This window comes from Parabacteroides sp. Y3-G-102, from assembly GCF_023656845.1.
Taxonomy (GTDB): Bacteria; Bacteroidota; Bacteroidia; order Bacteroidales; family Tannerellaceae; genus Parabacteroides; species Parabacteroides distasonis.
Window position 1 is genome coordinate 1 of sequence record NZ_JAMOKU010000011.1, and the last position, 57671, is coordinate 57671.

Consider the following 57671-nt stretch of genomic DNA (forward strand, 5'->3'; position numbering starts at 1 on the left):
GTATAAAGTGTGGGGACAGAACATGATTCACGGTCTTTATGACTAATGAAAACTCGGTCTTATTCCACACTTTGATGTTGAATGTTTATGCAAATTTATAACGATAAATTATTATACAATGAAAATAGCCATAGAAGCCCAACGTATTTTCCGGACAAATAAACATGGTATGGATTTTGTAGCCCTTGAAAGTATCCGGGAGTTACAAAAAATAGATCATGAGAACGAGTATTATATCTTCGTCAGCCCGGGAGCAGATCATTGCCTAGAAGAGACGGATAATATGCATATCGTAGAGGTGAGGTGCCCCTCATATCCCCTTTGGGAGCAGATAGCGTTACCGAATGCCATAGCTAAGGTGAAACCGGATCTATTGCATTGCACAAGCAATACGGCCCCCATCCATTGCCCAGTCCCATTGGTACTGACCTTGCACGACATCATCTTTCTCGAGCCCAAGCAAGGAGGCAATACATCCTTATACCAAAACATGGGTTGGTACTATCGCCGTCTGGTAGTTCCTCGTATACTTCCCAAATGCGAGAGGATCATTACCGTATCGTATTTCGAACGCAACCGGATACGGGAAGCCCTACGCCTGCCGAAAGAACGGATTATAGCGATCTATAATGGGTATAGCCAACATTTCCATCCCTTGTCAAATGTATCGGCCATCACCCGTAAATACATCGACTCAGACGATTATCTTTTCTTCTTAGGGAATACAGACCCGAAGAAAAACGTACCTCGTACCTTGAAGGCATATAGCCTTTACCTTAAGCGCTCGTCAAGAAAGCGCCCCCTATTGATAGCGGACTTGAAAGAGGACAAGTTAGATATGCTATTGAAAGAGCAGCATATAGAGGAAATCAAACCCTACCTGTCCTACCCGGGTTATATTTCCAATAAGGATCTAGCTTACTTATATAATGGAGCTTTCGCCTTTCTCTACACCTCCTTACGGGAAAGCTTCGGTATCCCTATGCTGGAAGCTATGGCTTGCGGTACGCCCGTAATAGCGGGAAATACCTCAGCTATGCCAGAGATAACCGGTGAAGGAGGATTATTGGCCGATCCTCTCGATGAGGAAGAAATAGCTTGCTTATTGTTACGATTGGAAGAAGATCCCGTGTTCCATGACGAACAAGTAAAATATGGATTACAAAGATCTCGATTATTCTCATGGAATCATACGGCAAAAGAACTATTGCAAGTTTATACAAACATCTTTCAATCCCTAAAAGAATGAGTATCACTGCACTCAAACATAAGATCAAGAAGAACGATAAATTAAAAAGAATCATTCATTTTCTAATAATGAATCAACGTGGTTCTTGCCCTAGACTATGGGTTAAATGGTTTATCAATCCATTCATGCTCACCTACGGGAAACGAAGTAAAATCAGGAGATCAGCCATAATGAATGTCAGTCCCATTAACCCTTTCGTTCTTGGTCAAGAAAGCGTAATCGAGCATTATGCCACCGTAGACAACGGCGTTGGGCAGATACATATAGGAGATTACACACGCATAGGGATACAGGATACGATCATTGGTCCGGTTTTTATTGGGAATCAGGTGATACTCGCCCAGAACGTCACTATTTCAGGATTGAATCATAAATACGATGACATTTCCAAACCAATTCTAGCCCAAGGCATAACCACCTCTTTAGTTGTCGTAGGAGATGAATCTTGGATTGGGGCGAACGCTATTATTACCGCGGGGGTACATATCGGGAAACACTGCGTAGTCGGAGCGGGAAGCGTGGTCACTAAAGATATACCGGACTACTCGGTAGCCGTAGGTAACCCTGCCAAGGTCGTTAAACGTTACGACCCATGCAAGCAAGTATGGATAAAAACTTCTGAAGCATAAAAGATATGGCATCCACAAAAAAAGAGTTGGTATCCGGCGTAATCTATATGGCTGTATCAAAATACTCAGGAATCATCGTATCCTTAGTCGTGGCAGGCATATTAGCCCGGTTGATAGCGCCCGAGGAGTTTGGTGTCGTAGCGATCGCCACCGTCATCATCTCCTTTTTCAGTATTTTCAGTGATCTAGGGATCGCCCCGGCGATCATTCAAAACAAGGACCTGACAGAAGACGACCTTAACGGCATATTCTCTTTTACCTTATGGACCGGGATAGGAATCTCTATCTTATTCTTCGCTTCCGCATGGCCAATAGCGTTGTTTTACAAACAGAATTCATTATTACCCATATGCCAATTATTATCCGTGAACCTATTTTTCGCCTCGGCCAATATCGTCCCAAACGCTCTTCTATTCAAGAATAAAGAGTTCAAGTTCGTAGCATACAGAGCCTTGGGCATCCAATGTGCCGGAGGAAGCCTAGCGATCTGCGCCGCTATATCGGGTGCCGGATTATATGCTTTAATCATCAATCCTATATTCACCAGCATTTTCTTGTTTATCATCTCATTCAGGAAAAATCCCTTAAGAATAAAACGCACGCTCGGACTGGCATCCATCCGGAAAATATTCAGCTATTCCGCCTACCAGCTCATGTTTAACGTGATCAATTATTTCAGCCGCAACCTTGACAAGCTATTAATAGGGAAATATATGAGCATGAACGCCTTAGGCTATTATGAGAAATCATATCGCTTGATGATGCTTCCGTTACAGAATATAACCTTCGTGATCTCGCCGGTCATGCACCCTATTTTCTCCAATTTCCAAAACGATTTGCCACAACTAGCGAGTTCCTATGAGAAAGTCATACGCACCTTGGCTTTCATCGGTTTCCCGTTGTCGATATTGCTTTGGTTCTCCGCCGGGGAGATCACCATCATCTTATTCGGAGACCAATGGATGCCTTCCATCCCCGTGTTCCGGATCTTATCGTTATCGGTCGGCTTACAAATCATCTCATCCACGTCCGGTGCCATTTATCAAGCGGCGAACGATACGAAAAGCCTGTTTATCTGTGGGGTATTCTCCACTATATTAAACGTATCGGGCATGCTTATCGGTATTTTTATATTCAAGACACTCGAGGCGGTAGCGTGGTGTATATGCACGACTTTCGCCATCAATTTCATACTAGGCTACGTATGGATGTACAAAGTAACCTTCAAGCGCGGCCTGATACATCTGGCACGATTATTTATTTCCCCCCTGTCGCTCTCGATTCTATTAGTATCGCTTTTATTGCCTATATACCTTTCGGCTTATAGGCTTCCGGAATTGGCTGTCCTATCGATAAAAACAGGTATCGTTATCCTTGTCTCCGGCTTATACATACAATTAAGCGGCGTTTACGACATCATTAACCTGATTCAATCCAAGATAAAGAAATGAAAGCTTTATTCCTCATATTCCACGGGTTCAATCCCGCGAACGGGATCAGCAAGAAAATCCATTACCAAGTAAATGGCTTAAAAGCTTGCGGCGTAGACACAAGGCTGTGTTATATGGACGAGACTACGGGCAGAAAACTACGCATGGTAGATAATCACGTGCTTCGTGATTATGGTTCCGGCCTAAAAAGCAAGCTATTGAAAAGGACAGAATATTCCTCAATCATAGAATATGCCCGGAAAGAACGTATCGATTTCGTCTATATGCGCTCAGACCATAACGCTAATCCGTTCACGATCCATATGGTCCGCAAATTGAAAGAGACAGGGATCAAGGTGGTCATGGAGATACCGACTTACCCGTACGATCAAGAATATGAAAGTTTATCCAGAAGAAAATTCTTATTCATAGACCAATGTTTCCGCAAGATATTGGCAAGGCAGCTCTCCGGCATAGTGACTTTCTCGGATTATCCAATCATATTCGGGAAACCGGCCCTACAGATCTCGAACGGGGTTGATTTCAGCCAAATACCGTTAAAGAGAAAGATTAACGATACCAACCACGAACTTCATCTGATCGGGGTGGCAGAAATCCATTATTGGCACGGGTTCGACCGTTTGGTGAGGGGACTAGCGAATTATTATCAGACCCATCCTTCCTATAAAGTTTACTTCCACATCATAGGGGAGTTTTTTGGAGAAAGAGAGAAAAAAGAGATCCTACCTGTCATCAAACAACACGGATTGGAGGAATACATAATCTTGCACGGAGCGAGACATGGAAAGGAACTGGATGATCTTTTCGAGCAAGCGGACATGGCTATCGGCAGCCTCGCCCGCCACAGGAGTGGTATCATCCATATCAAAACCCTGAAAAACAGGGAATACGCAGCACGTGGACTCTCCTTTATTTACTCAGAGATCGATAGCGACTTCGAGAATAAACCTTATATTCTTAAAGCGAAAGCCGATGAAAGCCCTATTGATATCTACCAAATCATCGAATTTTATAAATGGCAAAAACTTTCTCCTGAACAAATCCGTAACAGCATCTTGTCGCTTTCATGGAAAAGCCAGATGAATAAGGTCCTATCCTGTCTCATGGTTGATTTATTTACCTCGCATATACCTTCATAGAGGCTATCATTATAGCTTATTATAAGCAAAAGGTTACTCACCCCAATCTAGTCATAATAAAGAATCAAATTAATCATTTAAACCCACATTAGAAAAAATTATACCATGTTATAAAACAAAATAATTAACCAATAATAATGCTTGCATAAACCAAAACATAACCTTACCTTTGTAAAGAAAGTAGGAAATACAAATAAGTTGATTTAATGAGATACAAAATAAATAATTATTAATTCAAAAAAAGAAGGAAACGTTTCGTTTTCTATTCTTTTATTTTTATTATAAATACCTATTTATATCTTATATAGTGCGAAATGACGTTAAAAAGGGCATTCGAAAAATAGACACCTATTCAAGACAAACCACTATTTAACAGATTGTTAATCCTTAACCCCCCCATTCGATCGGGGGTTCGAAACTAGGTTCGATTCTTTATTTTCACCATTCAAAACAATACAAAGTACAATGAAACAGACAGTTAGCGTCAAAGAGTTAAAAAGTGGAGGTTACACACGTTTTCCGAGGTTATTTATCGACCTATTACTGCAAGATTACTATCCGAAGAACAAAACACGCCTTAAGATCGGCGTGTTCATATACATTTTCGGTAAACTAGCCAACAAGCCTTACAACTATCGATACGCCGGCGGCAAGCGGGTATCTATCTACGAGGGGCAGTGCATCATCCATATCACGACCATGGCCAGGGCATTGGGATGTTCCTTATACGCGGCGAGGAAAGCGCTGAACGAGCTGGCCGAGGAAAACATGATCCATAAGATCAAGGCAGGAAACGGCCTCGCCATCAAGGTACCCTTCTACAAGTCCCTCTTCATCAAGGAGGAGAAGATACAGAAAGATAACGACAAACAAGAACAGGAGTAAAGCATGGCAAACACGAGCAAAAACAAGAACGACCGCCCGGCGACACTGCCCGACGGCCTCGCCCTCCCGCAGGAGCAGGAGATCGAGAAAGCGATCTTATCGGGGCTTATGGCCTCCCACCGGCATATGCCCACGCTGGCGGCGCAACTGCTGCCGGAGATGTTCACGCTACCGCAAGTGGCGATGGCCTTCGAGGCGTACCTGAACATCTACAACCGGGGGGAGAGCGCCGACGCCCTCTCCGTGGAGAAGGAGCTGCGGAGGATAGCGCCCGATAAGGAGACGCTGGCCACCGACCTGTACCAGCTGGCGCTGGGCGGACGGTATCTGGAAACCAGCGACGAGTACATGCCTACCCACGCACGGCACCTGCGGGAGGCCTACGTGGCGAGGCAGTTCATGCTGAGCTGCTACGACTCGGCCTTGAAAGCCTCACGGCCGGACCGTGACACGGAGGCCTTGCTGAAGGAGATGGACTCGCACGTGGGCCGGCTGATGGAACGGCTCTCGCACGCCACGAACAGCGTAGGCATGAAGGAAGCCACCCTGCTGGCCAAGGAGCGCATGCTGGAGATACAACGCAGGGTGACGGAAGGACGCACGCCGGGCATACATACCGGCCTAGAGGGATTGGACCGGATGACGGGCGGCATGATGCCGGGCACGCTCAACGTGATCGCCGCACGCCCCCGGGTAGGCAAGACGGCCTTCGCCCTCTTCATGGCGCTGAACGCAGCGAGGAACGGGCACCCGGTCTGCCTCTACAGCCTAGAGATGTCGAAGGAGCAGCTGGTATTCAGGCTGCTGGGATGCATAGCGGACATAGAGCCCTCCAAGATCCTGAAAGGGACCCTCTCCGCCCCCGAGATGAAGAGGATACAAAGGGCCTCCGACGAGCTGGAGCGACTGCCGATATGGATCGACGAGCGCACGGACCTGAGCGTGGCCGACCTGCGTTACCAGATCTCGCTCCGGCGGAAGCAGGGGCGGTGCGAGATGGTGATCGTGGACTACCTCCAACTGATGCTCTCGCCTTCCGAGGACCGCAAGAGCACGAACGACCAGATATCGGCCATCACACGGCAACTGAAGCTGATCGCCAAGGAGAACGACATCCCCGTCGTGCTGTTGAGCCAGCTGAACCGGAATTGCGAGGCGAGACCCACGCTGAAGAACATGCTGTCCGACCTGCGTGACTCCGGCTCCATCGAGCAAGACGCCGATACGGTATTCTTCCTCCGCCGCCTCTCCGTGATGAACATCGACGAGGACCCGGAGACCCGTCTCTCCACCGAGGGCCGGGGTACCCTCTCGATCGCCAAGAACCGGCACGGAGAGTCCGGGGAGGTGCGTTTCTGCCACAACAAGGGGGTTACCCGGTTCACCGACGACCGCACGCCGGTGCCGAACGACCGCAGACCGGCGAAAGCAGAGCTGGATAAAGACCTGTTCGGATGATCACGCATGACACTTTACTGCGGGTACGGGAAACCGCCCGCATCGACGAGGTAGCGGCCGGGTACCTCACGCTACGGCGCTCCGGCAAGGACCTCGTGGCACTCTGCCCTTTCCACGACGAGCGTCACCCCTCGTTCCGGATCAGCCCGGCGCTCAATATCGGGAAATGCTTCAGTTGCGGCGAGGCGGCGGACCCCATACGCCTCGTGCGCCACATGGAGGGATGTGGCTTCGAGGAGGCCGTACGGCTGCTGGCCCGCAAGTATGGCATCGAGGTGGAGGAGGAACGGGGCACGGAAGAGGCCGGACGGCACGAGGCACGACAGGCGATCTTACGCGGCAACGAGGCCTTCGCCCGCTCCCTCCTTCCCTACGATCCCGCCGAGGGGATAACGGGCGAGGACGAGAACGGCGAGGAAGACCTCAGGGCGCTCCGTGAGACCTTTTCCCACTTCGGGGTAGGTATCTGCCCGCCCGACGCCCCCGAGGGCTTCAGGCGCTTCCGGAGGCGGCTTGTCTTCCCGGTAAGGACCACCGGGGGGCAGATAGCGGGCTTCGCCGGGCGGTACCGGGGGGCGGACGGGGCAGGAACGGCCAAATACGTCAACTCCGATGACAGCGAGGCGTACCACAAGGGACGTATCCTCTACGGCCTGTACGAGGCGGTGAGGGCCGTCCGCGCCGAGGGCGACGTGCTGCTATGCGAGGGTTACAAAGACGTGATCGCCTTCCACGCCGCCGGTATCCGTCACGCCGCCGGGCTTTGCGGCACGGCGCTCACCGAGGATCACGTGCGGATGATACGGAGGCTGACGGGGCACGTCACGCTCGCCCTCGACCCGGACCCGGCGGGACAGGCCGCCACCCTCCGCTCCGCCCGTCTCTTGCTGGCACGGGGATGCGAGGTGGGCCTCCTTCCCCTGCCCGGTGGCATGGACCCGGACGAGGTGTTCCGCCGGCAAGGGGCCGAGGCGCTGCGCAGGCTCGTGCGGACAGAGGCGGTGGATTACCTGAGCCACCGCATCCGGGAGGCGGCGGGGCGGAAAGGCGGGCCCGACGCCGGGGGGATACGGGAGGTGCTCGGGGAGATCCGTCTCGTAGGCTCTCCGCTGGCCGTGTACCGGCGGATGGAGGAGCTCTCCAAGGCTACGGGTATCCCCCTCGACGTATTGCGTGAGGAGTTGTCCGCCTCTCCCGGCGAGCCTGTCCGGACAGAGCCGGCAGAAGTAGTGACGGGCCTCCCTCCCGCACGCCTCCGTGAAAGAGCCTTGCTGCGTTTCTGCCTCGCCAACCACGACCGGATGTTCTATGCCGGGGATGGTAGCGGTATCTCCCTTCCGGCATGGGTCGCCTCCGAGTTGTCCGCCGGCGGGATGCCCCTGACGGAACCCGCCCATCTCGACCTGCTGGCTCTCCTCTCGGGAGGCGGCCATCCGGACGGGATCACGGACGAGTCTCTCTCCGCCCTCATCCTCTCCCTCCGTTCCTCCTACCCGGAGGAGGGACCGCCGGAAAGGCTCCCCGACGAACTCTTGCCCGACGAGGCCGAACGCCAGCTCTTCCTCTACGCCGAGCCTTTCATACACGACCGGCTACAACGCACGGCCGCACGCCTCCGCTCCGCTACCTCGACCGATGAGCGGGCGGCATGCCTCGGGGAACTGAGGGATTGTTTCGCCTTGAGCGACCGGATCGGGAGGGCGCTGGGAAGCCAGAGCGTGAGGCGGGTGGAGGGCTGACCCGCCAACCATCAGCCGCCCACAAAAAAACACTACTGTGTTTGGCACCGAACACTATTGTGCCGGGAAGCCAACACAGTAGTATCCGAAGCCAAACACAGTAGTGTCCGGACCGGAAATACGATAGTCCTTTTATTTCATGCTATCCAACCAACGCTTGCCGGATGGCGTGTACATCCAAACGATAAACACCACAAGTATCAATAGCATTACCCCGAAAAGAAATGTCAATGGATTCATAGCTCTTTATTATTTCAAGATTTTATTACCACAGAAAGCTAACCCGACAGAGAACAAGATCCCTACCATGAACATTCCAATCATACTTATCTCTATCTTTTCCGATTGGAATAACATAGCTATTCCACCCAGCACCAACGCCGTGAACGTCAGTTTTGACAAATCGTAAAAATATTTGCCCAACGTCTCACGCTGGCACTTCGCCCGTTCACGGGACTCACCTCTCGCGTCTCGCCGCTTGTCTTTCTCTTTCATACCGTAAATTTTTCATGTCAATCGAATTTTGATAAGGCAAACATACGCTTATTTTTCTTGACAAACAAGCATTCTCCCCCCTAAAATCACCTCTTTACCCCCATTCACCCGACCTCGCCCCCCTTCGTCCCCGTTGACCGGAATCCCACCGGCGGCATGTCGTACCTTTACAACGTAATCAAAAAAACACCAGACATTATGCCGATCAAGTACCGATTAGTCTTACGAAAAGACATGACCAAGGGAGCCGCCGCCGGCTCCAAGTTGTATTACGCCGTGAACAAGTCCACCGGCACCTGCGATTTCGAGGAGCTGTGCGACCAGATCGCCGACCGCAGCACCGCCTCCCGGGGCGACGTGCACGTCGTGGTAGACGGCCTCCTCTATATCCTCAAGCAACGCCTCCAGAAAGGGGAAACCGTCCAGCTGGGCGATCTCGGCCACTTCCAAGCCGTGATCGGCAGCAAGGGCACCAAGCTGGAGTCCGACTTCAACGCCTCCCTTATCAAACGTCCCCGGATCGTCTTCCGTCCGAGCGTGACGCTAAAGAGCGTCACCGGCCTCGCCAAGTTCGAGAAGATCGTGCCCGACGCACCCGCCCCGGGAGGAGGCGACAGCGAATCCCCCGACGAGATCTGACTCAAGGCTCCCCTAGATGAGAAACGATGCACTCCCGCTGACGGGGCGATAAGATCCGTTGGCGGGGATGCCATCCGCACTCCTCCAGCCGCTCCATCAACTTTCCGCTGACACGTATCCACCGGGACAGCTTATCCGAGGCTTTCTTCTTCGACAATAAGGGAAAATAACTCATCGCTATATCACAAAAATAATAGGCGCCGACACCGGTCTCCCGCTTTTCCATACTGATGCTGTTTATTTATTAACTTATTCAAAGATAGTAATTTAAGATTAATTTTCCAAGAAAAATCAAACCATAATTCATCGTATATATCATGAAACAAGCCTATATCTCCACCCACCTTGCCGACGCCCAGTCCGCCGGCGACCGCTTCCACCTAAACCCCATCATCCTCCTTGCCCAAGCCGCCCTAGAAAGCGGCTGGGGCACCTCCCGCCTAGCCCGTGAGGCCAACAACCATTTCGGCATCACCGGCTACGGGGCGAGCAACGCCTTCTGGCACGGGGGCCGCGTCACCGCCCGATACAAGCGGGGCGAGTTGCTGTTCCGCCGCTACGACTCGGCACGCAACTCCTACCTCGACTTCGCCCGCCTCCTCGTCTGCTCCTACCCGCAGGCCGCCGCCATGAGCCGTTTCCCCGCCGACTACGCCAAGGCCATCGCCTACAGCCCCTACATCAGCGAGCTGAACGGCGACAACCGGGAGCGCTACCGGGAGACGCTGGTACAGCTCTGCCACGAGATCGAACCGATTTACTCATCCCTAAAAAACAACAATTGATATGAATAAGATACGACAAATACTAGCCTTCGTCCGCAGCCTGCTGGATTTCTTGCTAAACCTAGGATCTCACACGCCCCAAAAACAACCGCCCCATGACACGACCGACACTCCCACGGAGCCCACGCCCCCCTTTCCCCCACTTCCGCCTGCTCGCCTTGGCCAGCCTCTTCCTGCTGGCGGCACTCTCCCTCCTGCTAGACATGCGGGAGGCGGCGTTGGCGGCTATCGGGGCGATACTCTCGCTCTCGTCCACCCCTCGCCCGGCCCCTTGAACCTGCTGGGCTGGGGGCTGATACTCTCGGCGGCGCTGAGCTCGCTGGGAAAGATATGGCCCCCTTAGGTGAGAAAAAACGGCAGAATCAAACTCTTATTGAAAATTATAAGTACTTTTGTAAAAAAAAGCGAATGCACTTGTTGATCTACATAGATATCGCCCTATTCATTTTCATCGCCTTTTTCATAGGCTATGACCTATTTTTTACGTTGGCGTCCTTTTTTCGGAGGAGGTACCGGAAGCACCGGAGCATACGGCTCCAGAAGTTCGCCGTCATCTTCGCCGCCTATAAGGAAGACCAAGTCATACAGGAATCCGTGGAGCGCATCCTCCTGCAAGACTATCCGGCGGACAAATACCGGGTGATCGTGGTATCGGACCATATGCGGGAGGAAACGAACCAAGCGCTCGCCAAGCTCCCGATCGAGCTCCTCACGCCGGATTTCAAGCATAGCATGAAACATAAGTCCATCACCTACGCCTTGGAATACCTGAAGGGGGGAATCGATAAGGTCGTCATCCTCGATGCCGACAACCTCACGGATACGGATTTCCTGACCCGGGTCAACGATATCACGCAAGACAACATCGCCCTGCAAGCGCACCGTACCCTCAAGAACGACAATACGCCGATAGCGGTATGGGACGGTATCTCCGAGGAGATCAACAACACCATCTTCCGCAAGGGGCGGGTCAATGTCGGGATCTCCTCCTCCTTGATAGGCTCCGGCATGGTATTCGACTTCGGATGGCTGAAATCCCACATGCCCCAATGCGGCACTTTCGCCGAGGACAAGGAGCTGGAGATCTATCTCGCCACGGAAAATATCTTTGTCGATTACGCCGAGGACATCCTCGTGTACGACGAGAAGACCTCACGCCAAGAGGTCATGGCACGGCAAAGATCCCGCTGGTTCCACGCCCAACTGCTGGCATTCTCTTTGATCATACGGCATCTCGACCTCCGTACCCTCAACTGGAATTATATGGACAAGGCGGTCCAATGGTTCCCGCTCCCGAGAATATTAAAACTGATCATCCCGTCCCTCCTCGCCTTGGCATGGAGCCTCACGGTTTTCCCGCTTGCCCTGAAATGGTATGGGCTAATACTGGTCAGCATCTTGACGTATACGCTGGCTATCCCCCGGAAGATGCATACCCGGAAGCTCTACAGGAACCTGTCGAGGCTCCCTTTTCTCTTTTGCGTCTTGATAAAAGGATATATAGCCTCCTTGCGCCGGGTGAAGGAGAAGGACACCAGCTTCCAGAGTACTCCTCATGACATAACGATAAAAAATAAAGAAAATAATGGCTAAAAAAGTATCCATCATCACCATCAATTACAATGGGAAGGATGATACCGTAGACCTAATCGAGTCGTTCGGTCGGTACGAAACCTATCCTTATGAGATTATCATCATCGATAATGGCTCGAAAAATCACGGCGAACACCGCGTACTCAGTAAATATAGCCCCAAGCCAATAGTGATTCGCAGCGACAAGAACCTCGGGTTCGCCGGCGGAAACAACCTAGGGATTTCATACGCCGACGGTGATTATATCCTGTTTCTCAACAACGACACGATCATCAACCAACCGATACTGGAGAACCTAGCAAGGGCTCTCGACAACAATCCGCAAATAGGATGTGTCTCCCCCAAGATAGCGTGCTGGCCTGAGAAGAAGCAGCTACAGTACGCAGGCTCCACCCCGATGAGCCCGGTTACCCTCCGCAACGAGAATATCGGATTCGGTCAAACCGACACGAGACAATTCAATAAATCCCGCTATACGGCATTCGCCCACGGTGCGGCCATGATGATCCGGACCACGGATATCAAGAAGTTCGGAATGATGCCTGAATTTTATTTTCTCTATTACGAGGAGCTGGACTGGTGCGTGCAAATAAGGCGGGCCGGGCTGAAAATCTGGTACGAGGCTACCTCCACCGTCTATCATAAGGAGAGCATGAGCGTAGGGAAACAAAGTCCGCTTCAGGTCTATTATCATACCCGCAACCGCCTTTTATTCGCCAAACGATCGATCGATAAAAGGGATGAAAGGATTTACTCATACATCTACCAAACCCTAGTGGCTTTCCCGAAACGCCTCTCGATCTATCTCGTAAAAGGGAAATTCCGGCTGATCGGGGCGCTAGGCAAGGGATTAATAAACGGATTAATCGCAATCAACAAGGATATGAATTATGGAAAAGAGCTGTCAAGTCATTGAGATCCTCTTCTGGATCGGCATCGGGATCGTTTTCTATACCTATCTGGGGTATGGGATCGTATTATACCTTATGGTAAAGATCAAGGAGCTGTTCGTTAAACCCCGGCTCCCCCGCCTTCCCGAGACACTACCGGAGGCCACGTTGCTGATAGCCGCCTACAACGAGGAGGCGATCGTGGCGAGCAAGATGGTGAATTGCAGACAACTGGATTATCCGGCGGATAAGCTGAGACTGGTCTGGATCACCGATGGAAGCAATGACAACACGAATGAAAGACTGAAAGAGTACCCGGAGGTCACCGTACTGTACCAACCGCGGCGACAAGGAAAGACCGCCGCCTTGAACCGGGCCCTCCCCTACGTCAATACCCCCTACGTCATCTTCACCGACGCCAACACGATGCTGAACAAGGGCGCCATCAAGGAGATCATACGCCAGTTCAGCGACCCACGGGTAGGCTGCGTGGCCGGAGAGAAACGGGTAGAGATACAAGCCGAGCAAGGAGCCACCGCCGGAGAAGGCATATACTGGAAATACGAGTCCGCCCTCAAGCGACTGGACTACCGCCTATACTCCGCCGTCGGGGCGGCAGGCGAGCTCTTCGCCATCCGCACCTCCCTCTTCGAGCAGATGCCCCCGGATACCCTGCTGGACGATTTCATCCTCTCCCTGCGCATAGCGATGAGAGGCTACAAGATCGCCTACAGCAAAGAGGCGTACGCCCTCGAGAGCGCCTCCCTGAACATGCGGGAGGAGGAGAAACGTAAAGTACGCATATCGGCCGGAGGATTGCAATCGGTATGGCGGCTACGGGGATTATTGAATATCTTCCGGTACGGGATACTGAGCTTCCAATACATCAGCCACCGGGTACTGCGCTGGACGCTGACGCCGGTCGTGCTCTTCGCCCTCCTGCCCCTCAACCTTCTCCTAGCCTGTACCGGGCATACCCTTTACACGGTCATCCTTGCCCTGCAATTAGCGTTTTACCTGCTGGGATACTTGGGGTATAAAATGGAAAAACGGAACATCCGGAACAAGCTATTATTCATTCCTTATTACTTTTTATTCATGAATATCAATGTCATACGAGGGTATAGCTATCTCGCTAAGCATAAAGGCACAGGCGCTTGGGAAAAAGCCAAACGAGGCGCGGGATAAAAAAATAAAAAAATAGATGGATAAATAGTCGTTATATGTCGACTTTAATTAATACTTTTGCGCTATTGATACTATTTGAATATCAAGAAAACTAGAACACAATTTAGATACAATGGATAAATTGGCCTCAGAGTATAAAGTTCTTATCGTAGATGATGTCCCTACAAACGTCATGCTAGTACAAGCCATACTGAAGAAAGAGGGATATACGCTTTTGACTTGCGACAGCGGGACAAAAGCGCTACGCATAGCTAACGAGAAACACCCAAATCTGATATTACTCGATATCATGATGCCTGAGATGGACGGATATGAGGTCCTCCAGCATCTGAAAAGCAATCCCGAGACTACGGATATACCCGTGATTATCATGTCCGCCCTAAGCGATATGCAAAGCATCGTGAAAGGTTACCAATTGGGCGCCACCGAATACGTCACAAAGCCTTTCCAACGTGAGGAGCTGGTGAAGAGGGTGGCCCACCGCTACGAGCTTTACAGCATCAAGCGCATCAAGGCCGAGCTGGAGAACACGATCGAGTCTAGGGATACGCTATACTCCGTTATCGCCCATGACCTGCGTTCCCCGCTAGGCTCGTTGAAAATGATGAATAACGCCATCTTGATGATGGTGGACAAGGAGCGGGTAGGCGACGAGGTGTACGAGATGATCCAGATGATGAACAAGACCTCCGAGGAGATCTTCCTCTTGCTGGACAACCTGCTGAAATGGGCCAAGAACCGCTTGAACAAGCAGCACGTATATAAGCAACAGACCGACATAAACAGTATCATCGATAGTACCGCCGAGATGTATGTCCCGATGGCGGCGCAAAAAGGCGTGAAGATTATCCTAGAAAATCTGGATAAAGAGCTGGTAGGCTTGGTCGATATCGATATGCTCAAGACGATTATCCGTAACCTGATCTCTAACGCCATGAAGTTTAGTTTCGAGGGGGGCACGATCACCTTATCCTCACGCTCCGAGGGGGATTTCGTAACCGTTAGCGTGAAAGATACCGGCAAGGGCATCAAGAAAGAGGATCAAGACAAGCTCTTGAAACAAGACTCGCATTTCACGACCTACGGGACGAAGAACGAGAAAGGCTCCGGTCTGGGATTGATGCTTTGCAAGGACTTCGTGGAGCTTCATGGAGGAAAGCTTTGGTTCGAGTCCGAGGGCGAGGGCAAAGGAACGACCTTCCTGTTCTCGATGAAGGCGCTGAACCAAGAGGCATAGCCGATCGACGTACCGCCTGTCTCTACCGATCGTAGACAAGTGTCGTACAAACAAACTAAATATTTCGTATATTTGCATCCCGGATTAATATCCGGGATTTTTTTGTGTGCCGAGGTGACATTAGGTACATTATTATTTATCGTATAAACATTATTATCGTATGTATACCGTAATTAAACGTATGGAGATCTCCGCTTCCCATAGCTTGAGATTGTCCTACCCCAGCAAATGTGAGAATCTACATGGTCACAATTGGATGATCACGGTTTATTGCCGCTCCAAGGAATTAAACGCCGATGGCATGGTAGTCGATTTCAGTCATATCAAGAGATCGGTGAAATCCCTGTTGGACCACCAGAACTTGAACGATATCTTACCTTTCAACCCGACGGCGGAGAACATAGCCTTTTGGGTATACGAGCAGATCCCGTCTTGTTTCAAGGTAGAGGTAAAAGAGTCTGAGGGTAACACGGCGATCTATGAGGAAGATTAACGAGATATTCTACAGCTTGCAAGGCGAAGGGTTCCATACGGGGACTCCCGCCGTATTCGTCCGCTTCTCCGGTTGCAACCTGAGATGTAGCTTCTGCGACACCCGCCACGAGGAGGGCGTAATGATGACGGACGAGGAGATCGTGGAGAAGGTATCTTCCTTTCCCGCACGGATGGTAATCCTGACGGGAGGAGAACCTAGCCTGTGGATCGACAAGGCGCTTATATCCCGCTTACGTGAGGCGGGGAAACAGATCTGTATCGAGACCAACGGCACACGCCCCTTGCCCGACGGCATCGACTGGGTGACTTGCTCGCCCAAGGAGAACGCCCCGGTGGTATTGGAAAGAGTCGACGAGATAAAGGTGGTTTATACCGGGCAAGACCTGTCCGCATACGCCGAAATCCCCGCACGGTACCATTTCCTGCAACCCTGCTCCTGCCAAAATACGAAAGAGGTAGTGGATTACATCCTCCGGCATCCCCGGTGGAGACTAAGTCTGCAAACCCATAAATTGATCGATATCCAATAGATAGGATGAGACGGGGGCATGCCCCGTCTCTACTGCTATAGATAACGGACTTCTTTACCTCTCACGGCGTCATTCACCTCTCCATCGCCATAGGCCAACTCGCCATTCACGAAAGTCTTCCATACGCCATGGTGGAACGTATAGCCCTCGAAAGGAGACCAGCCGCATTTGTACAAGATATTCTCCTTCGATACCGTCCAAGTCTGCTCCGGATCGATCAATACGATATCGGCGTAGTATCCGGGACGAATGTATCCCCTCCTATCGATACGAAACAGCTCCGCCGGCATATGCGCCATCTTTTCGACCACCTTCTCGTACGTGAAACGGCCTTCCATCGCCAGCTCCAACATCGTGATCAAGGAGTGCTGGATAAGCGGTCCTCCGGAAGCCGCCTTCAAGCAAGAGCCTTGCTTCTCCTCCGGTAGATGCGGGGCATGGTCGGTAGCCACGATATCGATCGTATTGTTATTGACCGCCTCACGCAGCGCCGTGCGATCCTCGATCGTCTTGATAGAAGGATTCCACTTGATACGATTACCGAATTGGGCGTAGTCGCCGTCATGAAACCACAGATGGTGCACGCAGACCTCGCCGGTTATCTTTTTCTCGCTCAAGGGAAGACGGTTGCCGAGCAACGATAATTCCTTCTCCGTGGAGAGATGCAGGATATGCAAACGGGAACCCAAGCGGGTAGCCAGTTCAACCGCCTCGGCCGAGCATTGGTAGCAGGCCTCCTCGCTACGGATCTTGCTATGGAAAGAGATATCCAGATCCTCGCCATGCAGGTTCGTGTAATACTGGATATTACGCCGGATCACCTCCTCTTTCTCCGCATGGATGGCGATCAGCATACCGGCCTCGCCGAAGATACGCTCCAACGAGTCTTTCTTGTCCACCAGCATATTTCCCGTAGACGAGCCGAGGAAGAGTTTCAGTCCCGGCACACGGCTACGATCCAGCCTGCGGATCTCGTCCATATTATCGTTTGTCCCACCGAAGAAGAAGGAGTAATTCGCACGGGAGACCTCGGCGGCACGGTTGAATTTCCATTCCAGATCGGCGATCGTCGTGGTCTGTGGCTTCGTGTTCGGCATGTCCATGAAGGTCGTCACGCCACCGGCCACGGCCGCACAGCTCTCGGTCCCGATATCCCCCTTATGGGTAAGCCCGGGGTCCCGGAAATGCACCTGATCATCGATGACGCCCGGTATCAACCATTTCCCCGTAGCGTCGATCACTTGGTTCGCCTCGGCACGCACGTTCCCGGGAACCTCCCCCTCGAACACCGCCGCGATCTTATCTCCCTCCACCAACACCGAGCCGATAAAAGAACGGCCCTCGTTGATGATTCTCGGATTTTGGATTAATATTTTATTCATCTTTCTTATCCTATTATAAATTGTCAAACTCTGTTTTCATTAGGCATGGCTCGCATGTTTCCTCGGATACTTCCTGAAGAAACTCCACCATTTCAATTGAAGGACGCCGAATAAAGCCTCCCCGAATATCGAAGAGTTCATCTTGGAGACACCCAAGGCACGGTTGATAAAGATGATCGGCACCTCCACGAGCTTGAAGCCGCACTTATAAGCCGTAAACTTCATCTCCACCTGAAAGGCGTATCCCTTGAAATGGACACGGTCCAGATCGATCGTCTCCAGCACCTCACGGCGGTAACATTTAAAACCCGCCGTCGTATCCTGTATCTTCATACCCGTGACGATACGGACATACACCGAGGCGAAATAAGACATCAACACACGGCCCAACGGCCAGTTCACCACATTCACCCCGTTGCAATACCTCGACCCGATGGCTACGTCGGCACCCTGCCCGGTACAAGCGGCGTATAGCTTCGGCAGGTCATTGGGATTATGACTGAAATCGGCGTCCATCTCGAAAATAAAATCATATTTATGCTCGATAGCCCATTTAAAACCCCGGATATAAGCGGTACCCAATCCCAGCTTCCCCTTACGCTCCACGATAAAAAGACGCTCCGGGAACTCCTTCTGCAAGCCCTTCACGATAGCCGCCGTCCCATCCGGAGAGCCATCATCGATCACCAAGATATGAAACACTTTCTCCAGCCCGAACACGGCACGAATGATATTCTCAATATTCTCCTTCTCGTTGTATGTAGGAATAATGACGATACTGTCTGACATATACTTTAATCAATTAATTTTTAGCTCATTATATATACGACTGTAAACCATTTGTAAATTACTCTCCAAAGTTACATATTTTTTCTGTGTAAATCTATCATCCAGTTAGCCCATTCGTCTGTTCCATGATAAGCAAATGTATTTTGGCTTTTCACCCAACTTCCCCGATTTCCCCCTAAATGCCTAATACTCAAATTAAGTTGCTTTATTCTTCCACTTTTATTCGATTATTCCAGCGTTTTTCCGTAAGTTTGTCTTCATTAATTTCTAACGCTTGTAAAATTAAGTACTATGAATATACAGCAACTCGAATATATCCTAGCGGTGGATACTTATCGTCATTTCGCAAAGGCAGCAGAGCATTGTAGGGTGACACAACCGACATTGAGTATGATGATCCAAAAGCTGGAAGACGAACTAGGTATTAAATTGTTCGATCGAAACCTGCAGCCCGTTCGCCCCACACCTGCCGGACGTAAGGTTATTGAGCAAGCGAGAAATGTCCTCTATCAAGCTTCTCTTATCAAAGATATCGTGAACGAGGAGGAACAGTCATTGAAAGGTACGTTCCGCTTAGCGGTGCTACCGACTATCGCCCCTTATTTGCTACCTCGCTTTTTCCAGCAATTATCGGAAAAGCATACGGATCTTGACATCCGTATGCTGGAAATGAAAACCGCTCCCACTATGGCCGCCCTGCAAAACGGGGAAATCGATGCCGCTATCATAGCGAACCAACCCACAGAATCCTATTTACAAGGAGACATATTATATTATGAGCAATTCTTCGGATACGTGGCTCATAATGAATCTATCTTCAAAAAGGATTTGATCCGTACCGCCGATATCAACGACGAGCGGTTGTGGCTGCTGGACGAGGGACATTGCTTCCGTGACCAGCTGATGCGTTTCTGCCAGATGGAAAAGGTAAAGGTTCGCCAAGCCGCTTACCGTTTAGGTAGCCTAGAGACATTTATGCGTATGGTGGAAAGCGGTAACGGTATTACGTTCATCCCGGAATTGGCTACCCTGCAATTAAGTAAAGAGCAGAAAGAATTGGTACGTCCGTTCGCCATTCCCAAGCCGACACGGGAGATCGTCTTTGTCACCCGTAAAGATTTTATCCGGCATACCGTAGCGGGTATTTTAATAGAGAGCATCAAGAAAGCGGTACCTAAAGAAATGTTGACTTTGCAGCCCGGACAAAAGGTTGTGTGATTTTTTCGATAAATCCCATAGGGTATTTCTTTTCTGAGCGATCCTATAAGTACAAAGTGATTATTTACCATTAAAACAATACAAATATGAAAGCGCTCTGTAAACAAACTATGGGATTTATCCTGATGATACTGTTGGCTTGCGGTGTAACCTCTATAAAGGCACAGGATAGCGCAGACGATGAGTTTATCACTGTCAGCGGTGTAGTAAAAGACAAGCAAACACGAAAAAAACTGGAATACGTAAATATCTCTATTCCGGGAACCAACGTGGGAACGATCACCAATAATGACGGTGAGTTCTCTATCAAAGTGAAAAACGGCCTCCATGCCAGACAAGTAGAAGTATCGCATATCGGATATTTGAATGGCTTGATCCCCGTGAACGATAAGGACATATTAGAATGTACGGTATTACTCGAACCGAACATGAATACGCTTAGCGAAGTCATTATCCGGGCCGGAGATCCTCGATATATCGTAGAGGAGGCGATTGAGAAAGTAAATAAGAATTACATCGCCACAGGTAGCATGCTTACCGGGTTCTACCGGGAGACCGCACAAAAAGGCCGTCGTTACATCAATATCTCGGAAGCGGTTATCGATGTTTACAAAACTCCCTATAAGGACAGGAACGTGGAACGGGATCGGGTACAGATCTATAAAGGACGTAAATTATTGAGCGAGAAGGCTAGCGACACATTAGCCGTGAAATTATTGGGAGGCCCTAACCTATCCGTTTACGTGGATGTGGTGAAGAATCCGGATTTATTGCTCGACCCGAATATCTTACCTTATTACGCCTTCCGTATGGAAGAAAGCGTGATGTTAAACGACCGACCGCATTACGTAATCAGTTTCCAACCTCAAGCGATCTTGCCTTACGCCTTATATTACGGTAAATTGTATATCGATAAGGAACGGCTTTCCTTCAGCCGTGCGGAATTCGCCCTCAGCATGGATGACCGGAATAAGGCTACCGAGGCCATCCTCCGCAAAAAGCCTTTTGGCTTGCGATTTAAACCCGTGGAGGTAGCTTTCCTCGTAACTTACAAAGAACGTGACGGCATGAGCTATCTGAGTTATATCCGCAATGAGGTTCGCTTTAAATGCGACTGGAAACGAAAACTTTTCTCTACCAACTACACGATCGTATCCGAGATGGTCGTTACCGATGGTAAAGAACAAAATAACTCCATCCCCTACCGGATGTCTTTTAAAGCGGATCAGTCTCTATCCGACAAGGTATCGGACTTCGCCGACGAGAACTTCTGGGGAGCTTACAACATTATCGAGCCTACCGAGTCTTTGGAGAATGCGGTATATAAATTAAAGAAGCAACATAAAAATTGACCGTGTAAATATACTATCGACAATGATATGGACAAATCATTATCTTTGTCCATTATCAATTATCTGTTGAAACCAAATTATTATGGATTTGTTCGTACTCAAAAAGATCAAGGAAGGGGATATTAAAGCATTCGAAAGTATTTTCAGGCTTTATTATACCCCTCTTTGCCTGTACGCAACCAGTATAACAGGAGAGCAGGAAGTCGCGGAGGAGATCGTTCAGGACTTGTTTTATGTATTCTGGAAAGAAAGAGAATCTCTTCCAATCTTACGTTCCATCAAGAACTACCTTTATGGAGCTACCCGGAACCGGTCCTTACAATATCTGGAGCATCGGGAAGTACGATACCGATACCGGAATACGGTTTTAGCCGGAGAGAATCCGGAATCCGAATCGTATACCCCGCAAGATCAACTTGAGTACAAAGAATTGCAATCCTTGGTCAACCGGGCATTAGGTAAATTGCCCGAACGCCGCCTCCGGATCTTTCGGATGCACCGTTTCGAAGGAATGAAATACGCGGAGATAGCCTCCAGCCTCTCATTGTCCATAAAGACAGTAGAAGCGGAAATGACCAAGGCACTACAAACACTAAGAAAAGAAATCGAGAATTATACCTAACAGTTATGAATCAAATAGAAAAAAATAAATCGAAGACAGACCAAGCATGGGCACAATTATACACTCGCTTGGAGCAAGACGGGCTGCTGGATAAGCCAATTTCCGGTACACAAATCCCATACCGGATCGGACTCATGAAATGGGCCGCCGCTATCATTATACTTTGCGTATCGGTAGCTACAGCTATTTTCCTTGGACAAGAACGGACACCGGAGACCACTCTGCTCACCCTGCATAATAACGAGGCTTCCACCACCTTGGTCACGACTTTGGAAGACGGGTCTATCGTTTATCTGGCCGATAACAGCCAGTTAAGCTATCCGGAACATTTCCAAAGAGAAAAAAGAGAGGTGTCTCTATTAGGAAACGCCCTTTTTGATGTAAGCGGGAATAAGGAACGTCCTTTCCTAATCGAGACAGAGCAGGCCCGGATCGAGGTATTGGGAACCTCATTCAATATCAAAAGCTCGGATAAAAGCGCCTTTGAATTGGCCGTTCGCCGGGGATTAGTGAAAGTGACACTCAAGAAGAACGGAGAACAAACGCTGGTAAAGGCCGGTCAAACCGTATCCTTATTCTCCAACCGTTTACAAGTAGCTCCGACTCAAGATAACGAACAATTTTCCGATTACACCCGCCGTATCCAGTTTAAGGATGAGCGCTTAGGAGATATCTTGCATGTAATTAATCTGGAGTATCCGATGATGCCATTGAAGACAACGGCTGATTTAGAGAATAGACGGCTGACCGTTAGTTTCTATAATAACTCACCCGCAACGATGGCTGAACTGATCTGCGCGGCGTTAAAACTAAAATGTACGCAACAAAATAATATATGGATGATTTCCGAACCTTGAGACAGCTGATCGTAGGATGGTTGCTGTTACTCGTAGCTCTCATCCCTATGAATGCCCAGAATGGTAACGTACTGGGACAGGTCATACGATTGCCTAAATCAAAAGGAAATATCTACCAATTGCTGGGACTCGTCACGGAACGTTCCGGCTATCTTTTTATATACGACAGTAAGATTATCGATAATGAACAAACAACATCGATAAAAGGTGGAGATTATACGATACAAGAAGCTATATACGCTATTACCGGTAATAAAAATCTGGCGATCCGTACGATAGAGAACCATCTCTTGCTTTATCTGCCAGAGAGTCCCTCCGCTCCTAAAAGCGCATCCGTAACTCCCGATTCCATACAAACCTATTTCTCGATAGAAGGTTCTTTACAGGATCAATATACCCATGAGCCAATCGCGTTCGGATCGGTAGGAATCGGCGAGGCCGCTATCGGCACCATCACCAACCAGAATGGAGAGTTCCGATTGAAATTACCGGACTCACTCCGATTATCCAAGGTACGTTTCTCTCATATCGGCTATCTTCCCCAAGAGATAGATGGTCGGGAGTTAATAGATAAACATACCGTCTTATCCCTAGAGCCTAAAGTAATCTCCATCCAAGAAGTTATCGTGCGTCTAACCAATCCGAAACGCTTATTACAGGAGATGCTGGACGAGAGAAGAAGCAATTATTCCCAGCACCCGATTTACCTTACCACATTTTACAGAGAAGGCGTTGAACGTAAAAAAGGACTCGTAGGACTGACCGAGGCTGTTTTTAAGGTATATAAGGCATCTTACCACAGCAATGCCTTGGCCGATCAAGTGAAACTACTAAAGATGCGCCGCATCAGTAACGAGCAGGAAAAGGACACATTGATCACAAAAATGAAGTCGGGTATCTACTCCTGCCTTGTCTTGGACTTGATGAAACAGTTACCGGAGTTTCTGGATCCTAGCCCGGATTCACCCTATACATACGCCCATACCGACATCACGGTAGTGGGTGATCGACTTGCTAACGTCATCTCTTTCGAGCAACGAAAGAGTATCAATGAACCGCTTTATCGGGGACAGATATATATCGACATGGAAAATAATGCCTTATTAAGAGTGGACTTTGAGGTCAATCCCCAATATATCGAGCAAGCGGCCGGCATGTTCGTCGAGAGAAAAAGCCGGAATTTACGGATCACGCCCCAGAAAGTAGCCTATACGGTATCTTACAAGCAATGGAATGGCACCTACTACATTAACCATATCCGGGGAGATCTGCATTTTAAAATTAAAAAAAGAAGACAACTTTTTAACACAAATATTTTACATACTTGGTTCGAAATGGTTACCTGTAAGATAGATACAGCCAATGTGAACCGCTTCTCACGCATTGAATCCCTTCCCACCCGCACGGTTTTCTCGGATACTCACTTCAACTACGACGAGGGTTTCTGGGGAGATTTTAACGTAATATTACCCGAAGACAAACTGAATGAGGCTATTAGCAGAATCACCTCAAAGATAGAGGAAACGAACTACTAATCCCCTGAAAATCATAAAGAGAGCCTTTTCGCAAAGGCTCTCTTTATAGGTTTTTAATAGGTATTAGTCTTTAAGGCAAAAAGATTGTTTAGGTTATCTGCATGCAAAGATGGGCTAATTAATATAATTGAGCAAATAAAAAAAGATATTGTACAACACATTTTTTTAAGTTTATCGAAACTTCTTTGCAGCTTGTGTTACTTTTTAACAATTACAGACTCCAATAGATCATCTGATGGATGCTACCTCGATAGACTCCTTTCACGTCCGCCAACACGGCATGTTCATTCGTGATCGACATGAAGTAGGACTCATCCAGCTTCAAATAAGTCGTATGAGCGACAGCTACCACTACCGCGTCATATTTCTTCCCGGGCCTCTCTACTAACCGGATACCGTACTCTTGCAATACTTCCAAAGGGGAAGCGAACGGATCCATCACATCGACCTCGGCTCCGAAGTCCTTAAACTCATTGATAATATCGGCTACTTTCGAGTTACGTATATCCGATACGTTTTCCTTAAAAGTCATACCCATCACCAACACATGCGCTCCTAGGATATTTTTCCCCTGCGAGATAATCTTTTTCACGACCTTCTTTCCGATATACCGTCCCATGGAATCGTTCACGTAGCGACCGGAGTTGATCATCTTCGTGTGATATTGCAATTCTTTGGCTTTATGCACCAGATAGTAAGGATCTACCCCTATACAATGCCCACCTACCAATCCGGGAGAGAAAGGCAGGAAATTCCATTTCGTTCCGGCGGCTTTCAAGACATCAAACGTATTTACCCCCATTCGATCGAAAATAATGGAAAGCTCGTTCATAAGGGCTATATTCACATCACGCTGGGTATTCTCGATAATCTTGGCGGCTTCGGCTACCTTGATACTAGGCGCACGGTGCAACCCCGCTTGAACGACCAGCTTATAGACTTCCGATATCGTTTCCAAAGCTTCGGCATCGCAGCCGGAAACGATCTTCACGGTATTTACCAAGGTATGTACCTTATCACCCGGATTGATTCGTTCCGGTGAATATCCAACCTTAAAGTCCTCTCCTACTCTCAACCCTGAAACCTCCTCCAAGATCGGGATGCAATCCTCTTCCGTACATCCCGGATATACGGTAGATTCGTATACTACATAATCGCCTCGTTTAAGGACTTTGCCTACCGTGCGAGTCGCACCCAACAAAGGGGATAGATCCGGCTCGTTATGGCTGTCTATCGGGGTAGGAACAGCTATCACGTAAAAAGAAGCCTCCCTTAGCTTCTCTATAGAAGAAGTAAATGTGATGTCCTTATGTTCAAATACCTCAGAGGAAAGCTCACCACACGGATCTATACCGTTCCGAAGCTTGTCCAAGCGATCCTCGTTGATATCAAATCCGATAACGGAAACATGTTTAGCGAATTCCATCGCGATAGGAAGCCCGACATATCCTAGTCCGATTAGGGCAAGTTTTGTTTGTTTATCTAGTAACTTTGTATACATCTTATTATTTCATCATTCTACTTAAAAAGTCCGGATTCCGACGAGTATCCCAAACAGACAAGATTGTATGCAAATGTAGCAATCTTCAGTTTACCTAACGGAATAAAGGACGTTTTATTTCATAAAGAAGGTCCCTTATCTCGTTTCCAAAATAAGGGACCTTGTCTTCTAAGTATAAATATGTTTCTTTTACTGCAAACGGCGGATACCTATAGCCTTGTTATATTGGGCTAAAGAAGCCTTTTGCTGATACCAAGTCTGGATCAAGCTACTGTAAGACTGAATCCATGACAATTGGGCGGAGAGCACATCCAAGATCGGTAGTTTACCCTCGTTGTAGCTGAAGGTATTCAAATCAAGGTTCTCCTCGGCAATCTTACAAGCCTCTTCCGCGACGGTAATTTGTTTCGTATACTCGGTTAGGCTTGTCCATGCGTTCGCTACCTCTTGAGCGATCTTATCACGCGTATTGTCCAAGGCGTATTCCTTACTACGAAGGATGGCCTTCTGGGAATTTACCTCCTTGAAACGGGCTCCCCAACGGAACAAAGGTATCTTCAAGGAAGCGAAGACGGCCGGAGTCCACAACTGGTCCGAACCTTTCACGTTCAACATCGGCGTACCCCAAGTACCTTGAAAACCGATCGCCAAAGACGGGTTATATTTCGCCTTCGACAAATTGATCTGTCTCTTTTGATACTCTATGTTCAACTCGGAAATAGCGTAGTCCGGACGATTCCGAAGAGCTACATCCTCTCCTACTTGCAACGGCAAGGCCAGATAGGTCGTAATGGAATCTTCCACCTCGATCGGGTCTAACGGAGATACACCCATCAATGAGTTCAAGTTCTGTAACGCGATCTGATATTCCTTATAAGCCGAGCTTTTATTCAATTCCGCTTCTTTCAAGCGGGACTCCACTTGCAATAAATCGGTCTTGCTGATCTGGCCGTCATTGAAACGGATCGTCAACACGTTCGCCAACTCCCCGACAATGTCTACATACTGACACATCACATCGTACATACCTTTACGTGCGGCGGCCGTCCAATAGTTCAAATCGGCGGAATAAACGATATTATCCGTTGTCAATTCTTCCGCTTGCTCGGTGATCTTGCCTTGTACCTGAGCTGCCTTATAGTTATTATAGATCTGTCCGCCGGCATAGATGGGCTGGCTCACCGTAGCGCCTAGGCTATACGTATTATGGTCCATCTCTACGGACATGCCCGGTCCGAAATCCAAATCATATTTATTGATACGGTACTGATAACTGCCGGAGAAGTCCACAGAAGGGAAGAAACCGGTCTTAGCGGCCTTGATCGCATGCTGCATAGCGATACGCTCCTCAGAGCTTTGCTTGATCTGACGGCTGTATTCAAGGACCCGTTCCTTATATTCCACAGCCGATAGCCGGGCGTCTTGCGCTTTAGCGGACAAGGCACCCAACAATAAACAACCTATGATTATTTTATTTCTCATACCTTTTACTCTGATTTAATCTTAAAGAAAACACAATAAGTAACCGGAAGCACGAAGATCGTCAAGATCGTAGATACGAACAGACCACCCATGATGGTAGCCGCCATACCGGCGAACATAGCGTCACCCAACAACGGCAACATACCTAAGATCGTCGTACCGGAAGCCATCGTCACCGGAACGATACGGGTTTTCGTTGCCTCTATCACGGCATTCACCGGAGACAAGCCCGCGTTCAATTGCAAACCGATCTCGTCCACCAGCACGATCGCATTCTTGATATTCATACCGATCAAGCCCAACAGACCCAGCATAGCAAAGAAGTCGAGAGACTTACCGAACACCAACAATCCCAATACCACACCAATGAAGATCAACGGCAGCATCGCCATGATCAATACCGGTTTCCGGTAATATTTCGGGAATAAGAATAACAAGGTGACATAAATCAAACCGAACATCAACGGGATATTAGCGGCGATCGCCTTATTACCTTTATCTTGCTCGGATTGCTCACCGAAATACGTCATCTTATATCCTTCCGGCACCTGAATCTTCTCCTGTACCTCTTTCCACAAATGACTGAAAGCAGCCATCGTATTGGCGCCACGCTTCGGCTCACACTGCATAAGCATACACGGCTCACGGTTGAATCGTCTCACTACGTTAAACTCATAATCCAGCGAGAAATCATCGATCACCTGCTCCACTTTTACCGAACGGCCTTTAGCGCTATAAACCGGCAAAGTCTTTATATCATTCAGACTGATAGAATCCTTATCCGCATCTTTCAGTAAGATCGGCATAAACACGTCGCCCTCACGATACTCACCCAAAGGTACGCCATTCGTAGCCGAACGCAAGGAATAAGCCACCTGCTGACGGGTAATACCCAGACGCAAACCTTTCTCTTGGGAATATAGCGGCTTCCATACCGGAACCTTGTTACCCCAACTATTGCGAACCTCCATCACCTGATCATAATTCCGGGCGATCTCCTGCGCCCTTTGCGTCAAGGCAACCAACGTATCTACGTTATCGCCGATAAAACCGATCTCGATCGCCGCATCCGGAACCGGAGACAAGGCGAACAAAGCCGAACGGGTCAATATATTCGGATAGTTAGCGACCATATAATCGTAGAACTTACCCTCTTCCGCTTGCGCATCCTCCGGATCTTGTGTCTCGATCAACACATTGGCGAAGTTTGGCTTCGGACCGATAGAAGAACTGGCCAAGTAATAACGTACCGGCGAACCTCCCAAGGTAAACGAGTATGATTTGATATTCTCATTCTTGCTGAGATATTCCTCCTCTATCTTCTTCACGTTCGTCTCCACGTCGTAGATGCTATATCCTTCCGGGAAGATCAAGTCCGCACGGAAATAAGGCTTGCTCATGATCGGGAAGAAACTCTGCGGCATGATGCTCATCACGAACAAGGAAAGGAATAACGTAGCTACCACGGTAGAGATCGTTACATATCTACGCTTGATCAAACGGCCCAATACCGACTCAAATTTATGATACAGCTTCGTATCGTACGGGTCTTTGCTCTCGCCCGGTTTCGCCTCTTTCAAGATAAAATTACCGAAGGTAGTCGTTTGCGTCAAGGCCAAGACCCAGCTTAATCCCAAGGATACCGCCAATACGATAAACAACGGTTTCACGATCTCGGCCACGGATGCCGGTGCCAAGTACATCGGCAAGAAAGAACATACGGCGATAAAGGTAGCGCCCAACAACGCCCACTGCGGTTTCGTCGCACCATCGATCAACGCCTGATAACGGGAAAGTCCCCGCTTGATACCGACTTGGGCATTATCCGTCACCACGATAGCGTTATCCACCAACATACCCATAGCGATAATAAAGGCCGCCAACGAGGTTCGGTTCAAGCCGACACCCCAGATCAACATGATCAATAAGGTACCACCTACCGAGAACAACAACGAACTACCGACCAACATACCGGCACGAGACCCCATCACGATAAAGATAATCACGATAACGATCAACAACGACTCGATCAAGTTCAAGATAAAACCGTTGTTCGCCTCATCCGCGATCTTGTTCTCCGGATAGATCGTTTTCAGGTCCATACCCACCGGGAACAGCTGCTCCATCTCCGCTAAATGATCCGCCACGGCGTTACCCACGGCAACCACATCGTCTTTCGAACCGGTAGCGACACCGATACCGATGGCACGCTTACCGTCCACACGCATCAGGTTCGAGGGAGGGTCCATATAACCACGCTCTACCGTAGCGATATCTCCCAAACGAACCTCACCGCCACTTTTCGTCACGATCAATTGGTCCCGGATATCTTGTATATCCTTATACGTACCTTCCGCACGCAAACGCAATTGATAATTACCGGTATTGATATCTCCCGTATTCACCAACAAGTTCTGCGTTTGCATCACCTGCTGGATAGCGTTCGGGTCGATACCTAGGTTAGCCAGTTTCGGGATAGAGATCTTTACGTTGACAACTTGTGTCTGTTCACCGAATAGGTAGACCTTCTGTACACCCGGTACAGGAGATAGCTCCGTCTTGATCTTTTGCGCCCAATTACGCAGGTCGTCGTAAGTATATCCCTCATCGGCCGTCAAGGCATAATAAATTCCGAATACGTCACCGAAGTCATCACTAACGGATATCGAGGAGGCGCCAGACGGAAGGCGGGGCTGTATATTCGCCACCTTACGACGCAACTCGTCCCACTTGACCGGCATATAATCCGGAGACAAGGTAGGCTGCAACTCAATAGAAATCTTGGACATACCGAAATAAGACTCAGATTTGATCTGGAACACATCCGACATAGCCTGAATCTCCCGTTCGATCGGCTCAGTCACCAGCTTCTCCACCTCCTGAGGTGTCGCTCCCGGATATTGGGTAACCAAAACCGCTTGCTTGATTACGAAGGGAGAATCTTCCTTCTTCGGCAATTTAAAGAAAGAATATATACCTCCTATCAGCATGACCGCTAGGAAAAAGTATATAATCTTCTGATTCTCTAAGGAATATTTTGGAATATTCATTGTTTATCTCTTAATCTGTTAATACTTTTACCTGTTGTCCATCCACCAAACGAGTGGCTCCGGCTGAGACAACCTGTTCGCCGGGTCGCAAGCCATCCGTTACGATCACGCCATCCTTGCCGATCAGCATAGACTCGGTAATCTTGCGACGCTCAACCTTTTGAGACTGCCCATTATAAACAAACACATACTTATCGCTATTGGCATCGTCAGCCACGACAGCGGCTAGCGGAACCAATACGGCGCCTTGCGTGAAACTCTCGCTATCCACGTTCAAGATCACACGGCAAGAGAAACCTACGGCTACCTTATATTTCTCTAAATTAAAGTTCGGATCATCGATATACAGATATACGGGAACGCCGGAACCATCCGGAGAGGCTTCCACGTATTCTTTCACCTTCGCCTTGAAGCGAACGCCCTTGTAATTATCGAATTCCACATAAACAGAATAAGGAGAAGAGAAGTAATTGATATTACTCTCCGGCATCGTAAACACGACCTGTAACTTATTCGGGTTGATCAAGCAAACGATTCCTTGTCCGGCCTGTACCTTCTGGTAATTCTCCACATATTTCTTCTGGATAAATCCATCGAACGGCGCACGAAGCTTTGTCTGGTTCAATGTATTTTGCGCATACTCGAAAGCCGCCTTGGCATTTGAGTAAGAGGCTTCCGTAGACTCATACTCTTGCTTGGAGATAGCTTGTTTGGACAATAACTTCTTCGCACGTTGCAATTGCGCCTCAGCGGTCTGGAAAGACGCTTTCTTCGCCTCATATTCCCATTTAAAGTCCAGCGGATCAATCTCGGCCACGATCTGTCCCGTACGGACCTTCTGGCCTTCATCCACGTTTAATGAGATCAGCGGGCCGGACATCTTAAACGCCAAATCACTGAATTGATCGGGCGATACCACTCCACTGAATGATTTCTCAACCATGTTCAGAGAAGTAACGTCCGCCAATTTAACTGGACGAGGACCTTGCTCCTTAACGGGTGGTTGGCTACAGGAAACCAATGCTGCCAAAACAAACACAGGGATTAATTTTCCTTTCATGATAACTTGCATTTTGTTATTTAATTATGATTTCTTTTTCTTCACAGTAAATATAAAACATTCTCGCCTAGAGATTGTTGAGCATAACGTGCCTTAAAAAGACCAACTACCATCATTCACGTATGCTTCCATCGGATTTTCTATCGAATCAGGCAAAGAAGGGAAAAAGTCAATTCCGGTAACCTTCTCAACGCTATCGATAGGGATCATCATCGATTTCAACGGAGTCTTTCCATAGTCTTTATTATCAAACAGAAAACCTACCCCTTCTGGTTTACCGTTCGTTATCGTACAGATTACCTTATAAAAGGTCTTCGGGATTCCCACCCGATTCTTGCCTAATCGTTTCAGGTCGTCCGTGATCACCGGGCCGGTCACGATCAACAAAGAGCCATTCTCTTTCGCCCACAAACGAGCCTGCTCTTCCAGATCTTTCCAGATACCTCGGTTCAAGCCGGGCTTTTGCGGACAGATATTACTTAGGTAGAACGATTCCCGCATGGCCTTGGCGGACCATTTCATATCGCCGGCAGGCGCCATATGCCCTCGGTCATAGCCGGAACGGGTATAGTCCTCGTTCGTGGCGGTAGCCCCTTTCACTATGGGGTCCGAGACGAACTTATTAGACCGCTCGTTCTTCTTACTTGTCGCCTCTTTCGAGGTCAGTTCATAGGCTACCCAATTGGCGATCTTATAATCGGAATTATAAGAAACCGTATAGCCCTCATGCTTTATAACCTGCTCTTTTTGTTTATTCTTTAGTCTCGGTATCTCAGCTCCCCCTTGAAAAGTATAAGCGGAGGTCTCTTTCTTTGGGTTCGTCGCTTGCTTGTTTTTCGTCGCTTGTGCGGCTTTCTTACCCGATGTTCCGGAACCGCCCTTGTCCGAGATCTTCGGACGGACTATTGTCTCCGCCCGATCCTGTTTCTTCTCTACAGGCCGTGTCTTGGATACCGGATAAAACCAGTTATATATGAATAATACACCGATAAAACAAACAACTACCGCAAAAGCGCCAAGAAGCATCTTCTTTACAGAAGACATGAATGATGATGCCCGCTTCTTCTTGCTTTTCCGGAGTTGAGGCTTACCTTTCTTTTTTGCCATACCTAAAACTTCCTATTTTTAACCTTTCGTATTGGGCGCAAAAATAGATAAATCCGGCATGTTATACAACACTATTCTAGGATAGTATTGGTCTCGATTACTATAAAAGACGGCTTAATTTAATGCAGACAGCATCCGGTGCAAATTCTTAGGGAAAATCATCGGTGGAATAATAAATATCTGTAACTTTGCTTACGGTAACAGAGTGGTATTTAATTTATCAACAAATATTTCTTATGGAAGAACTCTTTCGACTCGTACGGGATGAAAACGACATTGACAAAGCCTTGTCTATGATTCGTTCGGGCTACATGCTGGAACCGTCTTACAAGGACCAATACAATTGCAGTCTCTTGTTCCATGCCATTTATCGGAAAAGCCTAGAGCTGGTCAAAACACTGGTGGAAAAAGGCTTTGACGTGAATGACAGGTTGCCCGATGGTGCGACACCCTTGATGTCTGCGGCCAAAAACAATGTCATCGACATTGCAGAATACCTGCTGGAGAATGGGGCGGAGCTGGATGCGTGTGACGAGGAAGGTTGGACTGCCTTGATGACTTCCGCTTCTTTCAAACATTTCGACATGATGCGTTTTTTGGTTGAAAAAGGCGCAAATATTCATGCAAGAGCCAACTGGGGATACACAGTCCTGTTCTATGCCGTGATAAAAGGAAGCCTTGCCGATGTCCGATACTTGGTAGATAAAGGTGCGGACGCCAACGATAAGAACGATGGCGACCGAACCGTACTGATGGACGCGGTAACAAGAAACGACCCGGAAATGGTACGTTTTCTCATAGAACGAGGTGCCGATGTGAAGATACGGACAACTGAAAACAACTGTTGCGTGTTGGGAGAAGCCGCCCGTTGGGCTAACGCGGAGATTGTGCAACTGTTAATTGAGCATGGCGCGGATGTCAATAATGTCGATACGATGGGAATGACCCCATTGTTGTATGCTGCCACACACGATAATGTCGAAGCTGCCCAAATGTTGATAGAAAACGGAGCTAACCTAGAAGCTCGCGAACGATATAAAGGTTTCACCCCTTTGCTGTATGCCTGCCATTTGCTCAAGCCGAAAATCATACCTTTGCTGGTAGAGAAAGGGGCAGATTTAAACGCAAAAGACAAGAAAGGCAAGACCCCATTGGGGAATGCCTGCAAAAAAGGAGGGCTTGAAATAGTGAAGTACTTAGTGGAACATGGAGCCGGTTTACAGGTCGGCAAAAAGAATGTAGCGGATGTGGTAAAAGACAAAGCGATCAAGCAGTATCTTTCCGAATTGCCATGAATCTCATATTGAATCAGACAATCCTTAATAAATTACTGTAGTTATGTCAATGCATGCAATAGAAAGTTTGGTGGAATATTCCGTAATAACCATAGCGACCGCTTCGCCTGTTCCGCCTACGGCACAAAGACTGCGGGTACACGGCCTTGCGAGTTCGTGACGAACTGGAAAAATCGGTTATCTCTCCCTGCTCTCACCGGAGCAATTGCCCGAACCCGAGCGTTCTGAACACTGAGCCACATTCTTTTGTACGCATTCCCTACTTGTATTGGCATAACAATAGACACAGAAATGGCGGCAAGTGTTATACCTACCGATATCTTTGCTTATCATGCAACTACAGGCTTTCCGTTGGCCTTTGTCTTTTAGCTCTTTGCGTTTGTCGGGTAAAGCGGGAAACGTACCAAAAAGATCCGGTTCGGGTAATTGGCCTGTTCGAAGATAATAAACCAATTCATAATCCTCCCCAAACACACGCTCCATTAAATCACCGTCGATACACCGGTTATGCTCAATGCCATAAACCGCAAGGTCAATGTCCTCGGCACAAGTAGCGAGTGTCACATTCCAACCAGTAGAAGCCCAAATTTCCCTCAACTTCACCAATCCCTCTACAGTTTCTTGACGTTGCATCGCATTCATCTCAGCGGTTTCCACATCCTCTTTCGTAAAGCAATTCGTCTCTTTTATAAGATTGTTCTGTACCTTACGATACGCCTTTACATCTACGAAACTGAACACGAGCTTATCAGTATATCCTTTCAACTGATTGCCGATCTTCCAAATACGGCTAAGCAGGACACGAGGCGTGATAGATGGAGTCATAATCAACGGATCAAATCGCCAGATCACCCGTTCCTTCCCTATCATTTCCGACAACTCCCGAAATGTCTCCACCCGTTGCGTAACGCTCGGCACATTCGGCTCAAAGCCTTCGCTCACATAGTCATTCAACGTGAACTGGAAATAATAATGGATACCCCTCCTATCCAACTCATGCAAATAAGGCAATATCAGCTTCGGGTTCTTTGTCCAAAACACGATTGCCTTACACCGCTCAAACGACACATACATCTTCCGCCGATTAAACGGATTATACCAAACACAATACCCCTTGGCCAAACGATTAAAGAACCACTTGGCATAAAAGGCCGGAATATCCGTTGACCGGCTGGCCGAAATGATGATGGGAGCAAGTATCATTCTATTTTATATTTTTCACCTATTATAATTTCAATGCTATTCATTAATACTCCTTAAAGCATATTCAACGTTCATGCCTTACAGCAAATAAAAGAATATAGACAAATCATTTACAATATTTATACTAAAAATCATCATCTAGTCCAGAATATCTCCTAAAACACTTATCAAGTTTTATTTTTTCATATATATTGTTTACACTCTTTTCTCCAAAATGGATATTTCTCTTATAATTAATTAAATTATTTTTAATTATTTCAAGAAACTCAACTTTCTCCCATTCGCTATTAATAGTCATACTTGGACATTCCAAAAAATGAACAATTTTGCATTCTTTACATTCATCATCATATAAGACACGATTTTTTATATAAAGCACTGACAATCGGCTAAAATATTTCAAAACTAAGTCTTTATTCCATGGAACAGCATTATTTAAAGATAACAATTTCCAATTCCAATTATCTATATATTTGTCTATTAGATTTTCACACCAAGGAATCGATTTATTTCGACTAAGATTTGAATAATTCCAATTATCTCTAAATTCATCTATAAAATCATCTGACCAAACTAAACTTTCATCAAGACTTAAAGTATTCCAATCCAAACTTTTTTTATTAGCTCTTATATATTCAATCGAAAATAAAGGAGATACACTATTTTCCTTCACCTCAGCAACTGACTGATATTCTTCTAAACCACTTCTGATTGAACAATCAACAATAGGTGTAGTATTTTTAAAAAAACAGTTGTCACTATTAATCTCGTTTCCCATCTTAACAGATTTGAGAGATGATATTTTACCCTCATCCCAATATTTAGAAAGCAATTCTATATTTTCAAGAAACAAAATATTATGTACAAATTCGTAATCATTACCACATTTTTCATTCATCTCCTTTAGTAACTGAGGGGCTAGTGGCAAATATGGATTTGAACGCAATGTATGCACTTCTATTTTCTCCTTAAAGCGCAGTATCCATGACAATTTCCATGGTATTTCATTATTTTCTTCACAAAAGCGATAAAAATTTTCATCGTAAAAAAATAACTTTATTTGAGAAAAATAATTTTCTAAAACAGAAAGCAATGAATAATCCCACTTTATCTTTTTATAAAGCTCATTCAGATCTACCCAAAATGTATTTTCATCCCGATGTGTCAATATCAAAGAAAGATTTTCATGGAAATTTTTAATATTATCCTTATATGAAATAGACAACTCTAAATTGGGACATTGTATTATATTGTATTTAATTGGATAGCATAGATCTCGTTCATCCCATTTTTCTTTAAAAATTTGATATAACTCATCTGTCCACAAATATTCTGAACGATTATTACACAAAATATGCCAATTCCATTTATTTTTAAATCTATTTATTAAAGCTTTATTCCACAAGAGATTTCCAATCTGTTCTTTATCACTCAAAATATCCCAATCTAATTGAGCTTCATAATTTTCCAAGAAATATATAGACCAAATATCTTGTGGTATATTATCACTATCACAAAGGATAGACCAATCCCAGTAATCCGAAAATATATTTATTATATCTTCCGTCTTGATAAACATTCTATTCGCCGATAAATTTTTCCAACAAAAAACATCTAAAGTTTTTTGTTCCATCCAAAAACGGACTAATTCATAATTAACATGCACTTGTTCATCTAGACATAGATAACTAACAATTAATTTATTTACACTTTCACTTTCTATAGTTTTATAGCATTCACCATCTGCCCCACCACCATCGCCATAGTATTTAACGACACCTTTAACTTCAATAAATTTCCATTTTTGATCATAATATTCCACTAAATCATCACACATATCATCTAAAGGACTAGGTATGTCATCTAAAGGTTTAAATAAGTCATCTGAAAAATTATTTAAAGGTAAGCAAGATGGCTTTATTTTAGATAAATTAAAACTATCATTTGGTGCAGGAATAATAGGAATTAGATCATCAATTGAAAAAGCCACTATAAATTCAACTGGCAGATAGAATTTTTCTTTATTTACACGCTTTAAATACCACTCTCTATAATTCATAGATGCATTAATCCAATATTTACAGAGTATTGGTTTTATTGCATTAATAGAATAACAATAGTCACCTTCTTCATCAAACCGTTCTGTTATAAAGTTCCAAAACCAACAAAACATCTCTCGCTTTAAATAAGGAGCATCTATACTTTCTTTACCATGTTCAAAATACCAAAGATCAAGAGCCTTAAAATATCTATCAACCCACAAACATCCTAATTTTAAAAAGTTCTTCCTTTTTTCAGAAAGAAAACAAAGATCTTGCTCTTGTACAAATATTGGCCAATCAATACATTCTTTTAGAGCATTTATCGTCTTATCATTCCACTCTATATGTTTATTTTTACTGATCTCACTCCAACCGAGTATTTTTTTATAAATTAAAAGTTCTTGAAAAGAGAATTTCTGAGTAAGACATATATTTTTCAAAAAATCAGACTCTCTGTCTAACGCTTTATAATTGTCTATAAGTTGTATATTCTCTAAATTTACACCTAATGCTGCTGATACAAACAATACAGAATTCACATCTTGTTCATATATAATCTTATAATATAAAGCCATTAAAACTTTCACATCAATATTCCCATACAACAATAATAGCTCATCGCTTATACCGATTTTTTTACAATAGATTCCGTTCAAAACTTGTTCTTCAAACAGAGAAACATCCTTATTTAATAATTTACATTTTAAATAGACAACTGCCTTAATAATAAATAGCAAATCAAAATAAATTTCATATTTATCACTTTCTTCCGCTGTTAAAAAAAACTTACATATCCCAGCAACACTAAAATATCTCTGTTGCTCACCTTTAAATGGCATATACAAATTATCATAATCAACCAATCTTATATCATTATCCTCTTGAACTATAATATTATCGAAAGATAAATTACCATGAATAAAATCTTTTGTAAATAAATCAGACACAACTTGTATAAACCTCAAATAGATAATATTCAACTTTTCTAAATGATTCGGAATCCATACATTTAGCGTTTTCAGACAATCACCAAGCGTTACTCCCTCAATCCAATCCATTAATACAGCCGGGACATTCCCTTGATATATAATTGAATCAATTGTAATTGTCACATATCTAAAGTCCACAAGATATGAAGGTTGCTCATTGTACTCAAAATAATTCACATAAGAGTTATAATTTTTTTTTCTTATCATTGATAGTTTTTCATTAATCTCATCCCCCTTGTTTATTGCCCTATTAATAGTATCAGAAATATAGCATTTCAATGCGTAATATTTACCATTACAGCTATCCTGCATCTTAAAAACTACAGATCTTTCTCCATTCTGGCTTATATTACATGGTAACAAATGTAGATTAGGGCATTCATCTATTACAAATTTACCCTCTTGGATAATGCCCTGCCATTGTTCTTTAGATGGATATAACATCTTCATAATACACCACTCCTATCACATTTTAAATAAATACAAAATTCAAAATAATCGTATTCGGACAAATAACCCATTTCATTACCTTATTACAAGTACGAAGCTTATGCAATGGTGATTATTCCCTTCATAAAGATAAACATTATGTTACGCACCATCCCACCACACCTAAAAACAAATGGATTCGACATGATGGAAACATCACAAATATAGCGAATTTCCATCATCTCCCCCCTACAAATACCCACAAATACGCCTTATCAAACAAAATATCTATTACCTTTGCCCCAAACCTTAGCCTAGGTTTCATACTAGAACATTAATAACTTTATAAAAATTTACGCTATGGATATTTTTGATTTACTATTCGGTTGGGGCGGGCAGGCCATGCAGTTAACATTCCAATATGGATTTATCCTTAAAGAAGAAGATTTCCTTGAGCTTACCGATGAGCAATACGTGCAGTTTCACATCAAGATGGGGGAATGTAACGAAAAGGTCTTTTTGATCGCACCGGCAGATCCGAGAAACGCAATAGAGGCGGACTCAACGGAGCTACCGATCGTAACCGAATCCCAAAAGGACGCTTTTCTTGAGGCTGCCAAAGACATAGAGAAATATTGCGAAGGAAAGGATTTCCATACGGATGAGGAGAAGTTACGGTTTGCGGCGAGACATATGCCAGATATATTCTCCAAAGGCTCCAAATATGAGAAATACTCTAAATTCTCAGTCACCAAGCGACAGAAAGGCAAGTAGATAATGCTTTCCCGTATCGTCATCGCCTTGGGTGTAGGCGATGATGATAACCGGGATCAGCCCTTTGCTACTTCATACCGCATAAAGAGGAATATTCGTCAGGTTGCCTTGCTCCTTGTAAGGCAGCATGGAATATCGCTCCGCATGCAGGCTTGGTACCTTGTCCAATAAGTTCATCAAGGAATTAGCCCGGACATTTCCTTCGGCCTTCACTTCTATCGGGATCATTTCCGCTCCCCGCTGGATGATGAAATCAAGCTCTAGGCGCGAATTGTCCGCCGTATGATAATAAATGGGAGACACGCCTTTGCTTTTCATCTGTTGCAAAACGTATTGCTCAGTTAGTCCACCCTTATACTCCTTGAATATATCATTCTTTATTAAGACTTGCGCAGGATCGGTCTGGACCATCGCTCCCATCAAGCCAAGGTCTACCATATAAAGCTTGAAAGCCGATAAGTCCTCGTACACGGCGAGCGGCAACTCGGGTTTTGCGCATCGAGGTACCTTATACAACAAACCCGCATTGACAAGCCATTGTATGGAAAGCTCAAAGTCGTTGGCCCTCGCGCCTTTACGTAAAGCGCCATAGATAAACTTCTTATTCTCCTTGAATAATTGAGAAGGCACACTGTTCCAAACCATCCGGATACGCGGCACTTGCTCTTTGGGCGCATGTTTCGAGAAATCAAGATCGTAACCTTGGAGAATCTCCTGCTGGATACGCCTTACCTCCCGTAAAGCTCCGGTCTCCACGTATTTGGAAACAGCCTCCGGCATGCCTCCCACATAATAATACTGGCGGAGAAGATCCACATACTTCTCATGCAACAGACTCATCATCCCATAGTCACGGCTCATAAGTAGTTTACAGGCCTCTTTCTCTCCTTTCGCCATAAGAAACTCCTCGAAACTCATAGGATACAGGTTGATGACATTAACCTTACCTACCGGATATGATACATTCTCATGCAAAGAAATTCCCAAAAGCGAACCCGCCACCGCGATATGGTAGTCCGGAGCTTCCTCCTTAAAATACTTCAACGCCTCCAATACCTCCGGAATATCTTGTACCTCATCCAAAATGACGAGCGTATCACCCGGAGTAATATCCACCGAAGTCATGGCACGGAGACCACGCAAAATTCTTTCCACATCAAAGTCCTGCGTAAAAAGCTGCCGGGCAAGATTGTTCTTACGACATACGACATAAGCCTCTTTCTTATATTCAAGCCTGGCAAACTCATGGAGTAACCAAGTCTTGCCCACTTGTCTGGCACCATTAAGGATAAGAGGTTTTCTGTCCGCTCTTTCTTTCCATTCAATAAGTTCCTTTAAAACAGTTCTTTCCATATGAATACAACATTTTTACGCGGATAAATATAGCTAATCATCACATTTTTCAGCACCAATTCGCCATACAAATATACATAAATACGCGGATATAAGGTATACGGACGTACATTTTTACGCGGCATACGTTCTTTTACCTACCTGTCTACCCTCTACTCCCCTAAGCAAAAAACGCTCTACTCCTATATGAATTCTTGCTCGATAGCTTATGGATTCTTGTTCGCATACTGTATAATTCTACAAACCACGACGTGGTCTGTACAGATCAAGACGTGGAATATACAAATCACGACGTGGTCTATATATTCCACGGTGATAATTTGGAAATAGATCAAGTAGTTAGTATATTTGTATATAGTAAGAAGAATGTTTTTAACTTGAAGATACAAACAATTATACCTAGTAGCAGTTATGGCAGAATATATCAAGCAAGAGATGTGCGACCTGAACGGGACGGGGGAAAAGCCGGTGTATTATCGGATGAAGATACAACGGAACATGGACATGGAGGATTTCGTGGAACGGATCACCTACCCCGGATCGGGCTTGAGCAGGGGTAGCGTAATACAGGTGATGACGACAGTAGCGGAACATCTGGCCTATTGCATGGCGGAAGGGCAGTCGGTCACGTTGGATGGCATCGGTACGTTCACGCCCCGCCTAGGCGTAGCGAAGGACAAGGAGATCGACTCGCTGGATGGTGACGAACCGAAGCGTAACGCACGGAGCATCGAGGTGAATGGTATCAACTACCGGGCCAACAAGGAATTGATACGGGAGACTAACCTGCGTTGCGATTTAAGACGGGGAGGTATCAGCCGTGTCCGGAAATCGCCCTTCACCGAAGAGGAACGCCGGACACGGGCATTGGATTACCTGGATGAACACCCATTCTTGCGCATACAAGACTACATGGCTGTCACCGGACTAAAACGTAGTAGCGCAAACCGTGAGCTACTACGCCTCAGTAGCGACCCGACGAGTGGAATCACCCTATCGGGTTATGGAAGCCACCGGGTGTATGTCCGCAGGAAAACAGAGGGCGATCACTAATCCACTTGATGGTGCCCCGGGTCGAGATGCTTGCGAGTGCCGTTCGGTCTTATCAGTTCGGCGGAGGTGCCTTCCGGGATTTGGAGATCGAACTTCAATCGCTTGCCTTTCTTCTTGATACTTACTCGGATGGTTCCATAATGAGTCTCTAGGCTGGCAGAGGCTTCCGATAAGGAACCCAATTGAGGCGAGATCTTAAAGGTACGGAAGCCGGGAGAGGTTGGCTCGATACCACAGACCTTCTGGCTCAATAAGGTAAGCGGGCCACCGCTCCAAGCGTGATTGATCGTGCCGCCACCGAAGCCCTCGGCTCCGATGCCCCATCCCTCGAACAAGGTCGTGTATTCGGCATAATCCAGCATACGGGTGTAACGTTGCTTCATCCGTTCCAAGGCAAACGCCGGCTCGCCCATCTGGAAAAGAGCCTCTAGGACATACTTCTCCATATAAGGGCTGGCGTGATACTCCTTTTTAAGTACCTTCGTCAGCGCCGGATACTTATCTTTCGAGGCCAGCCCGGAAACAACCGCCATGGCTTGGGAGCGATCGTCCGTCTCCCCTTTATAGCCGGGGGAGCGATAGGCGGAACCTGTCCAGAACTTCGTGTCGAAACAACGTTCTATGCTACGCATCATCCGGGAGATCTCATCGGCATCCTTATCCTTGCCGAGTTGCAGGGCGAAGGCTCGCTCCGCTTTCAAGGCCAGATAATACCAGCAATTGGTCAATACACCCATATCGACATGCTCGCCCCAGTCGCCCCAGCTCCAAGCGCCTTGACGCTCGATCACCAAGCCACTCTTATCGACTTGCCAAACCTCGTGCAGGTAACGGCGCATCCGGTCGTATATCACCGGGACGAAACTACTGTCGGCACTATAATAATATTGCGTATAAAAACCGTACCAACCGATAGACGCCAACATCTGTAAAGGAAGCTCCTTATCCCAATTACCCGCCGGAACCGGAGCGTAGAGCGTTCCGTCCTCCCGCTGCCAATTCATTAATTCATGGATGCCTTTTACGGCTAGTTTCTGCCCGGACGGAGAAAGGGCGTAGAAAGCCTCGCCTAGCTCATTCACCTCGTCACCCCACCATTGGGCACGTTCACGATCCGGACAGTCCATATAATTATCACGCATCGTTATGTATAAGGTGCGGGCAGAACGTTGCCAAAGCTCGTCGTAGAACGGGTCGTCACAATGGAAAGAGCCGGCGAGGTCCGTGTTGTAACCGGTCTCACGGTATTTCACATCCAGCACCTTCACGCCCTCGGGGATGATGTAATAGACCTCATGGCCGTTCATCCAGCCATAGCTTTCGTATTCCTGCTCACCCTCACGGGTGATATATTCGGCACGTACGTTGCGCTCGCTTCCTCCCTCGTAATTATCCATCCGTATGTGGATGGTTTTCCCGGCTTCCGCCTCTACTTTTAGATACGGAGTGATCTGGGCATTATAGGGCAAACGACAGAACAGGGTATCACCTCTCAAGGATTCCCGGACGGATACATAGGATAACAGGCCGCTGTTTTTCCACTGGGGTATCGGACGTTCCACCAGATCCCCGAAAGGAGCTTTCCCCGCCTTACCGACGCAGACCGCCCCCGGAAGGGAACCTTCGAAACTCGTACGGTTCCAGTTTGTTATCGCTTGACGGGCATCGAAGCGGATATTACTCTCCGGCATACGGTAATTCGGGAAAGGGGCCTCGGTATTTTGATAGGCCTCATACAAGGCGCACTGCCAGCTCGCATCGGAGACGATCTCCAGTCCCGGAGCAATCGCCTCGAATAACAAAGCCGCTTTCCCGCTGTTGATATGACTGAAACCATCTTTCCCGAAATGCCAGAGCAAGATAGCGATGGTGTTCGAGCCTTTTGTCAGGTAAGGGGCGATATCTACCGGATCGTAATAAGTCCCGGAAGGAGAAGGTCCTCTTTTCAAGCCACCCTCAAAGATAACCAGTTGGTCGTTGATCCAAAGCCAATACTTGGAATCGGCGGCGATACGGGCGATGAGTTGATTCGGGACATTCGTCACAGCGAATGATTTACGGTAGATCAACCAAGTATTCGTAGCGCTTTGGCAACGCTCGGTATTGATCCATTGGGCTTTCCAAGGGAAGGAAGCGGGACAACTGTCCGAGGCAGTCACTTTTATCCAGCTGAAAGATAGGAGAAACAATAGAAGAGCAAGAAGTAGCTTGTTCATACGTTTAATCTTTAAGGTTCTCAATTATTTGCTTTCGAAATCCCCAGTTGTAGAGACGGGGCACGCCCCGTCTCTACAACTGGGTAAAATAAGCCAATATAGGCGATGTCATTACCGGCTTACTAAAGTCATACGGTTCTTATCACACCGGATATGAAAACGTATGCGTACCGGCGGATACGGTCTCGGTCTGATCGCCTACCACGATATCGGCGGAGCAATCAGCCGGAATCGTCACGGTAAGCATAACCTTATCCCCTTCCCGTTTCCATTCGCTGGCGATACGGCCGCGTACGGAATGGTACTCACCTTTCGCCCAATCCAGTTCTTTCACGAAATGAGGCGTGATACGGATATGACGGAAGCCCGGAGCCGAGTCGTCATGATTGATACCGGCCAGCTGGTTCATCATCCAAGCGGAGACATCTCCCATAAAGACGTGGTTCAAGGAAGCGTCGGCAAACTTCGGACTAAGTGTCCACGTCTCCGGCAATGTGGAGTAACCCATCGTCTCTACCCAATATCCCCAAGAAGGTGCCTCGGTCTTCGTGATCATCTTCATGGCATCCTCGATATAGCCATATTTCGTAAGCATGGCCGGAACGGTCTTACTGCCTAATAGACCAAAATCCAAGAAATAGTTATTTCCCGCTACCACCTCACGCAGCTTATCCGCCACGAGTTGTTCCTTTCCTTCCGGTACAAGTCCCAGATACAAGGCCAAGGCTTGCGCCGTTTGGGTCCCTTCGGCATACACACCGGTCTCGGCGTTGAAGAACTTCTGGTTGATCAAGGATTTGAGCGTATTCGCTTTCTCTTGATAAGGAGCGGCGTCCTTGCCCAGCAAAGAGGCGAAGCGAGCCATCAACTTATAATCCAGATAATAGTAGGCGGTAGAGGTATATTCATTATTCGTCGTAGCTTTCCAATACACCCAGTCACCCAAGCCAAACGGCAAGTAACCGTCTTTCTCTTTCGTCTTCAAATAATCCAGATATCGCAGCATCGTAGGATATAAGCGTTCTATACTGCGAGACTCTCCATAATAATCATACAAGGCGTTCGGGATGATAAACATGACAGCGTCCCAAACCGGACCCGGCCACTCGCCATATCCCCAACCGCTGGAAGGGATGATACCGGAGATCTCACCCGCCTCACGCTGGTTGTCGATAATGTCATCCATCCATTTCTCATAAAGCGTGATACCATCGAAGCCCAGCAAACCGAGGTCGATCGCAATATGTGCATCGGCTGTCCAGCCATTCTTCTCCCGTTGCGGACAATCGGTCGGGATACTGTGCAGGTTACTGCGGTAAGCCTGCATCGTAGCCTCCCAAATCTTATTCAATAGAGGATTCGAACAAGCGAAGGAACCGGACGGACGGACATCGGTATGCATAAACAAGCCGGTCAAGTTCTCTTCCGTTAAAGTAACGGGACGGCTACTCTCCACCTCCACGTATTGGAAACCGTGATAAGAGAAGGAAGGCATGAAGATCTCCTCCTCTCCCGTACCTTTCAAGGTAAAGACATCCATCTGGAATACCTCGTCCGGTTTGACCGGATGATAATATACATTGATATTGCCTTGCTCCAAGCGACCATCTTTCTTCAACAACTCACCATGTTTTAACGTGATACGGGTTCCCGCCTCACCTTTCACCTTCAAGCGGCAAAGGCCGGACATGTTCTTCGGGAAAGAATATACATATAACTGATCGGAGAAACGTTTCATCGACACGGGCCTCACCTCTTCCGTGATACGGATTCCCGGCATTTGCTGGGCTACCAACAGAGGTGCCGGAGCCTGCGCCGGAAGTGCCGCTTCCCATTTACTATCGTCGAAATGAGCGGTTTTCCATCCGGCCTCTTCCAGCCGGGCATCGAATTTATCGCCGCTGTATATATTATTATAGGTATAGGCCCCGGTGGAAGTCTTCCAAGTCTCGTCCGAACCAATCACCTCCGTCGTACCATCCGTATAGGTAATACGCAACTCACATAGCAGGCGGGGACGATCCCGCCAGCGTGCCTCATGAAAATTCCAGACCGCCACGGACTGCTCATTGTACCAGCCGTTTCCCAGAACAGCGGCCACGGCGTTGTCGCCTTGCTTCAGCAAAGAGGTAACATCATGCGTCACGTACAAGATACGTTTATCGAAATGCGTATACCCCGGGTCCAGATAATTCGTTCCGACCCGCTCGCCATTGATGAATAGCTCATGATACCCGGCAGATGCTACGTACACACGGGCATCCTTCACTTCCTTGCCTACCGGGAAAGACTTGCGGAACAGAGGGGCAGGCTCGAACTCTTTATCCTTATGATCGGTAATCCAAGAGGCAGACCAATCCGAGGGATCGAACTTAGCGGTCTCGAAAGAAGCCGTCTCCGAGGTAGCGCACGGACGCCCTTCACCATCCCATACCGTAACATTCCAGTAATAACGGGTATGAGGTTTCAGGGCCATTCCTTCCGCATAGGGCCGCAAGTCGTTCGGACTCGTACCGATCCGTACCTCATAGCGGGAAGCCTTAAAGCCCTCCTCATTTCCGGAGTATTCCCATGTAAAGCGAGGAGACGAAGTATCCAAGCCGATAGGCTCCGTAAGGTATTCCGTACGGAGATTCGTAGGTATCGTTAATTCATTATTGCTTTTACAACCGCCTAATAAGAGGGCGGCGAAAGCGTAGATGCAAATAGTTTGTTTCATATATTCTATAATTATATACATTCTACAACTAAGTATAAGAGCTACGGGGTAACTCGTATCTCTTCAGGAGCGTTGATATGGCTTATCACCTTACCGTCCGCACCTTTCTCATGCCGGATCTCAATCACCCCATAAGGCGTGGGGAACGTACCTTCCACCCATTCGAGATCTCCCAGATGTGGGATGATACGTACCGTACGGCAACCCGGTTCCACCACTTGTACGCCCAATACGTACTCGCTTAACCACGATGTGGGGCCCGAAGCCCATCCATGGCACAAGCTATGGCGGAAACCTTGATAGCAATACGCTCCATAATCTCCATGAATATCTTTCTTTCCAGCGGGGACCAGCTCATCAATACGCCCTGCATCCGGAAGCCATTCCATATTGAAATCCTCCCAAAACGTAGTAGCACCTACATCCAGCATAGCTCCCCAATACGTACGGATCACATCTAACGCACCTTGGTAATTACCAGCCAACGCCATCGCCCGTAGCATATAATACCCGTAAAACGTAGAGAAGCCTTTCGCCCCGTCCACCGCCAAGCAACGCTCGTTCGCCTCCTTAGCATCCATGATACCCGCCAGAGCCATCAAAGCGGCGGCCTGTTTATCCCCGGGCGTAATCCGATCTTTCTCCGAAGGAAATCGGGATTTCTTCCGAAGGGAAAACTCAATAGCCTTGGCAGCTACCATACGGCATTCCGAGGCCAACGCATCCTCGCCTAAAACGGTACATAACTCCTCTCCCGCACGCATGGCTTGTATCATCAGCGATTGAAGGCCGGCATCGATAGCGGGTGTATTCTCACTGGAAGGCCAATCCAAGAAACGGTTCCCATCCAGTCTCTCTTGTCCGCTTGGGTCAACCTTCGAGATCAAGTGACGCAACAAAGCAGTCATATAAGAGCGTTGCTCTTGTAGATACGCAAGATTCCCTTGGTAATAATACCAATCCCTCTGGATCAACAACCACCAGATCGAGTACGAACTGATACCGTTCATCCAACTAGGCAGCGGCGTAATATCCCGAATCAAATCCAAGCTCTTAGGAACCACCTCATTATAACCGAAGACGGTACTGACCGTCATTACCTCCGGATGTAAATCCCCCACCCAGACCAGACGATCCCGTTTTACGCCGTCCCATAGATATTCCTGCATATTCAAGTGGACCGTGTACGCACCTGTCTTCCAGATCCGGTTCAACCGCTCGTCATTACAACGGAAAGAGCCCAGATAAGGAATATCCCGAAACGTAGAGATCGCACGGACCTCTTTTAATTGCAACTCCGTAGAATCACCCAATACATCAATACGCACGAAACGGAAACCGGAATTACCGATCTCCTGCACGCCCAGCCAAGGGAGCGATACCACGAAATCCCGCATCGCATGATCGTTGCTCGCCCCGTTTGCGCCATCTATCTCGCACATAGCCTCACTAACGGACTCGCCGAAACGAACCCGCACGGAAACCGGATCGTGAGACGGCGGCATACCGGTCACCAGCTGAAGACCGCCTTGCAACTCCTTCCCGAAATCAAGCAGCAAAGCGGGATGTTCGGTTGGCGTACTTTTCAACACACACAACCGATTATTCGCCAAATCCGACTGTCCGTTGCCCGGAACAAGCAAATGGTTCGCTCCCGTAATTCGCAAACTATCTTGCTGCCAGACAATACGGACCGGGGCGATATACTCCCGTGTCCGATGGTCTCGCTGCTGGGCGAACAACGTGAACGAACCGATCCCTATGAATAGAATGATTAATTTCTTTCGCATACGCTAGAGTCCAAAAGCCGGAACCAAGTCATCCAATTGCTGCTCCGTCATACCTTCCGGCTCGTAACCGGTCATGCGGGCACTGAAATAGATCTGGGCGGATTTACTCAACGTATCGATCGCATCGAAGCACTCGATCAGGTCCTCACCGACGGCAAGGATACCGTGCTTCTCCCAGAACACCACGTCGTGCTCCTCCAACTGACGGATCGTAGCGTGCGCCAACGCCAAAGTGCCCGGTATCTCGTAAGGAACGATACCGACCCCTTTCGGCACGATAATCCGACATTCCGGGATCATACTCCATAACGTGCGGGTAATCTTCTCCGAATCCAAGAACGGCTTACAATGCGTCATGCCGATAATATCCGTCGGATGCGTATGCAATACCACCCGGTTATCCCGTCCCTTCGCACGCAAGAAATTGTGCATCAACAAATGGGAAGGCAACTCGGAAGTCGGTGGGATCGGTTGCTCCGCTAGGATATCATACGATTTCCCATCGGCGGCGATACGGATCAAAGAGCCGTTGGCGAAAGGATCTTTCGCCACGTAACGCATCCGTTTTCCGGTACCCGTCACATAAAAGACGTGCCCGCATAAGGCCGTCATCGCCTCTTGCAAGGGAATCGAGGAAACCAAAGCCGGCAACGCCTTCTCCTCCTCGCTCAATAAAGTAGTCAGGTTCACCGATATATTCCCGCCGTTTCGCTCAGCCCAACCCTTGGTCCACAAATAGCCGGCGACCTCGGCGATACGATCTATTTCCGCCATCAGGCGTTCATTGTTTCTTAGTATTATCATGTCTATTTTAATTAAACTATATTCGGATATAATAAGGAAAGGATCAAGATACACATGCCGGTAATCAATACCACGATCGTCCGGCGATCCACGCCCTTCCATTCTTTTAATAAGATGCCCCAGACATTACTGAAAATAACATTCAACGACATCAGGATACTCCACGAGAAAGCCAGCATAACCGGGGAATCCGAGAAATAGCTCTTTCCCATCCCCAGTCCGAAGAACTGCGAGTACCAAAGCACGCCTGCCAAAGCGCAAAATAAGACATTATTCAGCAATGTACCTCCCGATACCGAGAAATAATCCTTGCCCGTCCCGTTTTTCACGTTCTGGAAAATACAATACACAGCGTTCGTACAAAAGCCGCCCAAAGTAACCAACAGTATTACGGGATTCAAGGCGAACAGATCGCTAGCTCCCGCCTCTCTCGCTTTCGCCAGCACCTCGTTTCCCGATTCCAAACCCAAATTGAAGCAGGCGCTCATCACGCCGGCAAGCAAGGCTACCGCCAAGCCCTTGGTCAAGGCAAAATCCTTCACCGCCGCTTTCTTCTCCTCCTCACTCATATTCCGGGCCCGCAGGCTTCCGGCGTAACCGATCACGGCGATACCTGCCAAGGTAATGCAAACACCGGTCAACAGGATCAATCCGGTTCCCTCAAACAGGTTCGTTCCACCGAACAAAGCCGGGAAGAGCGTACCGAAACCGGCGCATGTACCCAAGGCGATGCTCTGTCCCAAAGCTACGCCCAGATAACGCATACTCAACCCGAAAGTCAACCCGCCGACACCCCAGAGCATGCCATAGATAACCGCTCCCAAGCTACCCGGCGAACACCATAGCTCCAGTAAGGTACTCCCTTCCGGTACCGCCAACATCGCTCCGAGATAAGGGAAAACCAACCAAGCGAAGATACCTTGCATCAACCAAAAGCTTTCCCAACTCCAATCCCGGATCTTATTGATCGGCACGTACGAGCTACTCTGCCCGAAACTGCCGATCGCGATGATCAACAACCCGATCCCGATCTCTATCATTTCCGTCTTGAGGTAACGTCGGACTCATATTTCTCGATCTCAGCGATATAAGACTCTCCTACGGGGACCCCACTTTGTAGACAATACATATCCCAAACCGCCCCCCAAGGCAGACTCTTCGCTTCCTCCTGCAAGGCAAGACGCTGGAAATACTTACCCTCATCCTCGTACTGGCGAAGCAAGGCGATCGGCTCCAGCAAAGCGAGCATAAAGGCTTTTTGCGTAGCACGGCTACCAATGACATAAGCACCGATACGATTGATGGTAGCGTCGAAATAATCCAAACCGATATGTACCCGGTCCAAGGCGTCGCAACGCACGATCTCACGGGCTAAATCCTGCACATCGTCATTCAAGATCACGACATGATCGCTATCCCAACGGATCGGACGACTTACGTGCAACATGATCTCGGGCGTAAACAGCAATAACGAGGAAACCTTGTCGGCGATACTTTCCGTCAAATGGAAATGGCCGGTGTCCAAGGTAACGATCTTGTTCTTTTTCGCCCCGTAACCCAAATAGAAATCATAGGAACCTACCGTATAACTTTCCAGACCGATACCGAAGAGTTTCGCCTCGATACAATCTTTCATCCATTTATATTCGGTAGCGAATATCTCATCCAGCGATTCCTCCAAGATACGGCGATAACGTAAGCGGCTGGCCGGTACTTCCTTGCTCCCGTCATGTATCCAAAGGTTCATCATACAAGGATCGTTCTGGGCTTTACCCATCTCATCGCTGATCCAGCGACAACGCTTCGTATGCTCGATCCAGAAGTTACGGATATCATCGCTGGGGTTCGCCAAGGTCAAATCTCCGCTTTTAGGGTGCGAGAAAGAGGTACTGTTGAAGTCTAGCTTGAAATCATTCTCTTTCGCCCATTGTATCCAGCTCTCGAAATGACGGGGTTCTACCTCGTCACGGTCTACTTTCTCCCCTTGGAAATCCCCATAGATCTCATGCAGACTAAGCCGATGATTACCGGGGATATAGGATTTCGCCTTCAATACATCCCGACGCAACTCGTCGATAGTACGGGCACGTCCCGGATAATTGCCGGTCACTTGTATACCACCGGTCAAGGAGCCGCCTTGGTTCTCGAAACCGCTTACGTCATCGGCCTGCCAGCAATGCAGGGATAGGGATATTTTCTTCATATCCTCTAAAGCTTTACGAACGTCTACACCTACGGCCGCATAACGTTCTGCCGCTACTTCAAATGCCTGTTGAATTAAACTGTCTTTTGTCATGGTATGATGTTTTTAAATTTATATGATTTGAAAGTGTATCACCTTTCCGGATAAAATTCCTTGGGAGGGAATGCGGTGGCTATCAGTCTTCGCATCTCCCAACAATCCGTCAGTAATCCTGCCGACTTAGCCTGTATCAAGCAATTTCCAATGGCTGTCGCCTCAGACGGGCCTGCCAATACGGGAATACCGATAGCGTTGGCTGTCAACTGATTCAGCAGATCGTTCCGAGAGCCACCACCTATCACATGCAATCGTTCGATCGGATGTGGCGACATCGATTTGAGTATTTCCAGCACCTCTTTATAACGATTCGCCAAGCTATAAAATATACAATGTACATAATCGGCGTCCGAAGCGGGAACAGCCTGCCCGGTTTCCTCACAATAGGCCGTAATCTCACGTAGCATACTCTCCGGATTGGCGAAACGGGGATCATCCGGATTGATCAAGGAGGGAAACTCGCTTAACTCCGCCATCCGAACCATATCATCGTACGAATAATCCAATCCGGACCGCTTCCATTGCTCCCGGCAACGTTCCAAGATCCACATACCTGTAATATTCTTCAAAAAGCGAGTCGTACCCTCGATACCCCCCTCATTCGTGAAATTATTCTTGAAAGAGACCTCGTTGATGATCGGCTTCTCCACCTCGATACCCATCAAGCTCCAAGTACCGCTACTCAAGTAAGCGAAATTAGGAGAAGAAGCAGGAACAGCGGCTACCGCCGACGCCGTATCGTGACCAGCCACGGCGATTACCGGGATTTCCCCGATTCCTGTCTTACGGGCGATCGACTCGCTCAACCGCCCGATCAACGTCCCCGGCATCACCACCGGACACATCAAAGTAGGAGATACACCCACGGCCTCCAAGAGCTTGTAATCGAATTTATGGGTTTCCGGGTTCAATAATTGAGACGTGGAAGCGATCGTATATTCACATACCATACGCTCCGTCAACATATAAGCCAAAAGGTCCGGTATGAATAATATCTTTTCCGCCACTTCCTGCGGTATAAACGAGTCTTGCCCCGCCCTGAAAAGCTGGAACAAGCTATTAAACGGCATCACTTGAATACCTGTCCGCTTATAGACCTCTTCCTTGGGAATCCGTTTGAAAAAGTCCTCGGGAGCGCCGTCCGTATAAGGATCTCGGTAAGCACGAGGTAAGCCCAACAAAGAGCCATCCAAAGCCACATACCCAAAATCCACCCCCCATGTATCTATTCCGATCGAGTGCAACCGGATTCTTTGCCGGGCGCATATCGTCAAGCTTTCTATAAGAGAAGTATAAAGATGATAGATATCCCAATAAAACCGTCCGTGTAATTCCACCATCGGATTCGGGAACCGATGGATCTCTTTCATTTCAAATTTGGCATCCTTTAAGGTCCCGAGCACGGCCCGTCCACTGGTAGCCCCTATATCAAAGGCTAGAAAATTATATTCCTTCATGGCTTAACAAAGTTATTTGTTTGACGAAAGCAAAAGTAGAAGCATTATTGCTATATTTGCTTACGAAAATGATTTTAAACCTTTCAAATCTGACATGAACGAACTGCGGAATGATTTACTACGTTACTTGACGATCAGCGCTACGGATGAGGAATGGGGAATCGTCGTCACGACGGTCGGATATCAATTCATCCCGCCGGGTTGCGCCTATCCGCTTTCCCGGCATCCGGAGAAGTATAATTTCAAGCCTCAGACCGGGCGCATCCTGAATGAGTATCAATTGGTATATATAACGAAAGGTAGCGGGTACTTTTCCTCCCAGTCTTGTAAATCGCAAAAGATAAACGCAGGGACGATGATCCTCCTTTTCCCCGGGGAATGGCATAGTTATTATCCGGACCGGGAAACGGGATGGGATGAGTATTGGGTAGGTTTCCGGGGCATTCATATCGATAAACGTGTGGAGAAGAAATTCTTTACCAAGGAAGAGCCGCTACACCGGATCGGGCTGAGCGCTACGATCGTCGGACTTTATGAGGATATACTGAAGTTCGCCTCGGAGGAGAAATCCGGTTACCAACAGATGATCTCCAGTATCGTGCTTCATATATTAGGCTCCGTATATTATAAGGAAAAGAACAACTCCTTCACGAACACCTATGTCGTAGATAAAATCAACGAGGCACGTATATTAATGAAGGAGAACATCGAGGACCCATTAAGTCCGGAAGAGATCGCTGCCCGTCTTGGTTTAGGTTATTCATGGTTTCGCCGGATGTTTAAGGAATACACCGGCGTCTCCCCCGCCCAATATCAATTACAACAGAAGCTCCTTCGTGCGAAAGAGCTTCTGACTAGCACCCCTTTGACGATCTCCGAGATCGCCTATAGCCTGCATTTCGAGAATGCCGGCCAGTTCTCCACATTCTTTAAGAAGAAAGAAGGGGTTACGCCCTCGGAGTTCAGGGATCGGACGCATTGAGCTGGAGTGAACCGCTCAATAAGGTTTATAAGACGTACGCATGACATTCCATGTTTTTGGTAGCCACACTCTATAACGTTCTGCCTGATTCCACGTATTACCAGCTGATGCGAAATCGCACAGATGAATCGGGCGAGCCTTGCCGTTTCCTTCCAAATCCGTTCCTAAAACCATAGGAACGGTAAAAGCCATCCAAGCGAAATCGGGGGCTTGTACCGGAGTTAATTCCACATAACCATCCTTGCTGACGATCACGGAAGCCTCATCCACATCTCCATCCTTAAAGCGGCTATCTCTAGCCAGCACCAAAGGGCCTCTTACGATCGCTTGAGCCTCGTTCAGCTCCACCAAGCGAGCCCGCATATCCAACTCCACCGTAATTTCATCCCCTTTCTCCCAAGTCCTATGAATCGGTAGGTATGCTCCAGCCAACAGATCCGTTAAAGGCTCACCATTGACAGACACCACAGTTCGCTCACTCCACGCCGGGATACGCAAGGCGATCGTAAAATCACTCGTCTTCTCCGGTTCCACCACAATCCGGATTTGCCCATCTATCGGGTAGTCCGTCTCCTGCGTCATCGACACCCTCGTCTTTTTATCCAACTCTACCTCCACGCTCGAAGCCGCATATAGGTTGACATCGATACGTCTGCCGTTTACCTGATAAGCGAACCGCGGAATCATCGCGAAAGCACGAGGTCCATTCGCATTGCAACAATTGATATGCATACCGCATTGCTCCTCTCCTTCATGCCGCCAGCCCTCCAACGGACTGTATTTCGCTATTTGAGAGGCATCCGCTTTCAGCGAGGCTAGTAAAGCGTTATACATAGCCTTCTCGATCTGGTCCGCATATAAGGAATTTCCGGTTAGTCCGAGCATCCTGTCACAAATCTGCATCCACGTGAACGTCACACAAGTCTCCATCGTATGATAAGTAGGATAGGTCTGTAACGCCTTGCCTCCATACCAGCACTCGAACGCACTACCAGAACCGGCCACATTGATTTCCTCATTGATTATATGATTCATCGTTTTCTCCACCACAGATAAATATAATGGATTCTTAGTGACCTTGTAAAGTTCCAACAAGCCCTCATAACAAGACATCATCTCATATGCTTTTTGTCCATTCTCCGGAGAGAACCAAACCTTTGGATGTGGGAAACGTCCGGCGACAGGAATATCCGCAATCGCCTTACTAATCAATCGAGGGCCTTCCGGAGTCTCCCATTGCTTTACGATGTACTTGGCAAAATCCAGATATTTATCTTGCCGGGTACGATTATACAGATACATCACCGGCTCAAGTACCGAAGAGCTTGGCATTCCTATATAATTACCGGTCGTCACGATATTCACTTTTCCGGGTCCCACCTGCGTCATCAAATGGTCGATCACCCGGCAGGCGGCATCCAAAGCTTTTCGATCCCCGGATAAGTCATAATAAGCGATCAAACCTAAAGCCGTGTATTTTCGCCCCCATATATCCCACTGGTTCAACTGTGCTTCCTCGGAATAGTTACCGATATATCCATTCGGCAATTGGGTTTCCATCAACAATTCCGCTCCATTCTTAATAATCTTGTACAACTCAGGATCTTTATCATAACGGTATGAGGCGATCGCCCCTTGTATCCATTTTCCCCAAAATTCCGATTGCCAGCGCGAGGTCTCTTCCTTATGCCGGAAAGGTTCCACCAAATGATCCACATCTTGAGCTTTCACTCGATACTCGATACAAGCGTCGATCCGTTGCCCCAAATAACCGGATATCCTCAAGTGACGTACAGGATCAGTGTTTCTTACTTGCGCATTCATACAACAAACACAAAAACAAAAGAATAGACACGACATGCCTTTTGTTAATACGGATATACTCATAAACACAATTCTTAAGGTTAATAAATGTGATAAAGATAGCACATTCCACTTGTTCGGAACTTTCAGAATTGACAAAATAAATATGAATATTGACACACAAATCGTATCTTAAAATAAAATATCTATTATTTTTCCCCTGATATATTTTGTATGAATCCCAGTAAATACATATTTTTACTTCAAAAAAATTTAAGTTATGAGGGTCATTTATCTTTTACTATCTTTTATGCTTTGTTTCTACCCTGTCACACAGGCGCAAAACACGACGAATCAATTTATGACACAGGCACAAAGCAGCCTGGAAAAAAAAGACTACACCAAAGCTCGTTATCTTTTTTTACAAGCTTACAAGAGCTTATCCCAAAAAGGTGATTACAAACAGGCGATCGATGCCGGTACGCAGGCGGCTTATCTATATTATCGCGAGAATTATTACCAAGAGGCATTCGATCTTTGCCGCCAGATGAACCAATTCATCTTAACCGAGGAACAGAAGTTGCAGAAATCGCTCTATGAGCAACGCTTCCAAGTAACGAAAGAGCGGTTGGAAATGTATATTAAGCTAAAGAACGCCGCCCAAGCGCAAGTTCAACTCAATACATTAGATAATCTGGCCAGCCAAGCGGGCGATGAGAAGTTATCGAACAATTTATTATATACCCAAGCAGGTTATTATTATACGTTCGGGCAAAACGAGCAGGGGGATGCTGCTTTCCAGAAACTGATCAACCAGTATAAGGAGAAAAAAGAATACGAGAAGGTGAACGATTGCTACCGGAACCTGATCTCTATCGCTCGTAAGGCAAACAACGCCCCACTGATGGAACGTACCTACGACAAATACATCGTATGGACGGATTCCGTAAAAGCTCTTACGGCAGAGGATAAACTAGGGGCATTACAACAAAAATACGATCAGAGCCTACAGACAATACAGGAGAAAGACGATAAATTGTCTGTTAAGCAATATATGATTGTCGGACTTATCACATTCGTGGTAATCCTGATAGCCGCCTTGCTTTTCTTGGGATTCCTTCTATTACGCTTTATTGTGCTGAACAAGAAATTAAAGAAAATCATCCAGACGACAAACGAGCATAGCGAACAACAAGCCCAATTCATCCAAAACATATCGGTTCAGATGGAGCCTACCTTGAACAAGCTTAGCGCATCCGCCAAAGAATTACAGGCGGTAGCTCCGAAGCAGGCCGAGGATGTATGGACACGGGTAGAGGCTTTGAAACAGTTTACGGTTCATATCCAAGAGCTTTCCTCCTTGGAGAATACGTTGATGGAACCGTATGAGGTTAGTTCTTTTAATGTAGGAAACTTCAGTAAGAAAATCGTGGAGAAGGTTAAAGGGGATATTCAACCGGAGGTCAATCTCGTAACAGACGTGCCCCAATTGGAGATTAAGACGAACGCCGAGCATCTGGAGCAAGTCTTATTACATTTGTTAAAGAATGCCGCATTATATACTTCCAGCGGTAACATCCGTCTGGAATTTAAACGGAAAGGCGCTCATGTTTGCCAATTTATCATTACCGATAATGGTACAGGCATACCGGATGATCTAAAAGAGAACTTATTCAAGCCATTCAATGAGGCGAAGGATCTAGCGCAAGGCGATGGTTTGGGATTACCCATCTGCGCACTGATGGTTAGTAAATTAAACGGAACCCTATCTATCGATAAGGAATATAAGAAGGGATGCCGGTTCGTCTTGGTATTGCAGATATAAAATAGACTCACCTTGTTTGTCTTTTTACCGCGATGCGGATGCAGCGTCACTGCATCCGCATCGCGGTATCACTGCAACCCGGGTTGCAGTAGCTTATTCCGGCAAATGCTTCCGTAAGAACTCAATCCAGTTACCAGAGGCGATACGGTTGATAGCATCGTCCGTAAAGCCACGGTATTGAAGGATCGGGAATATCTTTTGGAGATCGGCGATCGTTACTAGGTCATACGGGCATTGCTCCGTACCGAAAGCACCATCCAGATCACTGCCGATAGCCACAT

The 57671-nt window shown here is 47.3% G+C and carries 46 protein-coding genes (1 of these 46 running past the window's edge); 25 read left to right on the top strand and 21 right to left on the bottom strand.

The genetic code is table 11. The features are described from left to right. The first annotated feature begins 118 nt into the window (after positions 1 to 118). From NBH16_RS07060 to NBH16_RS07090, 7 genes are all read left to right on the top strand, one after another. On the top strand, positions 119 to 1249 hold the full coding sequence (locus NBH16_RS07060; RefSeq protein ID WP_250788287.1) for a glycosyltransferase family 4 protein: 1131 nt from the start codon (positions 119 to 121) through the stop codon (positions 1247 to 1249). After that, the gene (locus NBH16_RS07065) at positions 1246 to 1878 is read left to right on the top strand and encodes an acyltransferase (RefSeq protein WP_250788288.1); all 633 of its coding nucleotides are present in this window, start codon (positions 1246 to 1248) and stop codon (positions 1876 to 1878) included. The genes NBH16_RS07060 and NBH16_RS07065 overlap by 4 nt, the downstream gene beginning before the upstream one ends. Before the next feature lie 5 nt (positions 1879 to 1883). Continuing rightward, positions 1884 to 3329 carry a lipopolysaccharide biosynthesis protein gene (locus NBH16_RS07070; protein ID WP_250788290.1) on the top strand — a complete coding sequence of 482 codons (1446 nt, stop codon included), beginning with the start codon at positions 1884 to 1886 and terminating at the stop codon, positions 3327 to 3329. Continuing rightward, the gene (locus NBH16_RS07075) at positions 3326 to 4468 is read left to right on the top strand and encodes a glycosyltransferase family protein (RefSeq protein ID WP_250788293.1); all 1143 of its coding nucleotides are present in this window, start codon (positions 3326 to 3328) and stop codon (positions 4466 to 4468) included. Before NBH16_RS07070 ends, NBH16_RS07075 begins: the two co-directional genes overlap by 4 nt. Positions 4469 to 4933: 465 nt before the next feature. Then, positions 4934 to 5353, top strand: a complete 420-nt coding sequence (locus NBH16_RS07080) for a hypothetical protein (protein ID WP_011966385.1) — start codon at positions 4934 to 4936, stop codon at positions 5351 to 5353. Between the two features lie 3 nt (positions 5354 to 5356). Beyond that, on the top strand, positions 5357 to 6811 hold the full coding sequence (locus NBH16_RS07085) for a replicative DNA helicase (protein WP_121960923.1): 1455 nt from the start codon (positions 5357 to 5359) through the stop codon (positions 6809 to 6811). Then, on the top strand, positions 6808 to 8550 hold the full coding sequence (locus NBH16_RS07090) for a DNA primase (RefSeq protein ID WP_250788295.1): 1743 nt from the start codon (positions 6808 to 6810) through the stop codon (positions 8548 to 8550). Before NBH16_RS07085 ends, NBH16_RS07090 begins: the two co-directional genes overlap by 4 nt. A gap of 249 nt (positions 8551 to 8799) precedes the next feature. Here NBH16_RS07090 and NBH16_RS07095 read toward each other — a convergent pair whose 3' ends face one another. Continuing rightward, on the bottom strand, positions 8800 to 9045 hold the full coding sequence (locus NBH16_RS07095) for a DUF6722 family protein (protein WP_044545084.1): 246 nt from the start codon (positions 9043 to 9045) through the stop codon (positions 8800 to 8802). Between the two features lie 198 nt (positions 9046 to 9243). Between NBH16_RS07095 and NBH16_RS07100 the strand changes: the two genes are divergently transcribed. Further along, positions 9244 to 9684, top strand: a complete 441-nt coding sequence (locus tag NBH16_RS07100) for an HU family DNA-binding protein (protein ID WP_195284152.1) — start codon at positions 9244 to 9246, stop codon at positions 9682 to 9684. 1 nt (position 9685) lies between these two features. Here the strand turns inward: NBH16_RS07100 and NBH16_RS07105 are convergent, their stop codons facing one another. Beyond that, positions 9686 to 9910: a DUF4248 domain-containing protein gene (locus NBH16_RS07105; protein ID WP_005856539.1), complete on the bottom strand. Its 225-nt coding sequence runs from the start codon at positions 9908 to 9910 to the stop codon at positions 9686 to 9688. Between the two features lie 91 nt (positions 9911 to 10001). Here NBH16_RS07105 and NBH16_RS07110 point away from each other — a divergent pair, with 91 nt between their 5' ends. The 7 genes from NBH16_RS07110 (at position 10002) to NBH16_RS07140 (ending at position 16402) form a co-directional block, all read left to right on the top strand. After that, entirely contained in the window at positions 10002 to 10469 is a 468-nt protein-coding gene (locus NBH16_RS07110) for a glucosaminidase domain-containing protein (RefSeq protein WP_009017926.1), read from the top strand. Positions 10470 to 10877: 408 nt separating this feature from the next. After that, on the top strand, positions 10878 to 12062 hold the full coding sequence (locus NBH16_RS07115) for a glycosyltransferase family 2 protein (protein ID WP_250788297.1): 1185 nt from the start codon (positions 10878 to 10880) through the stop codon (positions 12060 to 12062). Further along, positions 12055 to 12978 carry a glycosyltransferase family 2 protein gene (locus NBH16_RS07120; protein WP_009276018.1) on the top strand — a complete coding sequence of 308 codons (924 nt, stop codon included), beginning with the start codon at positions 12055 to 12057 and terminating at the stop codon, positions 12976 to 12978. The genes NBH16_RS07115 and NBH16_RS07120 overlap by 8 nt, the downstream gene beginning before the upstream one ends. After that, positions 12953 to 14140 (top strand): glycosyltransferase family 2 protein, encoded by a 1188-nt coding sequence (locus NBH16_RS07125; protein WP_005868356.1) that lies wholly within the window; start codon positions 12953 to 12955, stop codon positions 14138 to 14140. Before NBH16_RS07120 ends, NBH16_RS07125 begins: the two co-directional genes overlap by 26 nt. A gap of 112 nt (positions 14141 to 14252) precedes the next feature. Then, a complete protein-coding gene (locus NBH16_RS07130) occupies positions 14253 to 15377 on the top strand; it encodes a hybrid sensor histidine kinase/response regulator (RefSeq protein ID WP_005856527.1) in 1125 nt (374 codons plus the stop codon). Between the two features lie 160 nt (positions 15378 to 15537). Continuing rightward, positions 15538 to 15870 (top strand): 6-pyruvoyl trahydropterin synthase family protein, encoded by a 333-nt coding sequence (locus NBH16_RS07135; protein ID WP_005856525.1) that lies wholly within the window; start codon positions 15538 to 15540, stop codon positions 15868 to 15870. Further along, entirely contained in the window at positions 15857 to 16402 is a 546-nt protein-coding gene (locus tag NBH16_RS07140) for a 7-carboxy-7-deazaguanine synthase QueE (RefSeq protein WP_005868354.1), read from the top strand. The genes NBH16_RS07135 and NBH16_RS07140 overlap by 14 nt, the downstream gene beginning before the upstream one ends. Positions 16403 to 16437: 35 nt before the next feature. On the opposite strand, the gene NBH16_RS07145 is transcribed toward NBH16_RS07140, so the two are convergent. Together NBH16_RS07145 and NBH16_RS07150 are read right to left on the bottom strand one after the other, a co-directional pair. Further along, complete coding sequence (locus NBH16_RS07145) at positions 16438 to 17784, bottom strand: dihydroorotase (RefSeq protein WP_122369829.1); 1347 nt, start codon at positions 17782 to 17784, stop codon at positions 16438 to 16440. A gap of 39 nt (positions 17785 to 17823) precedes the next feature. Further along, positions 17824 to 18573: a polyprenol monophosphomannose synthase gene (locus tag NBH16_RS07150; protein WP_005856519.1), complete on the bottom strand. Its 750-nt coding sequence runs from the start codon at positions 18571 to 18573 to the stop codon at positions 17824 to 17826. Positions 18574 to 18864: 291 nt separating this feature from the next. Between NBH16_RS07150 and NBH16_RS07155 the strand changes: the two genes are divergently transcribed. The 5 genes from NBH16_RS07155 (at position 18865) to NBH16_RS07175 (ending at position 24157) form a co-directional block, all read left to right on the top strand. Then, complete coding sequence (locus NBH16_RS07155; protein WP_005868349.1) at positions 18865 to 19791, top strand: hydrogen peroxide-inducible genes activator; 927 nt, start codon at positions 18865 to 18867, stop codon at positions 19789 to 19791. A gap of 86 nt (positions 19792 to 19877) precedes the next feature. Beyond that, the gene (locus NBH16_RS07160) at positions 19878 to 21143 is read left to right on the top strand and encodes a carboxypeptidase-like regulatory domain-containing protein (protein WP_005868347.1); all 1266 of its coding nucleotides are present in this window, start codon (positions 19878 to 19880) and stop codon (positions 21141 to 21143) included. A gap of 82 nt (positions 21144 to 21225) precedes the next feature. Next, positions 21226 to 21765 (top strand): RNA polymerase sigma-70 factor, encoded by a 540-nt coding sequence (locus NBH16_RS07165; protein WP_005856513.1) that lies wholly within the window; start codon positions 21226 to 21228, stop codon positions 21763 to 21765. A gap of 5 nt (positions 21766 to 21770) precedes the next feature. Continuing rightward, positions 21771 to 22622, top strand: coding sequence for a FecR family protein (locus tag NBH16_RS07170; RefSeq protein ID WP_005868343.1), 852 nt, complete (start codon positions 21771 to 21773; stop codon positions 22620 to 22622). After that, positions 22601 to 24157 (top strand): STN and carboxypeptidase regulatory-like domain-containing protein, encoded by a 1557-nt coding sequence (locus NBH16_RS07175; protein ID WP_122382942.1) that lies wholly within the window; start codon positions 22601 to 22603, stop codon positions 24155 to 24157. The genes NBH16_RS07170 and NBH16_RS07175 overlap by 22 nt, the downstream gene beginning before the upstream one ends. Positions 24158 to 24368: 211 nt before the next feature. On the opposite strand, the gene NBH16_RS07180 is transcribed toward NBH16_RS07175, so the two are convergent. The 5 genes from NBH16_RS07180 to NBH16_RS07200 form a co-directional block, all read right to left on the bottom strand. After that, complete coding sequence (locus tag NBH16_RS07180; protein WP_008780508.1) at positions 24369 to 25658, bottom strand: nucleotide sugar dehydrogenase; 1290 nt, start codon at positions 25656 to 25658, stop codon at positions 24369 to 24371. Positions 25659 to 25847: 189 nt separating this feature from the next. After that, positions 25848 to 27140: a TolC family protein gene (locus NBH16_RS07185; protein ID WP_009276023.1), complete on the bottom strand. Its 1293-nt coding sequence runs from the start codon at positions 27138 to 27140 to the stop codon at positions 25848 to 25850. Between the two features lie 5 nt (positions 27141 to 27145). After that, a complete protein-coding gene (locus tag NBH16_RS07190) occupies positions 27146 to 30190 on the bottom strand; it encodes an efflux RND transporter permease subunit (protein WP_005868335.1) in 3045 nt (1014 codons plus the stop codon). 10 nt (positions 30191 to 30200) lie between these two features. Next, positions 30201 to 31250, bottom strand: coding sequence for an efflux RND transporter periplasmic adaptor subunit (locus NBH16_RS07195; RefSeq protein WP_008778321.1), 1050 nt, complete (start codon positions 31248 to 31250; stop codon positions 30201 to 30203). 93 nt (positions 31251 to 31343) lie between these two features. Further along, positions 31344 to 32357 (bottom strand): DNA/RNA non-specific endonuclease, encoded by a 1014-nt coding sequence (locus NBH16_RS07200; protein ID WP_195205574.1) that lies wholly within the window; start codon positions 32355 to 32357, stop codon positions 31344 to 31346. A 236-nt stretch (positions 32358 to 32593) separates the two neighbouring features. Between NBH16_RS07200 and NBH16_RS07205 the strand changes: the two genes are divergently transcribed. Beyond that, positions 32594 to 33652, top strand: a complete 1059-nt coding sequence (locus NBH16_RS07205) for an ankyrin repeat domain-containing protein (RefSeq protein WP_196007453.1) — start codon at positions 32594 to 32596, stop codon at positions 33650 to 33652. 177 nt (positions 33653 to 33829) lie between these two features. Here NBH16_RS07205 and NBH16_RS07210 read toward each other — a convergent pair whose 3' ends face one another. Beyond that, positions 33830 to 34855: a DUF1848 domain-containing protein gene (locus tag NBH16_RS07210; protein ID WP_122382945.1), complete on the bottom strand. Its 1026-nt coding sequence runs from the start codon at positions 34853 to 34855 to the stop codon at positions 33830 to 33832. A gap of 124 nt (positions 34856 to 34979) precedes the next feature. Continuing rightward, positions 34980 to 38336, bottom strand: a complete 3357-nt coding sequence (locus NBH16_RS07215) for a protein kinase family protein (protein WP_122382946.1) — start codon at positions 38334 to 38336, stop codon at positions 34980 to 34982. 339 nt (positions 38337 to 38675) lie between these two features. Between NBH16_RS07215 and NBH16_RS07220 the strand changes: the two genes are divergently transcribed. Further along, positions 38676 to 39089, top strand: a complete 414-nt coding sequence (locus NBH16_RS07220) for a hypothetical protein (protein ID WP_122382947.1) — start codon at positions 38676 to 38678, stop codon at positions 39087 to 39089. Positions 39090 to 39161: 72 nt separating this feature from the next. On the opposite strand, the gene NBH16_RS07225 is transcribed toward NBH16_RS07220, so the two are convergent. Continuing rightward, on the bottom strand, positions 39162 to 40442 hold the full coding sequence (locus NBH16_RS07225; RefSeq protein WP_121960916.1) for an ATP-binding protein: 1281 nt from the start codon (positions 40440 to 40442) through the stop codon (positions 39162 to 39164). A gap of 411 nt (positions 40443 to 40853) precedes the next feature. Here NBH16_RS07225 and NBH16_RS07230 point away from each other — a divergent pair, with 411 nt between their 5' ends. Beyond that, the gene (locus NBH16_RS07230) at positions 40854 to 41495 is read left to right on the top strand and encodes an HU family DNA-binding protein (RefSeq protein ID WP_005868326.1); all 642 of its coding nucleotides are present in this window, start codon (positions 40854 to 40856) and stop codon (positions 41493 to 41495) included. On the opposite strand, the gene NBH16_RS07235 is transcribed toward NBH16_RS07230, so the two are convergent. The 7 genes from NBH16_RS07235 to NBH16_RS07265 form a co-directional block, all read right to left on the bottom strand. Next, positions 41492 to 43711, bottom strand: coding sequence for an alpha-L-rhamnosidase-related protein (locus NBH16_RS07235; RefSeq protein WP_005868324.1), 2220 nt, complete (start codon positions 43709 to 43711; stop codon positions 41492 to 41494). The two genes, NBH16_RS07230 and NBH16_RS07235, sit on opposite strands and share 4 nt — an antisense overlap. 142 nt (positions 43712 to 43853) lie before the next feature. Beyond that, positions 43854 to 46451, bottom strand: coding sequence for a family 78 glycoside hydrolase catalytic domain (locus NBH16_RS07240; RefSeq protein ID WP_250788299.1), 2598 nt, complete (start codon positions 46449 to 46451; stop codon positions 43854 to 43856). 20 nt (positions 46452 to 46471) lie between these two features. Continuing rightward, the gene (locus NBH16_RS07245; RefSeq protein ID WP_250788300.1) at positions 46472 to 48220 is read right to left on the bottom strand and encodes an alpha-L-rhamnosidase-related protein; all 1749 of its coding nucleotides are present in this window, start codon (positions 48218 to 48220) and stop codon (positions 46472 to 46474) included. A gap of 3 nt (positions 48221 to 48223) precedes the next feature. After that, complete coding sequence (gene rhaD, locus NBH16_RS07250) at positions 48224 to 49024, bottom strand: rhamnulose-1-phosphate aldolase (RefSeq protein WP_009017902.1); 801 nt, start codon at positions 49022 to 49024, stop codon at positions 48224 to 48226. Positions 49025 to 49035: 11 nt separating this feature from the next. Continuing rightward, the gene (gene rhaT / locus NBH16_RS07255) at positions 49036 to 50061 is read right to left on the bottom strand and encodes an L-rhamnose/proton symporter RhaT (RefSeq protein ID WP_250788324.1); all 1026 of its coding nucleotides are present in this window, start codon (positions 50059 to 50061) and stop codon (positions 49036 to 49038) included. Continuing rightward, positions 50061 to 51320, bottom strand: coding sequence for an L-rhamnose isomerase (locus tag NBH16_RS07260; RefSeq protein WP_250788301.1), 1260 nt, complete (start codon positions 51318 to 51320; stop codon positions 50061 to 50063). The genes rhaT and NBH16_RS07260 overlap by 1 nt, the downstream gene beginning before the upstream one ends. A gap of 38 nt (positions 51321 to 51358) precedes the next feature. After that, on the bottom strand, positions 51359 to 52780 hold the full coding sequence (locus NBH16_RS07265; protein WP_036614321.1) for a rhamnulokinase: 1422 nt from the start codon (positions 52778 to 52780) through the stop codon (positions 51359 to 51361). Positions 52781 to 52874: 94 nt separating this feature from the next. On the opposite strand from NBH16_RS07265, the gene NBH16_RS07270 reads away from it, so the two are divergent. Further along, positions 52875 to 53762 carry an AraC family transcriptional regulator gene (locus NBH16_RS07270; RefSeq protein WP_005856470.1) on the top strand — a complete coding sequence of 296 codons (888 nt, stop codon included), beginning with the start codon at positions 52875 to 52877 and terminating at the stop codon, positions 53760 to 53762. Between the two features lie 15 nt (positions 53763 to 53777). On the opposite strand, the gene NBH16_RS07275 is transcribed toward NBH16_RS07270, so the two are convergent. Continuing rightward, complete coding sequence (locus NBH16_RS07275) at positions 53778 to 55649, bottom strand: glycoside hydrolase family 127 protein (protein WP_250788302.1); 1872 nt, start codon at positions 55647 to 55649, stop codon at positions 53778 to 53780. 196 nt (positions 55650 to 55845) lie between these two features. Between NBH16_RS07275 and NBH16_RS07280 the strand changes: the two genes are divergently transcribed. Continuing rightward, positions 55846 to 57390: a sensor histidine kinase gene (locus NBH16_RS07280; protein ID WP_005868308.1), complete on the top strand. Its 1545-nt coding sequence runs from the start codon at positions 55846 to 55848 to the stop codon at positions 57388 to 57390. A 93-nt stretch (positions 57391 to 57483) separates the two neighbouring features. On the opposite strand, the gene NBH16_RS07285 is transcribed toward NBH16_RS07280, so the two are convergent. Beyond that, on the bottom strand, positions 57484 to 57671 hold the end of the coding sequence (locus NBH16_RS07285; protein WP_250788303.1) for a dipeptidase. Its footprint extends 895 nt past the window's final position; 188 of the gene's 1083 nt are visible here — the last part of the coding sequence; its start codon lies off the right edge, out of view; it ends in the stop codon at positions 57484 to 57486.

What these genes read in the sequence shown, in the direction of transcription:
- NBH16_RS07090 (WP_250788295.1), top strand. Translation starts at nt 6,808, where the DNA reads ATGATCACGCATGACACTTTACTGCGGGTACGGGAAACCGCCCGCATC.
- NBH16_RS07145 (WP_122369829.1), bottom strand. Translation starts at nt 17,784, where the DNA reads ATGAATAAAATATTAATCCAAAATCCGAGAATCATCAACGAGGGCCGT.
- NBH16_RS07115 (WP_250788297.1), top strand. Translation starts at nt 10,878, where the DNA reads ATGCACTTGTTGATCTACATAGATATCGCCCTATTCATTTTCATCGCC.
- NBH16_RS07210 (WP_122382945.1), bottom strand. Translation starts at nt 34,855, where the DNA reads ATGATACTTGCTCCCATCATCATTTCGGCCAGCCGGTCAACGGATATT.
- NBH16_RS07070 (WP_250788290.1), top strand. Translation starts at nt 1,884, where the DNA reads ATGGCATCCACAAAAAAAGAGTTGGTATCCGGCGTAATCTATATGGCT.
- NBH16_RS07170 (WP_005868343.1), top strand. Translation starts at nt 21,771, where the DNA reads ATGAATCAAATAGAAAAAAATAAATCGAAGACAGACCAAGCATGGGCA.
- NBH16_RS07240 (WP_250788299.1), bottom strand. Translation starts at nt 46,451, where the DNA reads ATGTATATAATTATAGAATATATGAAACAAACTATTTGCATCTACGCT.
- NBH16_RS07155 (WP_005868349.1), top strand. Translation starts at nt 18,865, where the DNA reads ATGAATATACAGCAACTCGAATATATCCTAGCGGTGGATACTTATCGT.
- NBH16_RS07265 (WP_036614321.1), bottom strand. Translation starts at nt 52,780, where the DNA reads ATGAAGGAATATAATTTTCTAGCCTTTGATATAGGGGCTACCAGTGGA.
- NBH16_RS07075 (WP_250788293.1), top strand. Translation starts at nt 3,326, where the DNA reads ATGAAAGCTTTATTCCTCATATTCCACGGGTTCAATCCCGCGAACGGG.
- NBH16_RS07140 (WP_005868354.1), top strand. Translation starts at nt 15,857, where the DNA reads ATGAGGAAGATTAACGAGATATTCTACAGCTTGCAAGGCGAAGGGTTC.
- NBH16_RS07120 (WP_009276018.1), top strand. Translation starts at nt 12,055, where the DNA reads ATGGCTAAAAAAGTATCCATCATCACCATCAATTACAATGGGAAGGAT.
- NBH16_RS07175 (WP_122382942.1), top strand. Translation starts at nt 22,601, where the DNA reads ATGGATGATTTCCGAACCTTGAGACAGCTGATCGTAGGATGGTTGCTG.
- NBH16_RS07185 (WP_009276023.1), bottom strand. Translation starts at nt 27,140, where the DNA reads ATGAGAAATAAAATAATCATAGGTTGTTTATTGTTGGGTGCCTTGTCC.
- NBH16_RS07245 (WP_250788300.1), bottom strand. Translation starts at nt 48,220, where the DNA reads ATGCGAAAGAAATTAATCATTCTATTCATAGGGATCGGTTCGTTCACG.
- NBH16_RS07130 (WP_005856527.1), top strand. Translation starts at nt 14,253, where the DNA reads ATGGATAAATTGGCCTCAGAGTATAAAGTTCTTATCGTAGATGATGTC.
- NBH16_RS07110 (WP_009017926.1), top strand. Translation starts at nt 10,002, where the DNA reads ATGAAACAAGCCTATATCTCCACCCACCTTGCCGACGCCCAGTCCGCC.
- rhaD (WP_009017902.1), bottom strand. Translation starts at nt 49,024, where the DNA reads ATGATAATACTAAGAAACAATGAACGCCTGATGGCGGAAATAGATCGT.
- NBH16_RS07225 (WP_121960916.1), bottom strand. Translation starts at nt 40,442, where the DNA reads ATGGAAAGAACTGTTTTAAAGGAACTTATTGAATGGAAAGAAAGAGCG.
- NBH16_RS07230 (WP_005868326.1), top strand. Translation starts at nt 40,854, where the DNA reads ATGGCAGAATATATCAAGCAAGAGATGTGCGACCTGAACGGGACGGGG.
- NBH16_RS07275 (WP_250788302.1), bottom strand. Translation starts at nt 55,649, where the DNA reads ATGAGTATATCCGTATTAACAAAAGGCATGTCGTGTCTATTCTTTTGT.
- NBH16_RS07235 (WP_005868324.1), bottom strand. Translation starts at nt 43,711, where the DNA reads ATGAACAAGCTACTTCTTGCTCTTCTATTGTTTCTCCTATCTTTCAGC.
- NBH16_RS07135 (WP_005856525.1), top strand. Translation starts at nt 15,538, where the DNA reads ATGTATACCGTAATTAAACGTATGGAGATCTCCGCTTCCCATAGCTTG.
- NBH16_RS07220 (WP_122382947.1), top strand. Translation starts at nt 38,676, where the DNA reads ATGGATATTTTTGATTTACTATTCGGTTGGGGCGGGCAGGCCATGCAG.
- NBH16_RS07190 (WP_005868335.1), bottom strand. Translation starts at nt 30,190, where the DNA reads ATGAATATTCCAAAATATTCCTTAGAGAATCAGAAGATTATATACTTT.
- NBH16_RS07100 (WP_195284152.1), top strand. Translation starts at nt 9,244, where the DNA reads ATGCCGATCAAGTACCGATTAGTCTTACGAAAAGACATGACCAAGGGA.
- NBH16_RS07260 (WP_250788301.1), bottom strand. Translation starts at nt 51,320, where the DNA reads ATGACAAAAGACAGTTTAATTCAACAGGCATTTGAAGTAGCGGCAGAA.
- NBH16_RS07205 (WP_196007453.1), top strand. Translation starts at nt 32,594, where the DNA reads ATGGAAGAACTCTTTCGACTCGTACGGGATGAAAACGACATTGACAAA.
- NBH16_RS07080 (WP_011966385.1), top strand. Translation starts at nt 4,934, where the DNA reads ATGAAACAGACAGTTAGCGTCAAAGAGTTAAAAAGTGGAGGTTACACA.
- NBH16_RS07160 (WP_005868347.1), top strand. Translation starts at nt 19,878, where the DNA reads ATGAAAGCGCTCTGTAAACAAACTATGGGATTTATCCTGATGATACTG.
- NBH16_RS07215 (WP_122382946.1), bottom strand. Translation starts at nt 38,336, where the DNA reads ATGAAGATGTTATATCCATCTAAAGAACAATGGCAGGGCATTATCCAA.
- NBH16_RS07125 (WP_005868356.1), top strand. Translation starts at nt 12,953, where the DNA reads ATGGAAAAGAGCTGTCAAGTCATTGAGATCCTCTTCTGGATCGGCATC.
- NBH16_RS07280 (WP_005868308.1), top strand. Translation starts at nt 55,846, where the DNA reads ATGAGGGTCATTTATCTTTTACTATCTTTTATGCTTTGTTTCTACCCT.
- NBH16_RS07105 (WP_005856539.1), bottom strand. Translation starts at nt 9,910, where the DNA reads ATGGAAAAGCGGGAGACCGGTGTCGGCGCCTATTATTTTTGTGATATA.
- NBH16_RS07085 (WP_121960923.1), top strand. Translation starts at nt 5,357, where the DNA reads ATGGCAAACACGAGCAAAAACAAGAACGACCGCCCGGCGACACTGCCC.
- NBH16_RS07060 (WP_250788287.1), top strand. Translation starts at nt 119, where the DNA reads ATGAAAATAGCCATAGAAGCCCAACGTATTTTCCGGACAAATAAACAT.
- NBH16_RS07180 (WP_008780508.1), bottom strand. Translation starts at nt 25,658, where the DNA reads ATGTATACAAAGTTACTAGATAAACAAACAAAACTTGCCCTAATCGGA.
- NBH16_RS07095 (WP_044545084.1), bottom strand. Translation starts at nt 9,045, where the DNA reads ATGAAAGAGAAAGACAAGCGGCGAGACGCGAGAGGTGAGTCCCGTGAA.
- NBH16_RS07065 (WP_250788288.1), top strand. Translation starts at nt 1,246, where the DNA reads ATGAGTATCACTGCACTCAAACATAAGATCAAGAAGAACGATAAATTA.
- NBH16_RS07270 (WP_005856470.1), top strand. Translation starts at nt 52,875, where the DNA reads ATGAACGAACTGCGGAATGATTTACTACGTTACTTGACGATCAGCGCT.
- NBH16_RS07195 (WP_008778321.1), bottom strand. Translation starts at nt 31,250, where the DNA reads ATGAAAGGAAAATTAATCCCTGTGTTTGTTTTGGCAGCATTGGTTTCC.
- NBH16_RS07165 (WP_005856513.1), top strand. Translation starts at nt 21,226, where the DNA reads ATGGATTTGTTCGTACTCAAAAAGATCAAGGAAGGGGATATTAAAGCA.
- NBH16_RS07200 (WP_195205574.1), bottom strand. Translation starts at nt 32,357, where the DNA reads ATGGCAAAAAAGAAAGGTAAGCCTCAACTCCGGAAAAGCAAGAAGAAG.
- NBH16_RS07150 (WP_005856519.1), bottom strand. Translation starts at nt 18,573, where the DNA reads ATGTCAGACAGTATCGTCATTATTCCTACATACAACGAGAAGGAGAAT.